This is a genomic window from Bradyrhizobium sp. Kon69, from assembly GCF_055807515.1.
The window spans coordinates 277,155-334,629 of record NZ_JBVVOS010000002.1; the positions used below are offsets into that span (position 1 = coordinate 277,155).

48 protein-coding genes and 1 pseudogene (2 of these 49 only partly in view) are annotated in these 57,475 nt (G+C 64.5%); 33 read left to right on the forward strand and 16 right to left on the reverse strand.

All coding sequences use genetic code 11. The annotated features are described in order from the left end of the window. The 18 genes from AC0L3U_RS03580 to AC0L3U_RS03665 all read left to right on the forward strand — a co-directional run. A protein-coding gene (locus AC0L3U_RS03580; RefSeq protein ID WP_473349401.1) for an ABC transporter substrate-binding protein crosses the window boundary here: on the forward strand, positions 1-412 show its end. 614 nt of this gene lie to the left of the window's left edge; only the last 412 of its 1,026 coding nucleotides appear in the window; the start codon falls outside the window, past its left edge; the stop codon is at positions 410-412. Between the two features lie 29 nt (positions 413-441). Further along, entirely contained in the window at positions 442-1,146 is a 705-nt protein-coding gene (locus AC0L3U_RS03585; protein WP_473360701.1) for an NUDIX hydrolase, read from the forward strand. Between the two features lie 95 nt (positions 1,147-1,241). Continuing rightward, positions 1,242-2,564, forward strand: a complete 1,323-nt coding sequence (locus tag AC0L3U_RS03590; protein ID WP_473360702.1) for an ABC transporter substrate-binding protein — start codon at positions 1,242-1,244, stop codon at positions 2,562-2,564. 31 nt (positions 2,565-2,595) lie between these two features. After that, positions 2,596-3,366, forward strand: coding sequence for an ABC transporter ATP-binding protein (locus AC0L3U_RS03595; protein WP_473360703.1), 771 nt, complete (start codon positions 2,596-2,598; stop codon positions 3,364-3,366). Beyond that, the gene (locus AC0L3U_RS03600; protein WP_473360704.1) at positions 3,366-4,070 is read left to right on the forward strand and encodes an ABC transporter ATP-binding protein; all 705 of its coding nucleotides are present in this window, start codon (positions 3,366-3,368) and stop codon (positions 4,068-4,070) included. The genes AC0L3U_RS03595 and AC0L3U_RS03600 overlap by 1 nt, the downstream gene beginning before the upstream one ends. A 13-nt stretch (positions 4,071-4,083) precedes the next feature. Further along, complete coding sequence (locus AC0L3U_RS03605; protein ID WP_027519515.1) at positions 4,084-4,965, forward strand: branched-chain amino acid ABC transporter permease; 882 nt, start codon at positions 4,084-4,086, stop codon at positions 4,963-4,965. Continuing rightward, positions 4,962-5,981 (forward strand): branched-chain amino acid ABC transporter permease, encoded by a 1,020-nt coding sequence (locus AC0L3U_RS03610; protein WP_473360705.1) that lies wholly within the window; start codon positions 4,962-4,964, stop codon positions 5,979-5,981. The genes AC0L3U_RS03605 and AC0L3U_RS03610 overlap by 4 nt, the downstream gene beginning before the upstream one ends. After that, the gene (locus AC0L3U_RS03615; RefSeq protein ID WP_473360706.1) at positions 5,941-6,891 is read left to right on the forward strand and encodes a polyphosphate kinase 2 family protein; all 951 of its coding nucleotides are present in this window, start codon (positions 5,941-5,943) and stop codon (positions 6,889-6,891) included. Before AC0L3U_RS03610 ends, AC0L3U_RS03615 begins: the two co-directional genes overlap by 41 nt. 1,051 nt (positions 6,892-7,942) lie before the next feature. Next, positions 7,943-10,273 carry a mechanosensitive ion channel domain-containing protein gene (locus AC0L3U_RS03620; protein WP_473360707.1) on the forward strand — a complete coding sequence of 777 codons (2,331 nt, stop codon included), beginning with the start codon at positions 7,943-7,945 and terminating at the stop codon, positions 10,271-10,273. A 955-nt stretch (positions 10,274-11,228) separates the two neighbouring features. Beyond that, on the forward strand, positions 11,229-12,227 hold the full coding sequence (locus AC0L3U_RS03625) for a tripartite tricarboxylate transporter substrate-binding protein (protein WP_473349393.1): 999 nt from the start codon (positions 11,229-11,231) through the stop codon (positions 12,225-12,227). Between the two features lie 300 nt (positions 12,228-12,527). Further along, positions 12,528-14,180 carry an NAD-dependent malic enzyme gene (locus AC0L3U_RS03630; RefSeq protein WP_473360708.1) on the forward strand — a complete coding sequence of 551 codons (1,653 nt, stop codon included), beginning with the start codon at positions 12,528-12,530 and terminating at the stop codon, positions 14,178-14,180. Between the two features lie 345 nt (positions 14,181-14,525). Then, positions 14,526-14,918 (forward strand): BlaI/MecI/CopY family transcriptional regulator, encoded by a 393-nt coding sequence (locus AC0L3U_RS03635; protein ID WP_027570822.1) that lies wholly within the window; start codon positions 14,526-14,528, stop codon positions 14,916-14,918. Next, positions 14,915-17,434 carry a M56 family metallopeptidase gene (locus AC0L3U_RS03640; protein ID WP_473360709.1) on the forward strand — a complete coding sequence of 840 codons (2,520 nt, stop codon included), beginning with the start codon at positions 14,915-14,917 and terminating at the stop codon, positions 17,432-17,434. The genes AC0L3U_RS03635 and AC0L3U_RS03640 overlap by 4 nt, the downstream gene beginning before the upstream one ends. A gap of 163 nt (positions 17,435-17,597) precedes the next feature. Continuing rightward, positions 17,598-19,049: a DUF1800 domain-containing protein gene (locus AC0L3U_RS03645; protein ID WP_473360710.1), complete on the forward strand. Its 1,452-nt coding sequence runs from the start codon at positions 17,598-17,600 to the stop codon at positions 19,047-19,049. A gap of 2 nt (positions 19,050-19,051) precedes the next feature. Next, positions 19,052-20,302 (forward strand): DUF1501 domain-containing protein, encoded by a 1,251-nt coding sequence (locus AC0L3U_RS03650; protein ID WP_473360711.1) that lies wholly within the window; start codon positions 19,052-19,054, stop codon positions 20,300-20,302. A gap of 30 nt (positions 20,303-20,332) precedes the next feature. After that, entirely contained in the window at positions 20,333-20,554 is a 222-nt protein-coding gene (locus tag AC0L3U_RS03655; protein ID WP_473360712.1) for a hypothetical protein, read from the forward strand. 94 nt (positions 20,555-20,648) lie between these two features. Then, on the forward strand, positions 20,649-21,164 hold the full coding sequence (locus tag AC0L3U_RS03660) for a septal ring lytic transglycosylase RlpA family protein (protein WP_473360713.1): 516 nt from the start codon (positions 20,649-20,651) through the stop codon (positions 21,162-21,164). A gap of 113 nt (positions 21,165-21,277) precedes the next feature. Then, positions 21,278-21,433, forward strand: a complete 156-nt coding sequence (locus AC0L3U_RS03665; RefSeq protein WP_445217157.1) for a hypothetical protein — start codon at positions 21,278-21,280, stop codon at positions 21,431-21,433. Positions 21,434-21,454: 21 nt separating this feature from the next. On the opposite strand, the gene AC0L3U_RS03670 is transcribed toward AC0L3U_RS03665, so the two are convergent. From AC0L3U_RS03670 to AC0L3U_RS03680, 3 genes are all read right to left on the reverse strand, one after another. Next, on the reverse strand, positions 21,455-21,760 hold the full coding sequence (locus AC0L3U_RS03670) for a hypothetical protein (RefSeq protein ID WP_007601056.1): 306 nt from the start codon (positions 21,758-21,760) through the stop codon (positions 21,455-21,457). 89 nt (positions 21,761-21,849) lie between these two features. Further along, positions 21,850-22,122, reverse strand: a complete 273-nt coding sequence (locus AC0L3U_RS03675) for a hypothetical protein (RefSeq protein WP_473349385.1) — start codon at positions 22,120-22,122, stop codon at positions 21,850-21,852. A gap of 171 nt (positions 22,123-22,293) precedes the next feature. Further along, entirely contained in the window at positions 22,294-23,226 is a 933-nt protein-coding gene (locus AC0L3U_RS03680; RefSeq protein WP_473360714.1) for a LysR substrate-binding domain-containing protein, read from the reverse strand. Between the two features lie 59 nt (positions 23,227-23,285). On the opposite strand from AC0L3U_RS03680, the gene AC0L3U_RS03685 reads away from it, so the two are divergent. Next, positions 23,286-24,686, forward strand: coding sequence for an MFS transporter (locus tag AC0L3U_RS03685; RefSeq protein ID WP_473360715.1), 1,401 nt, complete (start codon positions 23,286-23,288; stop codon positions 24,684-24,686). 113 nt (positions 24,687-24,799) lie between these two features. Here the strand turns inward: AC0L3U_RS03685 and AC0L3U_RS03690 are convergent, their stop codons facing one another. Beyond that, positions 24,800-27,490 (reverse strand): flavin-containing monooxygenase, encoded by a 2,691-nt coding sequence (locus tag AC0L3U_RS03690; protein ID WP_473360716.1) that lies wholly within the window; start codon positions 27,488-27,490, stop codon positions 24,800-24,802. 261 nt (positions 27,491-27,751) lie between these two features. On the opposite strand from AC0L3U_RS03690, the gene AC0L3U_RS03695 reads away from it, so the two are divergent. Then, entirely contained in the window at positions 27,752-27,928 is a 177-nt protein-coding gene (locus AC0L3U_RS03695) for a hypothetical protein (protein ID WP_245286308.1), read from the forward strand. A 77-nt stretch (positions 27,929-28,005) separates the two neighbouring features. Then, positions 28,006-29,466, forward strand: a complete 1,461-nt coding sequence (locus AC0L3U_RS03700; RefSeq protein WP_473360717.1) for a carboxylesterase/lipase family protein — start codon at positions 28,006-28,008, stop codon at positions 29,464-29,466. Between the two features lie 17 nt (positions 29,467-29,483). On the opposite strand, the gene AC0L3U_RS03705 is transcribed toward AC0L3U_RS03700, so the two are convergent. Continuing rightward, complete coding sequence (locus tag AC0L3U_RS03705; RefSeq protein ID WP_270162072.1) at positions 29,484-29,663, reverse strand: hypothetical protein; 180 nt, start codon at positions 29,661-29,663, stop codon at positions 29,484-29,486. Between the two features lie 158 nt (positions 29,664-29,821). On the opposite strand from AC0L3U_RS03705, the gene AC0L3U_RS03710 reads away from it, so the two are divergent. After that, positions 29,822-30,616 (forward strand): DODA-type extradiol aromatic ring-opening family dioxygenase, encoded by a 795-nt coding sequence (locus AC0L3U_RS03710; RefSeq protein WP_473360718.1) that lies wholly within the window; start codon positions 29,822-29,824, stop codon positions 30,614-30,616. Positions 30,617-30,711: 95 nt separating this feature from the next. On the opposite strand, the gene AC0L3U_RS03715 is transcribed toward AC0L3U_RS03710, so the two are convergent. From AC0L3U_RS03715 to glgC, 3 genes are read right to left on the reverse strand one after another with little or no spacing between them, the layout of a single operon-like run. Beyond that, complete coding sequence (locus AC0L3U_RS03715; RefSeq protein WP_007601071.1) at positions 30,712-30,972, reverse strand: SemiSWEET transporter; 261 nt, start codon at positions 30,970-30,972, stop codon at positions 30,712-30,714. Between the two features lie 36 nt (positions 30,973-31,008). Beyond that, a complete protein-coding gene (gene glgA, locus AC0L3U_RS03720; RefSeq protein WP_473360719.1) occupies positions 31,009-32,463 on the reverse strand; it encodes a glycogen synthase GlgA in 1,455 nt (484 codons plus the stop codon). Then, a complete protein-coding gene (glgC, locus tag AC0L3U_RS03725) occupies positions 32,460-33,722 on the reverse strand; it encodes a glucose-1-phosphate adenylyltransferase (protein WP_007613273.1) in 1,263 nt (420 codons plus the stop codon). The genes glgA and glgC overlap by 4 nt, the downstream gene beginning before the upstream one ends. A 335-nt stretch (positions 33,723-34,057) precedes the next feature. Here glgC and AC0L3U_RS03730 point away from each other — a divergent pair, with 335 nt between their 5' ends. Further along, positions 34,058-34,501: a hypothetical protein gene (locus tag AC0L3U_RS03730; protein WP_473360720.1), complete on the forward strand. Its 444-nt coding sequence runs from the start codon at positions 34,058-34,060 to the stop codon at positions 34,499-34,501. 204 nt (positions 34,502-34,705) lie between these two features. Here the strand turns inward: AC0L3U_RS03730 and AC0L3U_RS03735 are convergent, their stop codons facing one another. Then, entirely contained in the window at positions 34,706-34,885 is a 180-nt protein-coding gene (locus tag AC0L3U_RS03735) for a hypothetical protein (protein ID WP_456768520.1), read from the reverse strand. 203 nt (positions 34,886-35,088) lie between these two features. On the opposite strand from AC0L3U_RS03735, the gene AC0L3U_RS03740 reads away from it, so the two are divergent. Then, on the forward strand, positions 35,089-38,160 hold the full coding sequence (locus AC0L3U_RS03740) for an ATP-binding protein (RefSeq protein ID WP_473360721.1): 3,072 nt from the start codon (positions 35,089-35,091) through the stop codon (positions 38,158-38,160). Between the two features lie 5 nt (positions 38,161-38,165). Here the strand turns inward: AC0L3U_RS03740 and AC0L3U_RS03745 are convergent, their stop codons facing one another. Further along, positions 38,166-39,260: a catalase family protein gene (locus tag AC0L3U_RS03745; protein ID WP_473360722.1), complete on the reverse strand. Its 1,095-nt coding sequence runs from the start codon at positions 39,258-39,260 to the stop codon at positions 38,166-38,168. A 380-nt stretch (positions 39,261-39,640) separates the two neighbouring features. Continuing rightward, positions 39,641-40,621, reverse strand: coding sequence for an ABC transporter substrate-binding protein (locus tag AC0L3U_RS03750; RefSeq protein ID WP_473360723.1), 981 nt, complete (start codon positions 40,619-40,621; stop codon positions 39,641-39,643). Positions 40,622-41,096: 475 nt separating this feature from the next. Between AC0L3U_RS03750 and AC0L3U_RS03755 the strand changes: the two genes are divergently transcribed. From AC0L3U_RS03755 to AC0L3U_RS03795, 9 genes are all read left to right on the forward strand, one after another. After that, positions 41,097-42,200: an ABC transporter substrate-binding protein gene (locus AC0L3U_RS03755; protein WP_473360724.1), complete on the forward strand. Its 1,104-nt coding sequence runs from the start codon at positions 41,097-41,099 to the stop codon at positions 42,198-42,200. Next, on the forward strand, positions 42,178-43,200 hold the full coding sequence (locus AC0L3U_RS03760; protein ID WP_473360725.1) for an ABC transporter permease: 1,023 nt from the start codon (positions 42,178-42,180) through the stop codon (positions 43,198-43,200). The genes AC0L3U_RS03755 and AC0L3U_RS03760 overlap by 23 nt, the downstream gene beginning before the upstream one ends. Continuing rightward, positions 43,194-43,994: an ABC transporter ATP-binding protein gene (locus tag AC0L3U_RS03765; protein ID WP_473360726.1), complete on the forward strand. Its 801-nt coding sequence runs from the start codon at positions 43,194-43,196 to the stop codon at positions 43,992-43,994. The genes AC0L3U_RS03760 and AC0L3U_RS03765 overlap by 7 nt, the downstream gene beginning before the upstream one ends. Continuing rightward, on the forward strand, positions 43,988-45,160 hold the full coding sequence (locus tag AC0L3U_RS03770) for an acyl-CoA dehydrogenase family protein (protein ID WP_473360727.1): 1,173 nt from the start codon (positions 43,988-43,990) through the stop codon (positions 45,158-45,160). The genes AC0L3U_RS03765 and AC0L3U_RS03770 overlap by 7 nt, the downstream gene beginning before the upstream one ends. A 29-nt stretch (positions 45,161-45,189) precedes the next feature. Further along, a complete protein-coding gene (locus AC0L3U_RS03775) occupies positions 45,190-46,290 on the forward strand; it encodes an LLM class flavin-dependent oxidoreductase (RefSeq protein WP_473360728.1) in 1,101 nt (366 codons plus the stop codon). Next, positions 46,287-47,225, forward strand: a complete 939-nt coding sequence (locus AC0L3U_RS03780; RefSeq protein ID WP_473360729.1) for an ABC transporter substrate-binding protein — start codon at positions 46,287-46,289, stop codon at positions 47,223-47,225. Before AC0L3U_RS03775 ends, AC0L3U_RS03780 begins: the two co-directional genes overlap by 4 nt. A 329-nt stretch (positions 47,226-47,554) precedes the next feature. Next, complete coding sequence (locus tag AC0L3U_RS03785) at positions 47,555-48,400, forward strand: CmcJ/NvfI family oxidoreductase (protein ID WP_473360730.1); 846 nt, start codon at positions 47,555-47,557, stop codon at positions 48,398-48,400. A 103-nt stretch (positions 48,401-48,503) separates the two neighbouring features. Further along, a complete protein-coding gene (locus tag AC0L3U_RS03790) occupies positions 48,504-48,815 on the forward strand; it encodes a septal ring lytic transglycosylase RlpA family protein (RefSeq protein WP_473360731.1) in 312 nt (103 codons plus the stop codon). Between the two features lie 49 nt (positions 48,816-48,864). Continuing rightward, positions 48,865-50,034 (forward strand): Gfo/Idh/MocA family protein, encoded by a 1,170-nt coding sequence (locus AC0L3U_RS03795; protein ID WP_473360732.1) that lies wholly within the window; start codon positions 48,865-48,867, stop codon positions 50,032-50,034. A gap of 191 nt (positions 50,035-50,225) precedes the next feature. Here AC0L3U_RS03795 and AC0L3U_RS03800 read toward each other — a convergent pair whose 3' ends face one another. The 5 genes and pseudogenes from AC0L3U_RS03800 to AC0L3U_RS03820 form a co-directional block, all read right to left on the reverse strand. Continuing rightward, positions 50,226-51,536, reverse strand: a complete 1,311-nt coding sequence (locus tag AC0L3U_RS03800; RefSeq protein ID WP_473360733.1) for an ABC transporter substrate-binding protein — start codon at positions 51,534-51,536, stop codon at positions 50,226-50,228. 155 nt (positions 51,537-51,691) lie between these two features. Continuing rightward, positions 51,692-54,191, reverse strand: a pseudogene (gene uvrA, locus AC0L3U_RS03805) (excinuclease ABC subunit UvrA). A 173-nt stretch (positions 54,192-54,364) separates the two neighbouring features. Then, positions 54,365-55,606: an ABC transporter substrate-binding protein gene (locus AC0L3U_RS03810; RefSeq protein ID WP_473360734.1), complete on the reverse strand. Its 1,242-nt coding sequence runs from the start codon at positions 55,604-55,606 to the stop codon at positions 54,365-54,367. Between the two features lie 40 nt (positions 55,607-55,646). Then, positions 55,647-57,128, reverse strand: coding sequence for an ATP-binding cassette domain-containing protein (locus tag AC0L3U_RS03815; RefSeq protein ID WP_473360735.1), 1,482 nt, complete (start codon positions 57,126-57,128; stop codon positions 55,647-55,649). Beyond that, positions 57,128-57,475: the end of a branched-chain amino acid ABC transporter permease gene (locus tag AC0L3U_RS03820; protein ID WP_219683503.1), read on the reverse strand. Its footprint extends 579 nt past the window's final position; 348 of the gene's 927 nt are visible here — the last part of the coding sequence; its start codon lies off the right edge, out of view; its stop codon occupies positions 57,128-57,130. The genes AC0L3U_RS03815 and AC0L3U_RS03820 overlap by 1 nt, the downstream gene beginning before the upstream one ends.

Genomic DNA, 57,475 nt, shown 5'->3' on the forward strand with positions numbered 1-57,475 from the left:
AGACACCCGCACGCAAAAGGATACGCTCGAGACGTTCGGGGGCGAATATCCGGGCGGCGCGCTGTACTCGACCGCGGCTTGGGTGGCCGGCCACGAGAAGGAAACGCAGGCGCTCACCAACGCGATCCTGGGCACGCTCGCCTGGATCCACTCGCACTCGCCCGAGGAGATCATGGCAAAGATGCCGGAGGAGACGGTCGGCAAGAACAAGGATCTCTATCTTGCGGCGCTGAAGAACACGATCCCGATGTTCTCCGAAACCGGCAAGATGGACCCGAAGGGCGCGGACGCCGTGCTCGCGGTGTTCAGCGTCGGCTCGCCCGACGTGGCCAACGCCAAGATCGACGTCAGCAAGACTTTCACCAACAAATATGTCGAGCAGGCCAAGAAGACCACGGGCACCGCCAAATAACTGACGCGAAGGCTCGGTAACCAAGCGTCATGACGTCACTGACAATCCATCGCGTCACGACGCTTGATCTTGCCGTGCGGCCGATCATCTGGCCGTTCGCGGAGGAGCGGCGTGACGAGATCGCGGTGTATTTCGCCGAGAAGCAGCGCGAGCGGCCAAAGATCTGGAACGGTCGCGTCCTGCTCGGGCGCGACGCAATGTTCGCAGACGACCATCTCTCTGCGACCTATTTCGAGACCGATTTCGCCAGCTTCCTCGCCTGGCGCGACTGGGGCTTTCCCGACAAGGCCGTGTTCAACGGCTTTGGCATGGGCGCGCTGCGCACCTCTGACGGCGCATTCGTCATGGGCGAGATGGCGCAGCACACCGCCAATGCGGGCCGGATCTATTTCCCATCGGGCACGCCCGATCTCGACGACGTCAGGGGCGACACGCTCGACATTCCCGGCAGCGTGATCCGCGAACTCGAGGAAGAGACCGGCCTGACCGCGGCCGACTATCGGGTCGAGCCGGGCTGGCACTGCGTCGTCACCGGCCCAACGATTGCGATGTTGCAAATTATCAACCTGGACATGCCGGGTGATGTGGCGCGTGCGCGGATCGAAGGCAATCTGGCGGGCGAGGCCGAGCCGGAGCTCTCGTCCATCCATCTCGTACGCGGAATGAGCGATCTCACGCCGTCCATGCCGCGATTTGTCACGGCCTTCGTCGAGCAGCAGTTCGCGTTGCGCTGACGCGCGAGGCTTGACATCGCTGCGCCCAGCCCATGTGATGGGCAAAAATACAAAAGCAAAAAGAATGCAATGCACAATCGGCCAGGGAGGTTTTGATGCGCGTGCGCATGGCTGCCCGTTTGGTACGTGGGCTGTTGGTCGCGATATCAGCGACGGGCTTGGCGCTGTCCGCCCAGGCCCAGGATCAAGGCAAAGACAAGAAGATCAAGATCGGCGTCGTTTTCGATTTGACCGGGCCTCTCGCCGGCGGCGGCTCTGAACTCGGTTATATCGGCGCAAAGATCGTTCTCGACCATTTCGCCAAGACCGGCGTCGAGGGTTACAAGATCGAAGCGGTCTATGCCGATGCGCAGAGCAAGCCCGACATCGCGATCAACGAATCCGTCCGCCTGCTCGAGCAGGAAAAGGTCGACATGGTGCTCGGCTTCTTCTCCTCGGCACAATGCGTGCCGGTCGCGGCCCGCGTCGAGCAGCTCAAGAAGTTCATGTGGATGACGACCTGCATCTCGTCGGCCGTGTTCAACGAGAAGGGTTATAAATACGTCTTCCGCCCGCAGGCGAGCGGCGACCAGTTCGGCATGATGACGATGGATTTCATCGCGCAGAACGCCAAGGCGAAATTCGACAAGGAGCCGAAGGATCTGCGCGTCGCCATCATTCACGAGGACGGAGCCTATGGTGTCGACGTTTCCAGGGGCAACGAGGCCGGCGCGAAGAAGGCGGGCTTCAACGTCGTGATGAAGGAAGGCTATTCGGCCACCGCGCCTGACCTCTCCGCGCTGGTGACCAAGCTGAAGCGCGCCAAGCCCGACGTCATTTTCCACACCGGCTACAACCCTGATATCACGCTTTTGCTGCGTCAGGCGCGCGAGCAGGGGCTGAAGTTCGGCGCGCTGATGGGACACGGCGCGGGTTACGGGGTCTATGAAAAACTGAAGGAAGGCATGGGCGCCGATGCCACCTACATCTTCAACACCGACCCCATTTCGATCTGGCTTGCCAACCAAAAAACCATGGATCCCAAGCTCCCGCCTGTGATCAAGATGGTCGGCGAGGAATTCGACAAGATCCGGCCCGGCGTCGCCATCCGCTCGGCGCATGTCGGCATCGGCGCGTCCAACACTTATGTGTTCATGAATGACGTGCTGCCGCGCGCAATCAAGAAATATGGCGGGGTCGATCCGGATGCGCTGCGCAAGGCGGCGCTCGACATTGATATTCCCGAGGGCGGCACCATGCTCGGCTTCGGCGTCAAGTTTTACGGCGAGGGCACGCCGATGGCCGGGCAGAACGAGCGCTCGTTCCCGGTCGTGATCCAATACATCAACGACAAGTCCTCCGTGGTGTGGCCCAAGAGCCAGGCGCAGCGCGAGGCCGTGCTGCCGTTGCCGAAGGGTACCACCTACAGCAACCAGTAGCGCAAATGCGCGCAGAGAGGAGAGCGGGACGGTGCTGGAAGTCAGCGGGCTGGTGAAGCGGTTTGGCGGCTTCACCGCCGTCAACAATGTGTCGTTCAAGGTCGGCCAGGGCGAGATCCTCGGCCTGATCGGCCCCAATGGCTCGGGCAAGAGCACGATCTTCAATATGCTCTCGGGAACGCTGGCGCCGACGTCCGGTTCGATCCTGTTCGACGGCTCCGAGATCGCAGGCCTTCCGCCGCACCGGATCATCAACAGTGGCGTCGGCCGCACCTTCCAGATCCCGCGACCATTCCGTCGCCTGACGATCTTCGAGAACGTCGCGCTCGCCGGATTCTACGGCCAGGGCCGCCACAGCCGTGCCAGGGCCGAGGAGACGGCCGAGCGATCGCTGGCAATGGTCGGCCTGCCGACCGATCGGCATGCCAGTGTCGATGGCCTCGGCGCAGCCGGCCTGAAAAAGCTCGAACTGGCGAAAGCACTCGCGACCGCGCCGAAACTTCTGCTGGCCGACGAGAGCCTCGGCGGCCTCGACGAGGCCGAGATGGGTCAGGCGGCCGACATGCTGCGCAACATCCGCGACGAACTCGGCATCACCATCATCTGGGTCGAGCACATCATGGGCGTGCTGATGCGCGTCGTCGATCGCGTCATGGTGCTCGATCACGGCGAGAAGATCTCGGAAGGTTTGCCGAGTGCCGTTGCCGGCGATCCCCGTGTCATCGAGGTCTATCTCGGCACCGATGCCGAGACCACGCAGGCCGCGGCCGCCGCAGCGCGCCGCCGCGCAGGAGTGCAGTGATGCTTGAGCTCCGCGGCGTCAATGCCGGCTATGGCACCTTCCAGGCACTGTTCGACGTCGATCTCGACGTGAAGGCGGGGGAGGCCGTCGGCGTCATCGGGCCGAACGGTGCCGGCAAGACCACCCTGATGCGCGTCATCTCCGGGCTGATCCGTCCCTCGCGCGGGTCGATCAGAATGCAAAACGTGGACGTCGTGGCAACGCCGCCGCACAAGATCGTCAGCCTCGGGATCGCGCATGTGCCGGAGAACCGGCGGCTGTTTCCGCAGCTCTCGGTCGACGACAATCTCAAGATGGGTGCCTTCATGCAGGAGGCGCGCGGCCATTATGCCGAGCGGCTGGACGTGGTGTTCGAGCTGTTTCCGCGCCTGAAGGAGCGACGCCACCAGATGGCCGGCACCATGTCCGGCGGCGAGCAGCAGATGTGCGCGATCGGCCGCGCGCTGATGTCGAATCCAAAGCTGCTGCTGCTCGACGAGCCGTCGGCGGGGCTCGCGCCGGTCGTGGTGCAGCAGGTGTTCGAGCTGGTGAAGCGGATCCGCGCCAGCGGGCTGACCGTGCTGATCGTCGAGCAGAATGTGCAGCAGGTGCTGAAAGTGGTCGATCGCGCCTATCTGATCGAGGCGGGCACGATCAGGTCCTCAGGCACCTCGGCCGAGATGCTGGCGAGCGACACGGTCAAGGAAGCGTATCTCGGGGTGTGAGGTTCATCGGGGCATGCAAGCATTTCTGGACATTTTCGACATCTACCTGCTGGAGGCCGTGATCAACGGCATCCTGCTCGGCGGCGTGCTGGCGCTGCTCGCGCTCGGGCTCAATTTGATCTTCGGCGTCATCGATGTGACCTGGATCTGCTACGCAGAGCTGGTGATGATCGGCATGTACGCCATGTACTTCCTGGTGCAGTATTACGGCATCAGCTATTTCCTCGCCGCGCCGCTCACCATCCTGCTGGTCGCCTTGCTCGGCGCGGCGCTGCATTACCTCGTGATCGCGCCGCTGCTCACTGCGCCGCCGATCAACCAGTTGCTCGCCACCGGCGGGGTGCTGTTCGTGCTGCAGAGCTTTGCCACCGTCGCCTTCGGCATCGACTTCCGCAACCTCGGCATCCGCCTGCCGGTGCTCGCCTTCGGCGACATGAATTTCAGCTACGCACGACTTCTGTCCTTCCTGGCTGCGCTGGTCGGCATGGTCGCGGTCTATCTGTTCATGACGCGGACCTTCACCGGCACCGCGATCCGCGCGATCTCGCAGGACCGGCAGATCATGGCGCTGATGGGCGTCGACACGAAGCGGATCTATCTCATCACCTCCGCGATCGGCGGGGGGCTGGCCGGGCTCGCCGCGTGCCTCCTTGTGCTGCAATATGACGTGCACCCCTTCGTCGGCCTGTCATTCGGGCCGATCACCTTCCTGATCTGCGTGCTCGGGGGCCTCGGCAATTTCATCGGCGGCTTCATCGCGGCCTTCGTGTTCGCCGAGATCATCTCGCTCGGCGGCCTGTTCTCCGATCTCGAATGGGGCTATGTGCTCGCCTTCGCCTTCTTCATCGTCATGATGTTCATCCGGCCCGCGGGCCTGCTCGCGAGGCGCCGATGATGGGGCGGGGACGGCTTGCAGCTTGGGCGATGGGATTGGCGGCGCTGGTCGCGCTGCCTTTCGTCTATCGCGATCCCTATCATCTGCACATCCTGGTGCTGATCCTGATCTGGTCGTTCGCCTACACGTCATGGTCGATGATGGGGCGGTTCGGCCTGGTCTCGCTCGGCCATGGCGGTTTCATGGGCATCGGCGCCTATGTCACCGCGCTGCTCTGGAATCATCTGGGATGGTCGCCCTGGATCGGCATCCCCATCGGCATGGTCGCGGCCGGCGCGCTGGCGCTGATCGTCGGCTATCCCTGTTTTCGCTTCCGCATCACCGGGCACTATTTCGTGCTGGTGACGCTCGCGCTCTCCGGCATCGTGCTCCAGGTCATCACGGCGACGCGCGACTACACCGGCGGCTCGCTCGGCTACACGCCGAACCGGGCCGCGGGCAACAAGCTCTGGGCGCTGCAATTCGACGACAAGATCACCTGGTACCTGATCGCGCTCGGGGTCTGGCTGTTCGGCATCGTGGTCTGGCACTGGGTCGACCGCAGCATGGCCCGTTATGCGCTGGAGGCGATCTCGGAGGACGAGGACGCCGCGGCCGCCGCCGGTGTCGACGTCACCGCGGAGAAGCTGAAGATCACGCTGCTCAGCGCGCTGATGACGGCCTTGGCCGGCGCGATCTACTGCCAGTACCAGATGTTCATCACGCCGGACACCGTCAGCGGCATCGCGGTGTCGCTGCAGATGGTGTTCGCGGCCATCGTCGGCGGCCTGTTCGTCTCGCTCGGCCCGACCTTCGGCGCCGTCATCACGATTATGCTGGCCGAGACCCTGCGCATCGGCTTTGGCACCAAGGCGGTCGGCTGGGACAATCTCGTCTACGGCGTGCTGCTCGTGCTTTTCATCATATTCCTTCCGAAGGGCATCCTTGGTAGCTTGCTCGACCGATTGAAGCCGCAACGCAAGGTGCCCCGCGCTCATGAGCAAGAAGCCGTCCAAATCGCTCGCCCAGGAACTTGACCGCTACATCGCGCCATTCCGCTACGATGGTTCGGGCAAGTTTCACCTCAAGGACCACAAGACCGACGAGAAGGGCGACCTCAACAAGGAGAAGGCGCAGGACATTCTCGATGCCAACAAGAAGCGGCTGATCGCCTTTCAGGAGAAGCTCTACGCCCAGGACCGGTGGTCGGTGCTGATCGTGTTCCAGGCGATGGATGCCGGCGGCAAGGATTCCGCGATCAAGGCGATCTTCGAGGGCATCAATCCGCAGGGCTGCGCAGTCAGTGCCTTCAAGGCGCCGAGCAGCAAGGAGCTTGATCACGATTTCCTCTGGCGCCATGCGGTCGCGCTGCCGGAGCGCGGCCATATCGGCATCTTCAACCGCTCCCACTACGAGGAATGCCTGGTGACGCGCGTGCATCCGGAGATCCTCGCCAAGGAGAAGCTGCCGCCGAAGGTCGTCACCAAGAGCATCTGGAAGGAGCGGTTCGAGGACATCTCTGCGTGGGAGCGCTATCTCTCGCGCAACGGCACCGTGGTGCTGAAATTCTTCCTCAATCTGTCCAAGGACGAGCAGCGCGAGCGCTTCCTCGACCGGCTGGAGGATCCGTCCAAGCAGTGGAAGTTCTCCATGGACGACATCAAGGAACGCGCGCTGTGGCCGCGCTACCAGGCGGTCTATCAGGACATCGTCCGGCACACGGCAACGCCGCATGCACCGTGGTATGTCGTGCCGGCCGATCACAAATGGTTCGCCCGCGTGGTGATCGGCTCGGCCATCGTCGCGGCGCTCGAACAGCTCGATCTGCGCTTCCCCCGCGCCGACAAGGCTTCGCTGGGCGAATTCGACGAGGTGCGCAAGGCGCTGGAGAAAGAGGAGAAGGCGGGCAAGAAACAAAAAACGCGAAAACAACCCCATGCACAGTAGCCGGGGATAGCGAAATCAATGACTTGAAAGTTAGCGCGGGCGATTGCGGATTTATCGAAGCGGTTTGACTCGTCGGGCAAAACAGGGGTATGATGTCATCATCCCCAATCCCTCAGGATCCACGCGCCAACCCGTAGCAGACGCGCTCTACATTTGCGGGAAGGGCGGCCTCGCAATTCGCCCACTTCTCGCAATTCGCTGCAGCGAATCCGTCGCAGTGAGATGGAACGCGCCTTCAAATGTGATTTGCGCGCCGTCGATCTTGCTTGACAGTCTTGCGTCACGGGAGGACCATCCCAATGGTCGCAAACAAGCGACGCGCAACGTCCACATCAAGAGCAAGGGGAGGTCTATGACACCACCTCCGCAGATCCAGCCGCGTTAAGTGCGATGGAGCTCGTTCGGACTATCGCATAGCGGCAGAAACGCGAACGGCACGCCGGGCCAAGGTTTAGAGGGCTGCATCAGTGTGGCATGGCCCCTACCTGCCCGGCGCTGTATTCTGCATCACATCGATTGCATCACAGCGACCATGTCGGACGGCCGTGAGCTGGCCGCCGCGCTTTCGACATCCTGCTTCTCTCCTCCTCCTCCTCATCGCGTCATTCCGGGCCGACTCCCGGAATGACGCAGGGCGATCGCATATCAGAGCGATCGCAGATGACGTCTCGGCGGCGCCTGAGCGAGCGCCTCGTCCTTCGAGACGCCGCGTTCCGCGGCTCCTCAGGATGAGGCTCAGCTGCATTCATCTGCCTTGAAATGCTGCCGCATACTCATCCCTCATCCTGAGGGCCCGCCGCAGGCGGGCGTCTCGAAGCATGACCGCTGCCGAGCTTCCAGCCGCGTGCCTGCATTCCGATCGCTGCACGTCCCGGCTTGAGAACCGCGGTTCCCGTTTCCTGCACCGCGGCAAATGCCAAGAGAATGTCGCCTCATTGGCCAACTTCCGACACAGCGCCCGGGCGAATAGCGTCGATCCGACATGATGCATGTGCTTCGGCGGTGACGGTCCCGACGTCGCCGTCGCATTCATTTTCCCAGGGAATCCCTCGTGTCGCATAAGCTTGCCTCCGCGCTTCTCGCCGCGCTCTTGATCGCGATTTCGTCTCTCTCCAGCGTCAGCGCCGCGCCGCCTGCACCGGCGGCGAATAGCGCTGCCGCGTTGTCGCCCGATGAGGCCAAGCGCGCACTGGAGACGCTGCAGGACGACAAGAAGCGCGCGCAGATGATTGACACGCTGCGTGCTATTGCCAATGCGTCCGGTGCACAGCAGCCCGCGCCCGAGCCAAAATCGCCGATCCCGCTGGCGGCCGACGGCCTCGGTGCGCAGCTCATGCTCACCGTGTCCGAGGAGATCGGCGAAATTTCCCGAGACGTCGCCGATATGGCCAGGACGCTCACGCACTTCCCGGCGTTCTATTACTGGATCGTGCGAACCGCGAACGATCCCGCGGCCTACAACCTCCTGATCGAGATCGCCTGGAAGCTCGCTTTGGTCTTCGGCTCCGCTTTCTGCGCCGAATGGGTGATGTTCCGTCTGATCCGGCGCCCCGTCGTGTTCCTGGAAGGGCGCATGCCGCAAACGGCGCGCCTGCCGGTGCAGCTGTTGCCCATTGCCGATCCGCCGTCATCAGTGGCCGATGTCACCCCCGCGCCCGAACTGCACAGGCGCCGCCACAGCCTGGCGCGGGCCTGGCAAATCATGCTGCGGCTGCCCCTCGTGCTGGGACGCTTTCTGCTCGAACTGCTTCCCGTGCTGGTCTTTGTCGGCGTCGCCACGGCGCTGCTCGGCACCGAGATCGGCGAGCCCACCACCGTCCGCCTCGTGATCCTCGCCGTCGTCAACGCCTATGCGTCCTCGCGCGGGCTCATCTGTGTGGTTCGTGTGCTGGCGGGACCGTTCGGCTTGTTTCCGGTCAGGGCCGAAACAGCCGCCTATATCGAGATCTGGGCGCGCCGTATCGTCGGTGTCGGCGTCTCCGGCATCGCCTTTGCCAATGTGGCGCTGCTGCTCGGCCTGCATCGCGGCGGCTATGCCGCGCTCCTGCGCATGGTGATGCTGGTGGTGCATCTCTTCGTCGTCGTCATCATCCTGCAATGCCGCCGCCAGGTCGCGCAAGCCATCCGCGCGCCCGCTGACCGGCAGGGGATCGCGGCGGGATTGCGCAACCGCATCGCGGGCGGCTGGCACTATCTTGCCATCGCGCTTGACCTTGCGCTGTGGGCCGTCTGGGCGCTGAACATCCGCAACGGCTATTCGCTGCTGCTGCAATATTTCGTCGGCACCATCGCGGTGGCGCTGATCACGCGCGTCGCCATCATGCTGACGCTTGGCCTGATCGACCGCGGCTTCCGCATCAAGCCGGAAATCCTCCAGCGCTTTCCGGGCCTCGAGATCCGCGCCAACCGCTATCTGCCGCTGCTGCGCAAGATCGTATCCGGCGTCATCGCCTTCATTGGCCTGGTGGCCGTGCTCGAAGTCTGGGGCGTCGACGCCATCGTCTGGTTCTATGGCGGCCAGATCGGCAGCCGGCTGATCTCGGCGGTGGTGACGATCGGACTTGCCGTATTCATTGCTGCTGCGATCTGGGAAGCCAGCAACGCGCTGCTGGACCGCCAGATCAATTCGCTGTCGCGCGACGGCCACTATGCCCGCGCCGCGCGGCTGCGGACCTTTCAGCCGATGCTGCGGACGGCCTTGCTGTGCGTCATCGCCACCGTCGTCGGCCTCACGGCGCTCAGCGAGATCGGCGTCAACGTCGCGCCGCTGCTGGCGGGCGCCGGCATCGTCGGCATCGCCATCGGCTTCGGCTCGCAGAAGCTGGTGCAGGACCTCATCACCGGGCTGTTCCTGCTCCTGGAGAACACCGTCCAGGTTGGCGACAGCGTCAGCGTGTCCGGGCTATCGGGCGTGGTCGAGAACGTCTCGATCCGCACGATCAGGCTGCGGGCCGGCGACGGTGCCGTGCACATCGTGCCGTTCAGCGCGGTCACGACCATCACCAACGCCAGCCGCGGCGCCGGCAATGCGTCCGTCAGCGTCAACGTCGCCTACAAGGAAGACACCGACCGCGCCGGCCAGATCCTCAAGGATATCGTCGACGAGATGCGCCGCGAGATCGAATTCCGCAGCCTGATCCGCGGCGATCTCGAGCTCTGGGGCATCGACAAGGTCGACGGCGCCATGGTGTCGATTGTCGGCCAGATCCGTTGCACCGAGGCCGGCCGCTGGCCGGTGCAGCGCGAATTCAACCGCCGCATGAAGCAGCGTTTCCAGCACAACGGCATCGAGGTCGCATCCGCCACCCAGACCATCCTGATGCACATCGCGCCGCCGGCTGATAGCGCCGCTCATTTGACGCCAAGGCGAGCGGCAGGATAGGGCGTGCACCCCTAAACGTCGGCTTACCAATCCAAAGCGGAAGTCTCCACCTTGCGTGTGATCGGCGGCTCGTGACCCGAAGCGGTCATGCGGGATGACTGCTCTACTTGGCCCGGCCAGCGCGCAGTGCTACCGTACATGTCTTGATGAGTAGGACACGCGCCATTGCCTAATTGCGACTTCTACGCGGTGTCGGGCGACTTTGAACCGATACTGCAGTTTATTTTTGACGACCTGCATTGCCGCGTCCTAGAGGCCTATTCAAGTTTTGACAAAAACCTCAGAGAGTTTTCCTCCTTGGAGGAGCTCGCCAAAGGCACCAATGTGGGTGATTGCTCCAACGGAGCATTGTCATGTTTTCTTGTGCTTTGGCCTGTCGAAGCGTCGAACCATGTGCGAATACGGCGGATCAAGCTCGATCCATCGAGTGGATTAGGCTCGCACAGACACGTTGCAGAGGGCTGGGGCCTGATTTCTCTTCAACTCGGTGGAGTTGGTAAGATGGGATTGCATCCCTCTCGTACCAACCACAACACTCAGAAGCGGGCCACGAAGTGGGCTGATACCCAGCATTCCATGGGCGATCCAATGGCTTGGAATTGGAATGTTGTCACTCGCACTTCGAACAAACTAAACCGTCGAATTCGGTCACTCTCAGTCGCCAAGGTGGGAAGTCGGTCAGTCCTACAGGCGGCAAAAAAAGCGTTCGACCTTGGTGCCCGGGCGCTTTAACCGCATGTCTCTTCTTGGCACAACTCGGACCTAGGGTGAGGTGCGCCAACACGGCCGGTATCGGAGGCAGAGCGGACCTCACACGAAGTGCAGCGCGAGTTTATGAGTACATATCCTGAGCGGTCCGGCATCATTTCCGGCTTGCCTCCATCCGTTCGGCAGCGTTCACTCCGGCTCCAGCCCGTTGACAATATGCGGGCGGCAAAAAGGGTGGGAGAGACTGATGCGGGGGCGGTGGGCTGGACTGCGCGGTCATGTGACCGTCATGTGTGCGTTGCTCGGATGTGCGGCGTGGGCCACACCGGCAAACGCCCAGCCGTTTCCGTCGCGGCCGATCACCCTCGTGGTGCCGTTCGCGGCGGGCGGTCCGACCGACACGCTGGCGCGCATCCTGTCCGAACGCATCGCCGCCGAATTGCACGCGACGATCGTGGTTGAAAACGTGGCGGGCGCCTCCGGCAGCATCGCCGGCGCCCGCGTCGCGCGCGCAACGCCTGATGGCACCACGATCACGATCGGACATTGGGGCACGCATGTGCTCAACGGCGCGATCTTCAAGCTGCCATACGATGTGATCGCCGATTTCGAACCGGTCGCGACGATCGCGATGGGCACGCAGCTCATCGTCGGCCGGAAGTCGCTCGAGGCCAACACTCTGAAGGAGATGATCGCGTGGCTGAAGGCCAATCCCGGCAAGGTGACTGCCGGTACCGCCGGCGCCGGCACGGGAGCGCACGTCGCCGGTGTCTTCTTCAAGGAGAGAACCGGCACCGACTTCCAGTTCGTGCCCTATCGCGGCGCGGGGCCCGCCATGATCGACCTCGTGGCCGGGCAGATCGACATCATGTTCGACCAGGCCTCGAACTCGCTGCCGCACTACAAGAACGGTGCGATCAAGGCGTTCGCGGTGACGTCCCCGACGCGGCTCGCCTCCGCGCCCGATATCCCGACGGTCGACGAGGCGGGGCTGCCCGGTCTCTACATCTCCTACTGGCACGGCATCTGGGCACCGAAAAACACGCCGAAGGAGATCGTCACGAAGCTCAACGCGGCCATCGTCGCCGTGCTTGCCGACGCTTCCGTCAAGCAGCGATTTGGCGAATTGGGGCAGGAGATTCCTCCGCCCGATCAGCAAACGCCCGCAGCGCTCGGAGCCTTCCAGAAGTCCGAGATCGAGAAATGGTGGCCGATCGTGAAGGCCGCCGACATCAAGGCGGAGTAGCAGTTGTTGCTGCATAACTCTCCCTCATCCTGAGGAGCCCGCGAAAGCGGGCGTCTCGAAGGATGCGCCGCGGGCGAGAGCGGGGCCTTCATGGTTCGAGACGCGCGTTCCGCGCTCCTCACCATGAGGAGAACGACCACCGTTGCGGCGTTAACCTTTCGCGCACGACGGCCGTCTGTCGCGAAAACCTCGCTGCGGTGCGGGATCACGATGCTTGCCGCAGGCTTCTGCGTCCTTGATCTCGGGTGAGCGCTGGCCGACAATGCCCGCCCTTCAATAAGAAACCCCCTGGGGGAATTCGTGAATAGACCTGCTCGGGTCAGCGCCCATTCGACATCGTCCGATTCCGTGCACGGCATGGCGCTGCTGCGCGATCCCCTGCTCAACAAGGGCACCGCCTTCACCGCGAAGGAGCGCGATGCGCTCGGCCTGCGCGGCTTGCTTCCGCCTTGCGTGCTGACGATGGAGACCCAGGTCGAGCGGGTGCTCGTCAATCTGCGCACGCTGCCGACCGATCTCGAAAAATACGTCGCGCTGAATGCCTTGCACGACCGCAACGAGGCGCTGTTCTTCCGCGTCGTCGTCGACAATATCGACGAGATCCAGCCGATCATCTACACGCCAACCGTCGGGCTCGCCTGCCAGAAATACGGCCTGATCTTCCAGCGGCCGCGCGGCATGTTCATTTCCTCGCGCGATCGCGGCCAGATCGCCGAGATCCTGAAGAACTGGCCCTATCCGGCCAAGCTGATCGTCGTTACCGATGGCGAGCGCATCCTCGGCCTCGGCGATCTCGGCGCCAACGGCATGGGCATTCCGGTCGGAAAACTCTCGCTCTATTCCGCCTGCGCCGGCGTGCATCCCGAAACGTGTCTGCCGATCGTGCTCGACGTCGGTACCAACAACGAAGAGCTGCTGAAAGACCCGTATTATCTTGGCTTGCGCGAGCGGCGGCTCACGGGCGAGGCCTATGACAGCTTCGTGGACGAGTTCATGGTCGCCGCGCGGAAGACCTTTCCCGGTGTGCTGATCCAGTTCGAGGATTTCGCCAATCATTCGGCGTTCAAGCTGCTGCACAAATATCGCGATGAGGCCTGCGTCTTCAACGACGACATCCAGGGCACGGCTGCGGTTGCGCTCGCCGGCCTGTTCTCGGCCTTACGCGTCAACGGCGGCAAGCTGAAGGATCAGCGCATCCTGTTCCTCGGCGCGGGCGAGGCCGCGACCGGCATCGCCGATCTCGTGACGTCCGCGATGATGGCGGAAGGTGCCTCTGAAGCCGAGGCGCTTCGGCGCAACTGGCTGGTGGATTCCCGCGGCCTCGTCGTCGGCGGCCGTGAAGGCCTGTCCGGTCACAAGCTCCGTTACGCCCATGCCGACCAGGCGCCGATCGCCGACTTCCTCACCGCGATCAGGACGCTGAAGCCGACAGCGATCATCGGTGTTGCCGCGGTCGGCGGCGCCTTCACGCCCGAGGTGCTCAAGGCGATGGCCGAGCTCAACGAACAGCCGATCGTGTTCGCGCTCTCCAATCCGACCTCGAAGGCCGAATGTTCGGCGGAAGACGCTTACCGCTACACCGGGGGCCGCGCGCTGTTTGCCTGCGGCAGCCCGTATGACCCGGTCAAGCTCAACGGCCGCACCTTCGTGCCGCGCCAGGGCAACAACTCCTACATCTTCCCGGGCGTCGGCCTCGGCGTCATCGCCAGCCGCTCGCGGCTGGTCACGGACGAGATGTTCATGGCGGCCGCCCATACGCTGGCGGATTGCGTCGGCAAGGACGATCTCGCGCAAGGCAGCCTCTACCCGGCGCTGCCGCGCATCCGCGAGGTCTCGGTCCGCATCGCCGCCGCTGTCGCCGACGTCGCCTATCAGCGCGGACTCGCGGACGGACCCGCGCCCAACGACGTGAAGGGACTGGTTCAGTCGCAGATGTACGAGCCGCAGTACTGAGGCTTACAATTCGATCTGAATCTGGGAGGCTGCCCCTCACCCCACCCTCTCCCCGTAAGAACGGGGCGAGGGAGTGAGAGAGGTTGCCTCCCTAACCTCTCCCCGCTCTTCTGCGGGGAGAGGTCGGATTGCTCCCGGCGATGCGAAGCATCGTCCGGCGCAATCCGGGTGAGGGGCAGGGCAGTCTGCTAGCCCGATCGAAAGTCGATCCGACTTGCGAAACGTTATTTCCCCGGTTCGGTCAGCACGCGATACCATTTCAGGTAGAAACCCCGTTGCGCGGCGCGGTCGTATATGCGACGCTCTGTAGCGCTACAAGAAAATGCAAAACCAAGGTAAGCCGCCATGGACGATCGTTTGCCCGACCTGGGCGACCTCGAGCACGAGGTCATGCAACTGGTTTGGGCCCATGGTCCTGTCACGGCCGAAATTGTGCGCGAAAAGCTGTCGCGTCGGCTGAAGGAATCGACCGTCCGCACGGTGCTGCGCCGGCTGGAAGAAAAGGGCTATGCTCGGCATACGGTGGACGGACGCACTTATGTCTACCACGCAGCCGAAGCGCGCGCGCGGGTTGCGGCCAAGGCGGTGCAGCGCATCGTCGACTGGTTCTGCAACGGCTCGATGGAGGAGGTCCTCGTCGGCATGGTCGACAATGCAATGCTTGACCAGCAGCAGTTGCGCACACTGGCCGACCAGGTGGCCAAGGCGAAGAAGGCGAGGGGAGTGAAGAAAGAATGATCGCAACTCTGGCGGAGGCGGCGCTACGCTCCCTTGTGCTGGGAGGCGTCGTCTGGTTCGGTCTCAACCTGTTTCGCGTGCGCAATCCGCACGTCCACATGACGGCGTGGGTCGTCGTGCTGCTGGCATCGCTGGCGATGCCCTTGGTGATGCATTGGCCGACGGTCACGATCACCCGGCTGCCATTGCCGGTATCGGTGCCGGATGATGTCCTGCCTGCCGATATCTCGATGTTTGAGATGCCGCAGCCCATGCAACCGATCGCGCCCGGCGCGGCGATTGCTCCGCCGGTGAAGAGCGGCGTCTCGATCAATTGGTGGCTGATCGCCACAATCGTCCATGCCGGCGTTGCCAGCCTGCTGCTGCTGCGGCTGGCCATCGGCCTCTGTCTGACCTGGCGCCTCGCGCGCGCGGCAAGGCCGATCGACGGTCGGGGCCTGGTCGACGCCGATGTGCGCGTCAGCCGCGACGTCGGCGGTCCCGTCACGTTTGGCTCGACCATTCTGGTGCCGCCGCAATTTGCCGGCTGGGATGCCAAGAAGCGCCTTGCGGTGCTCGCGCATGAGGGCGCGCATGTCGCCAACCGAGATTTCTATATCCTCCTGCTCGCCTCCCTCAATCGCGCGGTGTTCTGGTTCAGCCCGTTCTCCTGGTGGCAGCTCGCGCGTCTTGCCGAACTTGCCGAGATCATCAGCGACGCCGAGGCCATCGAGGTGATCGACGACCGGCTGTCCTACGCGGAAATCCTGCTTGATTTCGCGAGCACGGTAAACCCGCGGCCGCTCGAGCTCGCGATGGCGCGGGCCTCGACGGTGCGCGCCCGCGTCGAGCGCATCATCGCGGCCGCCGCGATGCCCGTCGCGGTCGGCTGGCGCAAGCGGGCGTGGATCGCGGCCGCGATCGTTCCCGCCGTGATCGTGTCCGCCGGCATGATCGCCTATCGTACCCCGGAGCCTGCGCCGCTCGCGGCGGATAGTGGAGAGGTGCCGGCCCAGCATTACCGCCCCTTCGTCAATTTCTACGCGATGGGCCCGGCTTCGGTGTTCGCCATCTTCCGCGAAGGTGACGACCTCTACGGCCAGCTCACCGGGCAGCGCCGGCTGCGCCTGAATGTCGGTAGCGACGGCACCGCGTCCTACATGGCTTCGTCGGGCGAGATCACGTTCCCGCTCGATGCGGAACGTCGCTCCGCCGAACTGATGCTGCGCATGAACGGCCGCGACGTGCGCGCGGTGCGTGTCGCCGAGATGCCGACGCCTGCGACCGAAGCTGCCTCGCTCGATCAATATGTCGGCTGGTACAGGATTGCGCCGAACCGCGTGCTCACCGTGCGCCGCGATGGCGACCGTCTCTGGTTGCAGGAAACTGGGCAGGGCACGACGCAAATCCTTGCCGAGGGCACTGATGCGTTCTCCTTCCGCGGCGACCATCTCGTGATCTTCCTGCGCGACGAGCAGTCGAGGGTCTCGCGCGTGTTGCTACAGAGTGCGGTTTTCGGCGCGCGTCTTGCGGCCCGCGTCGATGCGGCGGTGGCTCAGGCGGTCGAAGCGGATTTCGCGCGTCGCCTTGCCGAAGTGCCCGATCGCTTCAGGGAGCAGGTCCCGGCCGTCGGCGGCAAGGAGATGATCTTGCGCGGGATCGAGGATCTGCGCGCCGGCACGCCGAACTACGACCGCATGAGCGCGCCGCTCGCGGCCAAGATCCACCGCCAGCTCAATGAAATGCACGCGACGTTCGTTGCGCTCGGCGGATTGGAATCGATCTTCTTCCGCGGCGTCGGTCCTGGCGGCTACGACATCTATGGCGCGAAGTTCGAGAACGGCACGGCCGAATTCCGCCTGCTGATCGAGCCCGATGGCAAGGCCGGCGATGTGATCTTCCGGGCCGACGGCAACGACGAGCTCGGTGGCATCGTGCCTTGCTCGGAGGAGGCGAACGTGCGCGGCCGCGCCGGCACCTCGCCGATCAGGATCATGGTCTATAACGAGATGGGCGACGACATCCAAATCTTCAATCTCGATGCCGACGGCAATCGCAAGACGCAGAGCGTCGTCAGGCCCAACATGACCTGGGCTTCCACCACCACCGTGAACAATCCGTGGGTGATTGCCGACAAGTCGGGACGGTGCATGGAGATCCTGGTGCCGGGTCGGCAGACGCGCTTCCACAATGTCGAGGTCTCAAGCCTCGGTGCGCGTCCAGGTCGCGCGGCGCGGCGCGCCGTTCCGATCGCCAATGGCGAGGAGATGCTGCGCCGCTACATCGAGGGCGTCGGCAGGGGACAGCCGGACTACGAGCGCATGACGTCGGAAGTCGCCGACATCACACGCACGCAGCTTCCGTTCGATCAGGCGATTCTGACGCGGCTGGGTGCGCTGCGTGCGGTCTCCTTCCGCGGCGTCACCGCGCTCGACAGCGATATCTATGTTGCCCAGTTCGCCAACGGTTCGGCGGAATGGCGCATCGGCGTCAGAAACGGAACGATCACGAAAATCGCGCTCGGGCCGAATTTTTAGGACGATTGCCGCTGGTCTGCGGGACCGGCAGCTCCCGAGTTGTTGACGGCGCTCTCTCAATCCTCCGCTTGCCGGCTCTCGCGGTGAATGCTACCATCCGTAGCATTACAGTTCGTAGCCTGCGCGGGCACCGTCGGCAGGCTCGAAGAATTGGGCATTCGCCATGAGCAGTTCTGCAAAGGTCAATTCTGTGCTGGCGCTTCATCGCTTCGGGATGGGGCCGCGCCCGGGATCGATCGCGGCTCTCGGGACCGACCCGCGCGGCGCGCTGATCGCCGAGCTCGACCGCCCGCTCGTCCTGAACGCTGCCGCCAGCCTTCCCTCCAGCGCAAAGGCCTATCGCACCGTGGCTGATGCCAATGCGCGGCGCGCCGCGCGCGCCAAGCAGGCCCAGCAGCAGGCTAAAAAGCAGCAGGTGGCGGCGACGCCGACCATGTCGGAAGACCAGACGCAAGGACAGGGAGCGGACAAGGACGCCGCCGAGATGGCGGCCAAGCAGGCGGCCGATGCCATTCCCGATCCAGGGCGTCCGATCTATTTGCAGGAAGCCAAGGTGCGCACGGAAGCGGCGCTTTCCGCCGACATCGGCTTTGCCGAGCGGCTGGTGTGGTTCTGGTCCAACCATTTCTGCGTCTCAGCCAACAAGATCCGGAGCATGTCCGGCGCCTATGAGCGCGAGGCCGTTCGCGCCAATGCGCTCGGCCGCTTCGTCGATCTCCTGCTGGCCGTCGAGGGTCATCCGGCGATGCTGTTTTATCTCGACAATCTTGGTTCGATGGGCGCGAACTCGACGGCCGGTATCAACCGCAGCAGCGGCCTCAACGAGAACTTTGCGCGCGAGATCATGGAGCTGCATACGCTCGGCGTGCGCGCCGGCTACACCCAGGACGACGTCATCAGCTTTGCCAATGTGCTGACTGGCTGGACGCTGGTGCCGCCGGGCGCCGATCCCCAGCACGGCGGCGATTTCACATTCAATCCGCGGCTGCACGAACCGGGCGGACAGACCGTGCTCGGCAAGCACTACGAGCAGGAGGATGCCGAGCAGGGCCGCGCCGTGTTGCGCGATCTCGCCGCGCATCCCGCGACCGCGACCCATGTCGCGACCAAGCTCGCGCGCCATTTCGTCGCCGACGATCCGCCGCCGATGCTCGTCGAGCAGATGGCAAAAATCTTTCGCGACACAGAGGGCGATCTCAAGCAGGTCGCGATTGCGATGGTGTCCTCGGACGAGGCCTGGCGCGGGCCGCCGTCGAAACTCAAGCGTCCCGGCGAATGGGTTGTCGGCATGGTGCGTGCGGTCGGCATCACGGTCGTCGATCCCATCCGCTTCACCGGCGGCCAGGAACTGCTCGGCGAGGCGCTGTGGCGTCCGTCGGCGCCGAAGGGCTATCCGGATGACGAGGCGAGCTGGATCGACGGCGTCGGCCGGCGGCTGGACGTCGCCAACAATTTTGCCGAGCGCGTCGCGACCACGGCCGATCCGCAAGTGATCATCGAGGACGTCTTCGCATCGGAGATATCACCCGAGGTGAAGCAGGCGGTCGGCCGTGCCGAGAGCCGGCAGCAGGCGTTGGCGCTGTTGTTCATGTCGGCGGACTTTCAGAGGAGGTGAGCATGGGCGTCGTCAATCATTTGCCCACGCGGCGCGAGCTTCTGGTCGGATCCGGCGCACTATTCGCATGGAGCCAGATGCCGCGGATTGCGCGCGCCGAAGGGCGCGATCCGCGCCTGCTGGTCATCGTGCTGCGCGGCGCGCTCGACGGCCTTGGCGCAGTTGCGCCGGTCGGCGATCCCGACTGGATCTCCTTGCGCGGCGATCGTGCGCTGGTGCTGGACGGCAAGCCGCCGGCGTTGCCGCTCGATGCCTTCTTCGCGCTCAATCCGGCGATGCCGAATCTGCATCGGCTCTACGAGAGCGGCAAGGCCGCGATCGTCCATGCCACCGCGACGCCCTATCGCGAGCGTTCGCATTTCGACGGCCAGGACGTACTGGAAAGCGGGCTCGTCAAGCCGGGCATGACCAGCTCGGGATGGCTCAACCGCGCGCTGCTCGCGCTGGAATCCGGCGGGCGTGTCGACCCGCGCGGCAGCCGCGCGCTCGGCATCGGCTCCGTGACGCCGCTGGTGGTGCGCGGTTCGGCGCCTGTGATGACCTGGGTGCCGCAGCGATTGTTGCCGGCGAGTGAGGACACGCAGAACCGCCTGCTCGATCTCTACCAGCACACCGATCCGAAGCTTGCGACCGTGCTCCAGGCCCGCATGAGGCTCGCCTCGCTCGGCGGCGCGCCCGGCGTGGGCGATCCGATGTCCGACGATCCGACCTTGGCGCCGCCCGGCATCGCGCGCGTGCGCGCCTATTTTGCCGAGGCCGCCGGCACCGCCGCGCGCTATCTCGCCAAGCCCGACGGTCCGCGCGTCGGCGCCATGGGCTTCGTCGGCTGGGATACGCACATCGCCGAGGGCGCGGCCTCGGGCCAGCTCTACAATCTGCTCGGCGCGCTCGACGGCGCCTTTGCTGCGATCGAGAGCAACATGGGCGAAGCGTGGCGCGAAACAGTCGTGGCTGTTGTCACCGAGTTCGGGCGAACCGCGCGCATCAACGGGACGCAGGGTACCGACCACGGCACGGGCACGGTCGCCTTCCTAATCGGTGGCGGGCTCACCGGTGGCCGCGTGATCGCGGACTGGCCGGGTCTGAAGCCGGCGCAGCTCTTCGAGGATCGCGATCTCAAGCCGACTACGGATTTGCGCGCGGTGTTGAAGGGCCTGCTGCGGGATCACCTGCGTGTCGAGGAGAAGGTGCTCGCAGAAGCCGTCTTCCCGGGCAGCGCCGACGTCAAACCGATGGGAGGCCTCGTCGGCTGACGACGCGGCTTTCGCAAACGGATCGGGTTCATGATGTGCACGCTGACACAACGGGAGCTCGATTTTCTCGCCGGCCTGAAAACCGGCTGGCGGCCGCTCTATCGACGCGAACTCGCACGGCTCTTGAAGGGCGACGCCGAGCCTGGCGAGGTTCCTCCGGAGACGCGCCCGATCTGGCGCGTCGTATCGGGCTTATCCCAGGAGTCTGTCTCGATTCAGGACAAGCCAGTGTGGTGGAATCGCCACAGCTAAACCCGAAACAGCTGCGGCCTTAGGCGCGCTTTCGTTCCGACAAGGTTCTGCCCTCATTGCCCACCGAAACTCGGGGTCGTTCGGAGGGCGCATCATGTCTCGATTTGCACGTGCCGAAACTGCCCGGATTTCGCCGGCAAGCCTGTGCCGGATACTGCTCGCCATCATCGGCGCGGCGTCGCTTGCGGCGTGTGCGCAATCGCCGGTCGGCCGCCAGAAAGCCGATCTCGGCACCCACCGCCAAGCCGCTGTCGAACGACCGCACAGGGTGGCGGCGCTGCATCCGCGTCCGATCAGCCGGGCGCGCGTTCCTGACGGCGACGCGAAGCAGAGCGTCTCGCATGGCGTCGCCAGCTTCTATTCGGACACGGAGACGGCGAGCGGCGAGAGGTTCGACAAGAACGAATTGACCGCGGCCCATCCCAGCCTGCCGTTCGGCACCAAGCTGCGCGTCACCGACGTCTCATCCGGCCGCTTCGTGACCGTCAGGATCAACGATCGCGGGCCATATGTTCGCGGGCGCGTGGTCGACATCTCTCCCTCCGCGGCCGAGGCGCTCGGCATGGTCGACAAGGGTGTCACCAATGTCCGGCTCGACGTGGTGCAATAATTTGCAGTGATATCGATCCGAAACGCTGTGCTTAACCGGCTGTTAGCCGCCTCCAGCCACCATGGATACCCAATCATTCGGGACTCCAGATTGAAGCTCCTGGGAGGCGGCGTTTGAACACGATCCAGTATCTCGAAGATCAGGCGGCACGCGCCGAGCGGCTGGCCAAACGGATCACGGATACATTGACGATCGAAAAGCTTCTGACCTTCGCGGACGAACGCCGCCGCGAGATCGAGGTCATCGCCGGCAAGTACCGGCGCGCCTGATTCTGATCACCCCACGCGGGCTCAGCTGTGGCTCTCGACGAAGTCGCTGAGATAGTCCGGCAGCGTCACGCCATCGATGTCGCAGCGCGCCCGAATCTCGCCGGCGACGTCGGTCGAGATGTCCTTCATCCAGTGCTCGAGCGTGTTGAATGAGATGACCTTGACGGGGTCGTTGAAGCAGCCTGCGACGAGCTCGCCGATCGTGGCGTCGAGATCGCTCCGCTCGACACGGATTTCAGTCGCCTTGTCGAGGCGGTCGATCACCACGAACAGGGTCTGGTCTGCGCCATAGGGCACGACCGGGGCTGGCACGCCGGCTTCAAGCATCTGAGGCACTCACGCCTTCGCTTCCGATCACCATCAACGGGAAAAACCGGAAGAAGGTTCCTGCGCTCAGCCGGTGCTTTCTGCGAGGATCAGAGAAATTCGCGCAGCCGCGCCAGCTCGGTGATGTGCTCGGGCGAGAGAATGTCGGTGACCAGCGGCGGTTGTGCGATCGTGCGAATCTCATAGAGATGCCTGGTCGCCGCCGGCTTCGCCATGAACGCCGAGATGCATTCGTCGAGCGTGCCTTCGATCACCTGGTAGGACGCTCGGTCCGACCGCCGCTGGTTCGCAAGCGATGGCCATTTATGCAGCACCGCCAGGACACCAAAATCGACCTTTGAATCCCCAGCCACGTCCCCCATCGTCCCGCCTCACGCAAAAAGAACCCCGGCACACGATCGTGCGTACCGGGGCCCACACCCATTACTGCATCTCAATGCCACACGCCCCTTAACGCGGCGGCCGAGAAATGGTTCCCGGCTAATCGTCGCGGCGTTGGCTCAATCCTGGGGAATCCTGGGCATTTGCAGGATCTAGCGAACAAACGCCTGCACCCGGGAATCTTTGGCCATCGCCGGGGGCCAGCGCACGATTTGGGCTTTGCTCGCCGGCAAGTCCCACGATTGCGGAAGCACCCGTACCAGCCTCCCGTCCTTGAGCGCGTCCTGGACCAGTAGCGAGCGTGCGAGCACGATCCCGTTGCCGGCGAGGGCGGCGGCGACGGCAGTGGCTATCGTTGCAAAACGGATCTCGGCCGGCGGCGGGCGGCCGAGGCCCAATCGTTCGAACCACGTTGTCCATGACCATTCGACCCCACTGTCTTCGCCGGCCCGGCCCTTGTGCAGGAGCGGCAACGATTTGAGGCGGGTCACGTCGGTCAGGGGGCGTCGGCCAAGCAGCAGGCGCGGGTGGCAGACGGGGTACACATGCTCGCGAAACAGCAAACGCTGCGTGGACATGGGCCTGAAGCCCGCTGCTGGTTGCCACAGGACCGTGACGTCGAGATCGGCCGACCTCGCGTGTGCGTCGGCTTCACGTACCGCCAGCTCAACCGGTATGCCGGGATGCGCTTGCGCAAAATTGGGCAAGCGCCGCACGAGCCAATAGTCGGCAAGCGCTGCACCTACGCCGACCTTCAAGGCCTGAGGTGGCGCGGCGGCCCGACAAAGCGCACGAAAATCCGCCATTCTGTCGAACAAGCCGGCCAACTCGTTCGAGAGTGCAATACCGGCGGGCGTGGCGCTGAGGCCGCTCGGCTGGCGAATGAGGAGCGGCGTCCCGACGAAGTCCTCGAGTTTGCGCAGCCGATGACTGACCGCGCTCTGCGTAAGCCCGAGTTCTGCCGAGGCGCGGGTGACGCTCGCATGTCGCAGGGCGGCCTCGAACGCAATCAGGCCGTCAAAAGGAGGAAATGAGCGCATCGCATCATCATGAATGAATTTCATGGCGATGTGAACAACTTGCATTGGCGTGCAACCCGCGCCGGCGTGCATATCGGGAGAGACGCTTTCACGATTGGAAACCGATGACCCAGCCCGAACTCCCTACGCAGTCGCGGGGCTGTTGGCACGACCTGCTGCCGGCGACGGTGCTCGGCATGGCGGCCTTCTTGACGCAATTCGACGTGACAGCGGTTGTCGTCGCAATGCCGGCCATCGCGGCCGAGCTCGGTTTCGGCGTCGCCGCCTATGCCTGGGTCATGGATGCCTACAGTCTGGCTTTTACAGGGGGATTGCTGGCCGCCGGTGCGCTGGCGGACAGGTATGGACGACGACGTGCCTTGCTTGGCGGCAACATCGTGTTCCTGACCGGTTCGATCGCCTGCGGCTTCGCGGCGGGAGGCCCGGTGCTGTGGGCTGCGCGTGCAGTTCAAGGCCTTGGCGCAGCGTTCGTCATTACCGGAGGCATCGCGCTGCTCGCGAGCACCTATACCCGGCCTGACGAGCGCGCCCGTGCATTCGCGCTGATGGGCGTGATCTCGGGTACGGCGATGGCTCTTGGGCCGACGCTCGGAGGGCTCGTCTCGACGTGGGTTGGGTGGCGCTGGATTTTCCTGGCAAATATCCCACTTTGCCTGCTCGCCATTCTCGCTGTTCCACGGTTGGTCGCAGAATCGCGCGGCCCTGCCGGTCGTCCGCTTGATTGGAGCGGTATCGTTCTTCTCACGTTTGCTCTTGGCCTAGCGATCGAGAGCCTGTTGATGGGGCGTGCAGCACCGGTCCGGGTTGCGGTCGGTCTCGGGGCAAGTGTGTGTCTACTCGCCATCTTTGCGATGCAGCAGCGGCGCCGGCCCGCGCCGATGTTTGATCCGGCTGTATTTGGTCGACCGGTCATGATCGGAATTTCGTCGTTGCTGATTGCCGTCTCCATCGGATACTGGGCCGTCCTCGTCTACCTGCCGCCGTTCCTGGATGCAGCGTTTGGCTGGACAGGCTCATCGGTCGGATTCGCATTGCTCTTTGCGACGCTGCCGATGCTTCTGCTGCCGCCCTATGGAGCCCGTTTGGCGAAACGCTGGGGCTGGCGCCGGCTGTTCGCGACCGCGATGCTGGTGCTGCTGGCGGGCGATCTCACGTTGATGCTGATCGCGAGTGGCTGGCTCCCGAACACTGGAGTTATTCTCGCCGCGACGGCGACCGGGATGCTGTTGATCGGGGTTGGCGCAGCGCTGGCGCACCCGCAACTATCGGGTGCTGTCGTCGCGTTGGTGTCTCCGGACCAAACCGGCATGGCCTCGGCAGTGACTGTGGTCATGCGCCAAGGCGGCTTTGCATTGGGCATCGCGGCGCTCGGTGCGCCGCTGCCCTACGAAGCCGCGGCTGTCAGCTATGTGTGGCCCTGGCTTATTGCCGCTCTTGCATCCGCAGGCGGCCTCATTGCGGCCTCGTCGTTGTTGCCGGATCACCAGCCCCAGCTGCTCAGCTGACAACGCAGGCCGGCTCAGCGTCGTCGGGCCTGGTCCAAAGGAAACGCGCGTACCGGGACGATATCAATTGTCGTCGCGGCCGGGAGCATGGCTCCCGGCCGGCTTGCCGCTGCTCAACTCGCGGCGGCCGCGATCTTATGCCCCGGGCTGGTATGAACCTGGCTGCGATCGTCGCCGCGACCAACTTCGGGCGGAAGCCCGGCGAAGCGTCGCAAGGCCTCGGCCATCTGCACCCGGCCCGGCGCGCCGGTGATGATCACGTCCACCATCGTGAAGGACGAATGGAAATGGCCGCGCGCCTTGAGTTGCTCGACCGGGACACCGGCGGCCGCCATTGCCTCGGCATAGGCGATGCCTTCGTCACGCAGCGGATCGAATTCGCAGGTGACGACGAAGGCCGGCGGCAGGCCTGCGACCTTGCCGCGGAGCGGCGAGGCGCGCGGATCGGTGCGGTCGGCCGGCGAGCAATAGAGGTCCCAGAACCAGTACATCAACGAGCGGGTCAGGAAATAGCCGGTCGCATTGTCGTTGTAGGAGGGGCGGTCGAAAGTGCAGTCGGTGACCGGGCAGATCAGGAGCTGGCCCGCGATATCAGGCCCGCCGCGATCGCGGGCAAGCTGACAGGTGACGGCGGCGATGTTGCCGCCGGCGCTCCAGCCCGCGACCAGCACCGGGCCCGGCCTGCCGCCGAGCTCGGCGGCGTGCTCCGCGATCCAGCGCGTCGCCGCGTAGCCGTCTTCGGCCGCGGCCGGGAAACGATGCTCGGGCGCATGACGATAGCCGACGCTGACGAGCATCATGCCGGTCCGCCGCACCATGTCGCGGCAGAACGGATCGTCCGACTGCTCGTCGCCGAGCACCCAGCCGCCGCCGTGGAAATAGACCACGACTGGATGCGGCCCTGATGTTGCCGGCTTGTAGACCCGATAAGGCAAGGGACCGTCGGCGCCGGGCAGCGTGCCGTCGACGATCTCGCCGATCGGCCGTCCAGCGGGACGGCCCTTGTTGAACTCATTGACGAAGGCGCAGGCGCCTTGCGCGCCCATCGACTCGATCGGCGGCAGGTTGAGCGACGCCAGCAGGTTGAGCACCAGCCGCACATCGGGCTGGAGGCGCACCACCTCGCCGTCATTGCATTGCGCGGCGACATCGGGACCGGTCAGCTTGAAGCCGAGCATGCCGCGGCTGACCACCTCGTCGCAGATGCTGCGATAGGGACCGACGCCGCCGGTATAGGGCATCAGGCCCTGCACCTTGCCGGGAACGTTGGCGCCCGTGTACCAGGTGTTGGCGAGCCGGTGCAGCGTCACCATCGAGCAGTCGGCCATGTGCCTGTTCCAGCCGGCCTGCGCCGTCTCGGTCGGCTCGATCGTGGTGAAGCCGCCGTCGCGCAACGCCTTGAGCCGATCGACGACCCAGTCGACATGCTGCTCGATCGACACCGCCATGTTCGACAGCACCGACGGGCTGCCGGGTCCGGTGATCATGAAGAAATTTGGGAAGCCTTCGACGGTGAGCCCGAGATAGGTCTGCGGCCCCTGCGCCCAGACGTCGGTGAGCGACTTGCCGCCGCGTCCGGTGATCGGATGCACGGCGCGGATCGCGCCGGTCATGGCGTCGAATCCGGTCGCGAACACGATCACATCGACCTCAACGCTGCGCCTCGCCGTCGTGATGCCGCTTGCGGTGATCGCCTTGATCGGTTCCTGACGCAGATTGACCAGCGTGACGTTCGGCCGGTTGTAGGTCGCGTAATAGTTGGTATCGAGGCAGGGGCGCTTGGCGCCGAACGGATGATCGTCCGGCATCAGCGCCGCGGCGGTCTCGGGGTCTTTGACGGCGGCGCGGATCTTCTCGCGGATCAGGTCCTGGATGATCTTGTTGCCGTCGATGTCGACCGCCTGGTCGGCCCAGAGCTGGGTCAGGATGTGGACGAGGTCGCCGGCCGCCCAGGCGCGTTCGAACCGCTCACGACGCTCGGCATCGCTTAATTGCCAGCTCACGACCGTCTGCTGCGGATAGGGCACGCCGGCCATCGACTGGCGCGCCTGCTCGCGATAGGCGGCGCGGTCGCTCTGAAACAGGTCCCTGCGATCGGCCGGCGCGGGACCGTTGTGCGCAGGTAGCGCGAAATTCGGCGTGCGCTGGAACACGGTCAAGTGGGCGGCCTGTTCGGCGATCAGCGGGATCGACTGAATGGCCGACGATCCGGTGCCGATCACCGCGACGCGCTTGCCGGCGAGATTGACGCCGTCATGCGGCCAGCGTCCGGTGAAATAGACCTCGCCCTTGAAGTCCTTGACGCCGTCGATCTCCGGCGGCTTCGGCGCCGAGAGGCAGCCGGTGGCCATGATGTAATGGCGGCAGGACACCGGCGCGCCATTGTCGGTGGTGAGCTGCCAGCGTTCGGTGGCCTCGTCCCATTTCGCTTCCGTGACCTTGGCCTTGAAGCGAATGTCGCGCCTGAGATCGTAGCGGTCGGCGACGAAGCCGAGATAGCGCAGGATCTCCGGCTGGGTCGCGTATTTCTCCGACCAGGTCCAGGCGGTCTCGAGGTCCGGATCGAAGGTGTAGCTGTAATCGATGGTCTGGATATCGCAGCGCGCGCCGGGATATCGGTTCCAGTACCAGGTGCCGCCGACGTCGCCGGCTTCTTCGAGGCCGACCGCGGTCAGGCCGGCCTTGCGCAGCCGATGCAGAAGATAGAGGCCGGCAAATCCGGCACCGACCACGGCAACATCGACCTGCTGGCTGGTTCCGCGCCCCGCATCAGAGGCACGCGCAGCAACCATTGCATCAGGCATGGCATTTCCTCCCGTGTGTTTTGTTTTGCCGGCAGGCTATCGCTGCAGGTTCGGCTTGTCATCAGAACAAGTGCAATCTTCGGTGGCCGTTTGCGGCGTCATCGTGGCTGCGCGAACGTTGCTTCAATGCACGCACCGCGATGCACAATGGCCGTGATTACCCGGGCTAATCATGTACGATCCGTCTGTGTATGCTTGCGGCTACAAGCCACGCGTTCTCAGGGCGTCATGACAGAGTTGAGTGAGCGGACCAAAGCGAACATGGACGTTGTCCTGGAGGAGACGTGCCGCCAACTGCCGCACGGCGGCGATCACGACAGCCGCAGGTTCATCGCCGAGCGGCTGATCGAGGCAGCGCGGTCCGGTCACACCACGCTCGGTGAGCTCGGCATCATTGCACGCCACGCACTGGCGGAGCTTGCCGCCAAGCGGAGCTAGGCGCGGTCACGCCGCTTGCCTCGCAGTGGGCCACGGACATAACCTGCCTAAACCCTTCGCATCGAGATGCTCTGAAGATGCGGTCCGTGTTCGCGCTGTTTGCGACGTCTCTGGTCCTCTGTTGCGCCGGCCCGGTCGTGGCCCAGCCGGTCGGCCAGTTTCCATTTGCGCTGACGCGCGAAGGACAGATGCTCGGCGCCGTCGAAGGCGAGATAGCCTCGTTCAAGGGGCTGGCCTATGCGGCCGCGCCGATCGGGCCGCTGCGCTGGCGTTCGCCGCAGGCCGCGCCCGAGAGTTCGGAGATGCGCACCGCCTATGCCTATGGCGCGCCGTGTCTTCAGCCGTCGCTGCCGGGATCGAGCGAGGACTGCCTGACGCTGAACGTGTTCCGTCCGTTCGGGGTCGATGGCCCGCTGCCGGTGATGATGTTCATCCACAACGGTGCTTTCGTCAGCGGCACCGCGAACGATCCGCTGTTCGACGGTGCCAGGCTCGCGCAGGCCGGCCTCATCGTGGTGACCGCGAATTTTCGCCTCGGCGCGCTCGGCTGGCTCAGCGATCCCGCGCTGTCGGAAGATGGCTCCGGCAATTACGGCCTGATGGACCAGATCGCGGCGCTGCATTGGGTGCACGACAACATCGCGGCCTTCGGCGGCGATCCCACCAACGTCACCTTGTTCGGCAGTGGCGCAGGCGCGACCTCGATCGCGCTGCTGATGCTGTCTGAGCAATCGCGCGATCTGTTCCAGAAAGCCATTCTGCAATCGATCCCCGGCAGTGCGCGGCTGCGTTCGGCACAAGAGGCCGAGATTGTGGGCCGGCAATTCGTGGCGGCGCTGGGGCGACAGGCCGATCTGCGCGCAGCCGAGCCGCGACGTCTGCTTGCCGCTGAAAAACATCTGCTGGAAAAATCGCCGAGGAGCTTCGCGCCGACCATCGATGGGAGTCTGGTGCGCGAGGACGTCGCCGCAGGCTTCGCGGCCGGACATGAGAGCCGCATTCCCTTGATCATCGGCTCGAACGACGACGAGACCGGTTTCGACGGCGATCTGGATATCCGGGACGAGCTGGCATCGTCAGGCGCCACCAGCGATGAACTGCGCAGGCTCTATCCGGACCTCGCCAGACCTTCCGTCCGCGCGGCAAGGTTCTACACCGACAAGGTGTTCTCCGAGCCGGTGCGACTGCTGGCGCGCCTGCATGCCGCCAGCGGTGCGCCGAGCTTTCGATATCGCTTTGCCTATGTGCCGGAGGCACGGCGCGCAAACGCCGAGGGCGGTCACGGGCGGGAATTGCAGTTCATCTTCGGCGTGGAAGGCATGCCCGGTGCAGGCATCTTGTCACGAGGCGATCGCGAGGTCGCAAATCGCCTGCGCGCCTACTGGATCAATTTCGCCAAGAGCGGCGATCCCAACGGTGCGGACCTGCCGCATTGGGATGCTTCCGCAGGCGGCGATCGCCTGCTGCTGATCACGAACGATGGCATCGCGAGCGGAGACGACCCCTTGTCGGAGCGCCTGGACCGGTTCGGGCGTTAGGGCAGGATGAGTTGGACTTAAGCCGCGAGCTCGACGCGCGGCGCCGGGCTCAGCCGGTCTTCCTCCAGATAATCCATCGCGCCGTCTTTCTCGACGGCGTAGAACTGCTGGCCGTCCTTCGATCTGTAGGCGGCGCGCACGACGCCGCGGCGGCCCTTGTCACTGTTGACGACGTCCCCCAACGCAAACTTCTTCATTTCACGTCCCTGGCTGCTGGCCGACTCCTTCGGCTACGCCCGGGATTCTGGGCGGAAAATCGTTAACGTCTTGCTAACCATACGGGTTTGCCTATGCTCGCGGCCGATAGCGCGGGCAGCTCGCACGCGCATGTTGCCAATGAAACGAGCCTGAGCCCATGGTGCGATTTCCGACCTTGTTCCTGTCGCATGGCGGCGGTCCCTGGCCGTTCATGGAAGACAGGCGGGTGCAATATGCGAAGACCGCCGAGGCGTTCGGCCGGCTGCCGCAGCTCTTGCCGGCGAAGCCCAAGGCCGTGCTCGTCATCACAGGACATTGGGAGGCTGACGCCTTCACCGTGTCGACTTCGACGCATCCGCCGATGGTGTACGACTATCACGGTTTTCCCGAGCACACCTATCACCTCAAATATCCCGCGCCGGGGCGGCCCGAGCTCGCCGCGGAGGTGAAGACGCTGCTCATTCGCGCGGGCGTCGATTGCCGGGAGGATCCCAACCAGGGGTTCGATCACGGCACCTTCGTGCCGCTCGGGCTGATGTATCCGAACGCCGACATGCCGATCGTGCTGCTCTCGCTGAGATCGAGCTATGATCCGGCCGAGCACATCAAGGTCGGGCAGGCGATTGCGTCGCTGCGGGACGAAGGCATTCTGATCGTCGGCAGCGGGCTCACCTATCACAACATGCGCGGGTTCGGCCGTGCGGAGTCGAAGCCGGTCTCATATGATTTCGAGGCGTATCTGAACGAGGCGATCAGTCACAAGGACGCGGCGCGCCGCAACGCGATGCTGGTTGACTGGGAGAACGCCCCGAGTGCGCGCCTGGCCCATCCGCGCGAAGATCATCTGCTGCCGCTGATGGTGGCCGCCGGCGCCGCCGGCAGCGACGCGGGCCAGCGCGTCTTCGTCGACGAGGTCGCGAATGTCGCGATGGCCTCGTATGTGTTCGGATGAATCGTAGGGTGGATTAGCGAAGCGTAATCCACCATCGGCTGCAATGAAGGCGGCGGATTACGCCTTCGGCTAATCCGCCCTACGACACTCCAGGCTCACCCGTATTTCAGCTTCATGAACAGGATGCCGCCGGCGAGCACGATGGTGATGGCGTTTGCGGCGACGAGCGGCGCATCGCCCGACAGCAGGCCGTAGACGAGCCAGAGCGCCAGCCCCAGCACCATGACAAGAAACATGCCGAGCGAAATATCGCCGGTCGAGCGGGTCTTCCACACTTTGATGGCTTGCGGCGCGTAGGCCACGGTGGTGCAGGTCGCGGCGGCAAAGCCGATCAGCTTGATCAAGAACGGGTCCATGGCGGCTCTATAGCATTGATTCGACGATGTCGGGCCTCAGGCGCGCGCGGTCATGAGGCTGCGATAGAGCGCGGCATAGTCACCGGCGCGGTTGCGCCAGGACACGTCGGTTGCAAGGCCGCTCAGTTGCAGCCGCCGCCAGGTCAGCTTGTCGTGAAAGGCGATGTTGGCCTTGCGCAGCGTGCCGGCGAGGGCATCCGCGGTGACGGGGCCGAACTTGAAGCCGGTGGCATCGTGGCCCGATTTGTCGGCCTCGCCGATATCGACGATGGTATCCTCGAGGCCGCCGACCCGCGAGACGATGGGCACGGCGCCGTAGCGCAGCGCGCAGAGCTGGGTCAGGCCGCATGGCTCGAACCGTGATGGCACGATGAGCGCGTCCGAGCCGGCCTGGATCAGATGGGCCATGATCTCGTCATAGCCGATCACGACTCCGATGCGGCCGGGGTTCGCGCGCGCAACGGCCTGATAGCGATCCTGCAGATCGCGGTCGCCGCTGCCGAGCAGCGCGAGCTGCATGCCTTCGCGCAAAATGGTCGGAATGGCTTCGAGCAGGAGATCGAGCCCCTTCTGCCAGGACAGGCGGCTGATGACGCCGAGCAGTGGCGCTTCGTCCGAGGAATCCAGATTGAACTGTTGCTGCAGCACCGCCTTGTTCGCGGCCCGGTACGTGAGGTCCTCCGCGCCGAAGCGGTAAGCGATGTGCGCATCTTCTTGCGGATTCCAAACAGATACATCGATGCCGTTGAGGATTCCGCTCAGCACGTTCGCGCGGGCGCGAAGCAAGCCGCCGAACCCCATGCCGCCCTCGTCGGTCTGGATCTCCTGCGCATAGGTCGGCGACACCGTGGTGATGCGATCGGCGAATTGCAGGCCCGCCTTCAAAAAACTGATGCCGCCGAAATATTCGAGGTCGTTGACGCCGTAGGCGCGCCACGGCAGGCCAATCGAACCGATCAGCTCGGGCGCGAACTTGCCCTGATAGGCCATGTTGTGGATGGTCATCACGGTGGCCGGCCGCGGCCGGTTGTCGTAGTGCAGATAGGCTGGCGCGAGCCCGGCCTGCCAGTCGTGGGCATGCACCACATCGGGCACGAAGGCGGGCACGAGGCCGTGGCCGATATCGGCCGCGATGCGCGAGAGCGCGGCGAACCGCACGCCATTGTCCGCCCAGTCGACGCCTTCGGCGGTCACATAGGGGTTGCCGGGCCGTGCGTAGAGATGCGGCACGTCGAGCACGAACAGATCGAGGCCGTCATGCGAGGCGGCGAGCAGACGGCCGGGTCCGCCGAAATAATCCGGCCAGCGCCGGATTTCGTCGGCTCCCCCCAGCACCCGCATCACGTCGGGATAGCCCGGCATCAAGGTGCGCATCTCGACGCCATGCGCCTTCAGCGCGATCGGCAGCGCGCCCGCGACATCGGCGAGGCCGCCGGTCTTGACGATGGGATAGACTTCAGAGGCGACCGCGAGGACGCGAACAGGCGTCATGTATTGAGCCTGTCGAGCATCGGCTGGGTGATGAGCGAAATGCCCTGCTCGGTGGTGCGGAAGCGTCTTGCGTCCAACTCGGGATCCTCGCCGACGACGAGCCCTTCCGGGATCTCGACGCCGCGATCGATCACGACGTTCTTCAGGCGCGCGCCGCGGCCGACATTGACGTAGGGCATGATCACGGCGTTCTCGACATTGGCGTAGGAGTTGACGCGCACGCCGGTGAACAGCAGCGAGCGCCGCAGCGAGGCGCCGGAAATGATGCAGCCGCCCGAAACCAGCGAGCTCACGGCCTGGCCGCGCCGGCTCTCCTCGTCGTGGACGAATTTTGCCGGAGGCGTGATCTCCGAATAGGACCAGATCGGCCAGGCGCTGTCGAACAAATCGAGCTCGGGGACCACGTCGGTGAGGTCGATATTGGCGGCCCAATAGGCGTCGACCGTGCCGACGTCGCGCCAATAGGCGCGGGGGTCGCTGCCGGAGCGGACGCAGGAGGTCGAGTACTGGTGCGCCATGGCGCGGCCGTTCTTGACGAGATAGGGGATGATGTCCTTGCCGAAATCGTGGTTGGAGTTCGGATCCTCGGCGTCGCGCTTGAGCTCCTCGAACAGGAATTTGGCATCGAACACGTAAATGCCCATGCTGGCGAGCGAGACGTCCGGCTTGCCCGGCATCGGCGGCGGATCTTTCGGCTTTTCCAGGAACTCTTTGATCCAGCCGTTCTCGTCGATATGCATGATGCCGAAGCCGGAAGATTCCTGCCGCGGCATCTCCAGGCAGCCGACGGTGACGTCGGCGCCGCTGTCGACATGCTGGCGCAGCATCACCTCGTAATCCATTTTGTAGATATGATCGCCGGCGAGAACCACGATGAAACGGCAGGCGTGGGATTCGATGATGTCGATGTTCTGGTAGACTGCATCGGCAGTGCCGACATACCACATGTTTTCGGAGACGCGCTGGCTCGCCGGGAGGATGTCGAAGCTCTCGTTGCGCTCGGGACGGAAGAAGTTCCAGCCCATCTGAAGGTGCCGGATCAGGCTGTGCGCCTTGTACTGGGTGGCGACGGCGATGCGACGGATGCCCGAGTTCACCGCGTTCGACAGCGCGAAATCGATGATGCGGGACTTTCCGCCGAAATAGACCGCGGGTTTGGCGCGCCGGTCGGTCAGCTCCAGCAGCCGGCTGCCGCGTCCGCCGGCCAGGACGAACGCCAGCGCCTGACGGGCAAGCGGCTCGGGTCTCGCGGCACTCATGTCATTCTCCCACAACTCTGGCGCTCGCGAGAAGCCTCCCGGCCGCGCACATTTGGAACCGATAGTAACGGCACGAATAGTAAATCGGGAAGGTGGTTGTTGGTTGCGAATGCGCCGGAAGCTTAATGCTTTGCGGCGGTGATCGGGCCCCAGGCACCGTCCTGCCGGTGTCACACGCGGCGAGGTTGTCGAGCCCGTCGGGTGCCGGTTGATCAGAATGGAGGCATGTGTCTTGTGCGGTGCACGCAAAACGCGAGGCTTTGACCTCGCGCCAGGATGCCCGATGATGGCGCTGCGATCCATGTCCAAGCCAAACGTCAGAAAGGAGTAAGACGATGAGGGTCTGGAAAACGGCAGTCGCCGGTTCGCTCGCCGCCGCGGTGATGGCGGGGGGAATTCAGCCGGCGGGGGCGGCTCCGCTGCCCACCAATGTCGCAACCATGAAGGCCGCCGTCGGCGACGATGTCACGCAGGTGTATTGGCGCGGCCGAGGTTTTGGATGGGGTATTGGCGGGCTCGCAGCCGGCGCGATCATCGGCAGCGCCATCGCCAGCAGCGCGCCTTACGGCTATGGCTACTATGGCGGCGGGCCGTATTATGGCGGCTACGGATACCCAGGGCCGGGCTACGGTTACGGCTATGGTTATGCGCCGGCCTATTACGGCTATGGTCCGGCCTATGCTTATCCGCGCTACTATCGGCCTTACCGCCCGTATTTCGGCCCTCGTTACGGCTACTACCGGCCGTATTACCGGCACTATCACCGCGCGTATTGGTGACCGATCAAACGGGCGGACCGGCTCGCCGCAGGGCGACGACGCTAAAGAGGTTTGAGGGCCGCTGCACGCAAGCGGCCCGATCGGCTTGCGCGCGTTGAACCCGGTGATGCGGCACGACGAGCCGGCCATGGCCGCCCACGACAATCCCGGTGCAGATCGCGACGATGATCGCGATCTCGATGCACCATTCGAGCGGTCCCGAGCTCATGGCAGTGCGATGGTGTTGACGAGCTCGAACTCGGACAGGCCCGGGCCGCCGCTCGCAAGGTAGATGGCGACGAGGAAGATGCGGCTGAGGACGGTGATGCCCAATATGACCCTGATGTCGTAATGGCGAATGGCAAAAGCCAGAGGCGGCATCGCCAAATTTTTTAGAATGCTCATGGCCAACTCCTTGCCAAAAATTCAGGCATCGACTGCCTGTCGACTGAAATGACAGCGTGATGAAAAGGCCGTCCGACGCCTTGCCGGCGTCTCTGAAATGGACAGGCCAACGCTAGTACCGGCGCAGGGCGCAGGTCTTTAGCGTGCCCTTACATTTGGCTGAGCTTTGCCTTAAGATCGGGGATCATCCGGGGGTCGGAGCCGTGCGTACAGACGCGCTTGCCTTTGGTGAATTCCGCCTCGACCGGGCCAACGCGCTATTGTGGCGAGGCGGGGAGCGGATCGCGCTGGCGCCGAAGCCGTTCGAGGTTCTTTGCCATCTTGTCGGTCGGCCCGGTGAGCTCGTCACCAAGGAAGAGTTGCTCGACGCGGTCTGGTCCGATCTGCACGTCAGCGAGTCGAGCCTCGCCGTTGCCGTGAACGCGCTACGCTCGGTGCTCGGCGACGACAGGCAGTCCCCCAATTACATCGAGACGGTCACGCGGCGCGGCTATCGCTTCATTGCGGCGGTCGCGACCGCCGAATTGCCTACGATCGATCGAACGCCCGAACAGGAGGCGGCGTCCGCCACGGAGCAGGCTGTCGATCGACGCCGGCACTGGAGGGTCGGGCGCACCGGCGCACTCGACACGCTGGACAAGGCGTTGCAACTCGCCCGTACCGGACAGCGTCAGGTCGTCTTCATCACCGGCGAGGCCGGGATCGGCAAGACCACTCTCTTGCAAATGACGCTCGACAGGATGAACCAGCAGGGACTGGGCGTGCTGCACTGTAGCTGCAACGAGTTGTTCGGCACCCATGAGGCCTTTCTTCCGCTGATCGGAGCGCTGAACGAGTGCTGCCGTCGAACCGATGGAGCATCGCTGCTGACTTCGATCCGCGAGCACGCCCCGACCTGGCTCGCGCAAATGCCCGGTTTCCTCGGCGAAGCAGATCGGGCCGCATTCCAGCACGAGGTCTTTGGCGCAACCCGGGAGCGCATGCTGCGGGAATTTGCCGATCTCATGGAACATCTCGCCGTCACGCGACCATGGGTGATCATCCTGGAAGATCTGCATTGGAGTGACTTTGCCACCGTGGATGTGCTCTCCCGGCTGGCGCGGCGGGATCGGCGGGCTTCTATCCTCGTGCTGGCCACCTATCGGCCGATGGAAGTCGCCGTCGGCGGACATCCCGTCCGTGCGGTTCACCAGGACTTGCGGATTCACGGACACGCCACCGAGCTCGCGCTCGATCGACTGACCGGCACCGACGTCGAACGCTATCTGTCCCTGCGCTTCAACTCGGCCGATTTTGCCAGAGAGCTGGTCGAGCGCATCTTCGCGCGAACCGGCGGCCATCCTCTGTTCGTGTCGTCTCTGCTCGATCACCTCGTGGCGCAGGGCGCGCTGGTCGAGCACGAATTGGGCTGGCGGCTGGTCAGCGAAGACGCGGCCTCGCATGACAGCATGCCGCGCGATCTGGAAGGAATGATCAAGCAGCAGATCGATCACCTCACCGTGGACGAGCGCTGCCTGCTCGAGGTCGCCAGTGCGGCGGGAGCGGAGTTTTCCGCGCTCCATATCGCCGGGGCGCTGGACCGTCCCGTGCTGGATGTCGAGCAGATGTGCGAGGACCTGGCGCGGACTGATCGCGTCATCGTCGCTGCCGGCATGACCGAGTGGCCGAACGGAGGCGTCTCCGGTCGCTATGCGTTCCAGCACGCACTTTACCAGGAGATCCTCTACCAGCGGCTCGCGCCGGCGCGCTGCGCGAAAACCCATGCGCTGCTTGGGGCGGGGCTCGAGCAGGGCTATGGGCCGCAGGCTGTGGAGCTCGCCGCCGTTGTCGCGCGCCACTTCGAACTGGGCCGCGATTTCCCGAAAGCGATGCATTATCTGGGCGCGGCGGCCGAGGGCTCGGCGCGAAGGTTCAGCACACGCGAGGCCGCCAATTACCTGTCCCGCGCTTTGGAACTGGTGCCGCATTTGCCGGCGGAGTTTCGGGTGACGACACGTCTGAAGTTGCTGCTTCAGCGCGCCTGGGCCTGGCGGGCCAGTGGAGATTTCCTGAATTCCCTGCAGGATCTCAGCGCAGTCGTCGCGCACGCGGCGGAGAACGGGAACGTGCGCGAGGAGGTGAACGCACTGGTCGATCTCAGCAGATTCTGTCTTTACGTCGATCGACGCCAGAGCCTGCCTGTTGCGGAACAGGCCCTTGTCAAGAGCCGGGCGATCGACGACGCGGCGTTCAGCGCTCTGGTCCAGGGCAACGTCGCCAATCTGAAGCTGATGCTCCGCGGCTGGGATCGCGAGAATGCAGAGCTTGCCGAGCGTGCGTCAGCACTGATCGCCGGAGAGCAGGATCTGAGCATGCGGCTGCGACGCTGCTCGATGGAGATGGTGCTGGAGTTCCTGCGCGCGAATTATCCGGCCTGCTGCGATGCGACGACCAGGGGAAAGGAGCTCGCCCGCCTGGTCGGTGACGTCTATCTGTTCGTGCTCTATGAATCGGTCGAGGCCTTTGCCCAGATTTATCTCGGTGAATGGGGACGGGCGCAACGAAACGTCGTCTCCGCGTTGGCGATCTCGGAGCGGAATGCAAATCCGCAGGCCGTCGCGCTGTGTCATCTCACGATCGGCTGGCTGTACTCCGAGGCGGAGGAATATGGCAGCGCGTCACGGCGTGCGGAGGATGCGCTCGGCCCGATGATCGAGGCCAATCCGTTCACCTTTTTCGTTGGCAGGAACCTGCTGGCGCGAGCTTATGTCAGGATGGGCGACCTGCCTCGGGCGCGGCAGCATCTCGATGCGATGGAGCGGCGGATGGAGGTCGACCGGGTGCCGATGGAGTCGCTGGTCATCCCGCATTATCTGCTGACCTGCTGCGACTACTGGATCGCGACCGGCGATCTGGACCGCGCGCAAACATCGGCCAGCCAGTTTCATGAGGTGACGAGCGCGGCACCGGACCGGCCGTTTCTCGCGCTCAGCCACGAGGCCATGGCGAGAATTGCGATCCTGAAGCAGGATACGCAACTCGCCCGCGGGCATTTGGCGACGGCCATTTCGATCGTCCGCCATGCCAGATTGCCGCACGCCGCCTGGCGGGTTTATCGCACGACAGCGGTGGTCTATGAGGGCCTCGGACAGGTGCAAAGGGCTGCCAAGTGGCGGGACCGCTCCAGCCGGGTGATCGCATCGCTAGCAGAGACGCTTGATCCCGGCGATCCGCTGCGGTCGGCGTCATTTTTCGAAGCAGCCTACGACACCGGGCCCAATAATGCGGGACGGTGATCGGCTCAATCCGGCAGGTCCGCGATCACTCGCGGCTCGCCGGGCCGTTGCTTGACCGTGAAGTGATTTTGCTGCTGCCGCAGCTTGCGGGAGGCACGGTAGGCATCCCTGCGCAACCGCATGATCGAGCCGAGCGGCTGATGCGCGGCGAGACATCGCCATGGATCGAACGAAAGCACCTCGTCGGAATAGAGCCGACGCGCGGGGCTGTCGGCGGTCTGGCGCGGAAGCGTGATCTTGCCAAGTGCTTGCGGCGGCGCGACGTCTTCGGGCCAGTCGATCGAGGCATTTTCGATCGGTGTTCGCTCCAGGTCGGTGCAGAGCTGGGCAAATAATTCGTACTCGGCCGCATTGTCCTTGAAGAAGGCAACGACGCTGTTCAGCACGGCATCATCGGAATCGTGACAGGGCTGGCCGGTGAGTTGGCGAACCGAGGCCGAGATCGGCACCAGGCGAAGCCTTGCGATATAATCGCCAAACCGCAATGCTCCCTCCGTGTGAAAGGTTTCTCCGAGGATGTTGCTGCCGGCATCACCGAGCGCTTTCAAGACGATCGGGATCGGAATGCCTGTTCTGTCCGATGCGGCGACCAGCGCGCGCGCGAGAAAGCCTATGGGTACGTACGCCAGATCAGGCAGGAACAGGGTGCGCTCGACGTGGTGCTGTGCGCGCATATAGGCCATCGCATCCGCGAAATAGCTGGGGTGATTGACGAGCAGGAGATCCTGGTTCGTCGTATCGTCGTCGCCGAGCGCCTTGGCCCCGGTCACACCCAGGACCTTGATGGCAAACCCCCGCGGCGAACGTACGCGATCGCTCCTGTTGAATGCGGTGGAGAGGCGGACGATGATCGGGAAGTGGCCAGCTTGCTTGAACAGGCCCTGGCGCAGATGTTGAGGCAAATCGTCGTAGACGATCAGCTCGCCCCGGAGATAGCCGGCGCCCTTGGCGTGCTGCTGTCGGGTCCCGTGCTTGTCTTTGCGAAAAGTGCGGTCGCTCGTTCGCGAAATCGAGGCAACGATCTCCTCGACGGCCGCCGCTTCCTCCGGCCGGACTTGTTCGACGGACGGATCGTAACGAAGATACTGATCGGCTGACATGGCGCTGATCTCCAGCCCGAAGGTCGCCTTCCCATTGCAAGCGTCGACGGCCGCAGGGCGGATCACTGTAAGCCCGTCCGGTCGGTATCGGCAACCCGAGAGCGAGTTGTGATTGCCTGGACCGGCCGCGGGATGAGGCATCCTGTTACCGACGCGATCACACGGTCGATGCTAGGCCAGCGGCGTCTCGGAAGTCCTTATGGGCTCCTTATGTTGTCCTGATGTTTTCCTTAAGGCCGGGCCGGCGAACGCGACGCTGGACGGCGTCTAAAGCGACAGCCACACGATCAGGCTCATGCAGGCGAAATGCGCGAGCACGGTCGCGGCGAGATGCAGCGGGCCCGCCTTGAGGCGCCGCGCGCGCATCCCGCCGCCTCCGCTTAGTTCGATCCCGCGGCCGCAGCGGTGAAGCTGCGGTCGACGGCTTTGCTGACGTCGAGCTTCTTCGGCAGGATGCCGTAGCGCGTCGAGCGGTCGGAGGCTTCCTGCACCTCCTTCACGACGTTCTCGTCGATCGGAATCGGGCTGGTGCGTTGCGCGGTGTAGGCCGAGAGCAGCACGTCCTCCGGCAGCTTGGTCAGTTCGGACGTGCTCTGGGCATATTCGCCGAGATGATCCAGCGACCACAGCCGCGCCTTGTTCAGCCGCTGCACGAGGTCCTGCACAGCCGCGCGCTTGGTGGCGATGGCGTTGTCGGAGGCGACGATGAAGGTGATGGTCGGCGTCAGGCCCTCACCGTTGGCAATCACGCGGGCCTTGTCCTTGAGCGTCGCGAACGAGACGTAGGGCTCCCACACCGCCCAGGCGTCGATCGAGCCCGCGACCAGCGCGATCTTGGCGTCGACCGGCCCGAGCGGCGCGAAGGTCGCGTCCTCCAGCCTGATCTGAGCCTTCTCCAGCGTGGCGTCGATCAGGAATTGGCCCCAGCCGCCGCGCGTGCCGGCGAGGCGTTTTCCCTTGAGGTCGGCGGCCGATTTGATCGGCGAATCCTGGCGCACGAGAATGGCTTGTGTCTTCGCATCCGACCTGGTGCCGCCGATCGCCTTGATCGGCGCGCCGGCCGCGTAGACCGAAAGGAACGAGAGGTCGCCGGTGTAGCCGACGTCGAGCGCGCCGGCGTTGAGCGCCTCCAGGATTGGAGCTGCCGCGGGGAATTCCGACCACTCGATCTTGTAGGGCAGATCCTTGGCGTAGCCCGAGATCTCGAGCAGCGAACGGTTACCGCCCTTCTGGTCGCCGACGCGCAGCACGATTGCGTCGGCCGCGAACGACGCGGCGGCCGTCGACAGGGTGATGGCGGCGGCAAGCAGCGATGCCGCGAGCCGGCGCGTGATGGAATGATCGAGGGAGTTGATGCTCATGTAGCCTGTCTTGTTGCTTTGCCCACGACGCGTGAGCGAACGATGCAGCGAGACGATCAAGTCTATGGTCGCGCGATGCGCGGTCAATGAAATGGCTAACCGTATTGCGCGCGCGACCAGCAAGGACATTTCAGCGAAACACTGATTTCGAGAACGTGCGGTATGCGCCACTGATGCTGCGCAAAAATGAAGCAGCAGAGGGAGTCGCGCCGGTCTCCGCCAACCGATGCATCGGCGGAAATCCTTTCATCGTCCTCGCACGCACAGATGGAGAGAATGACTTCGCTTCGTGCCACATTCGAAATTCCATTTCATTGACGATACGGCGAACGCGCCGCATGATTTGCGCATCGCATCAAGGCACCGAGCAGGCGCCGGCGAAAAGAGTTTCTCTCGACGCAGCTCCGCACGGAACAGGCGCAACGCAAGCCGTTGTGCCGATGGCGGAGCCGTGCCAGCGCAGGAGTGCAGACGGATGAACGACGACGACAAGCGCGACGGATCGAGGCTCGACCGGCGCCATTTGCTCCAGGCGGGATTAGCTGCGGCATTCGCAGCGCCGCTCGGTGCCTTCGGTGCGGCACAGGCCTTTGCGCCGCGGGCCATCGCGCCCGGCGTCGATCTCTCGGAGTTTCCGCTGTGCCGGACGGCGTCGGATGTGCCCGCGCTCACCGGCGCGCCGCGCAAGCTCAAGCTGTCCTGGAACGCCGGCGCGGTCTGTCTCGCCCCGGTGCCGGTCGCCATCGAGCACGGCTTCTTCCAGAAGCATAATCTCGACATCGAACTCATCAACTATTCCGGTTCGACCGACCAGCTGCTCGAGGCCATCGCGACCGGCAAGAGCGATGCCGGGCTCGGCATGGCGCTCCGCTGGCTGAAGCCGCTGGAGCAGGGCTTTGACGTCAAGATTGCCGCCGGCACCCATGGTGGCTGCATGCGGGTCCTGACCCGCGCCGATTCCAGCGTGAGCAAGCTCGCCGATCTGAAGGGCAAGATCGTCGCGGTCGGCGATCTCGGTGGCCCCGACAAGAATTTCTTCTCCATTCAGCTCGCCAAGCTCGGTATCGATCCGAACAAGGATGTCGACTGGCGCGCCTATCCCGGCAACCTTCTCAATGTCGCCGTCGAGAAGGGCGAGGTGCAGGCCTTCTTGTCATCCGACCCGCTGGGTTATCTCTGGCTTAAGGACAGCCAGTACAAGGAGGTCGCCTCTAATCTCGATGGCGAATATCGCGACAAGAGCTGCTGTATCCTTGGCCTGCGCGGCAGCCTGGTGCGCGAGGAGCCGCTGGTCGCGCGCGCCCTCACGCAGGCGCTGCTCGATGCCGCGATGTTCACTGCGCAAAATCCGTCAGTGACGGCGAAATCGTTCCAGCCTTATGCGCCGAAGACGGCGTCACTCGCGGATATCGAGGGCATGGTGCGCTACCATACCCATCATCATCATCCCGTCGGCGAAGTGCTAAAGCGCGAGCTCAAGGCCTATGCCGACGATCTCAAGAGTGTGCAGGTGTTCAAGCAGAGCACCGACACGGCCAGATTTGCGGAGCGCATCTATGTCGACGTATTCGCTGTCTGACGGCCTCGCCTCCGGCGCGCCGCGTCTCTCGCGCGCACCGTGGCTTGCCAGCTGGATCCGGGACTCCGGTGTCGGCGTTCTCGCGAGTATGGCGTGGATTGCCTTCGGCCTGTCCTGCCTGTGGTGGGAGGACGTTGGCGACTGGTCGCGGACGCATTCGCTCGGCATCGCCGCGCTTGTCATCGCAGCGATCGCGCTGTTCGGGACTGTCGGCGCCGATTATCTCGGTTCCACGGGCCGCGCCTTGCGCCAGCGCGCGCCGTGGCTCGTCGCGCTCGGCGTTGTCCTGACCCTGTGGGAAGTCGCGACGGCGAAATTCGCCTGGCTGCCATTGCCGTTCTTCCCGCCGCCGCAGTCGATCATCGAGGTCTACACCGACGATCTGCCAAAACTGCTCGACAGCGTGTTCGCCTCGGTCAAGCTCCAGCTCGGTGGTTATCTGATCGGCGCGACGGTGGGCTTCCTGACCGGCGTCTCGATCGGCTGGTCGCGCGCGGTCGGCTATTGGGTGCACCCGGTGCTGCGCTTCATCGGCCCGCTGCCGGCGACCGCCTGGCTGCCGATCGCCTTCTTCACGTTCCCGTCGAGCTGGAGCGCCTCGACCTTTCTGATCGCGCTGGCGACCGGCTTCCCGGTCACCGTGTTGACCTGGTCTGGTGTCGCGAGTGTGAGCAACGCCTATTACGACGTCGCGCGGACGCTGGGGGCGAAGCCGTCCTTCCTGGTGCTGAAGGTCGCGATCCCCGCGGCCTTGCCGCACGTTTTCGTCGGCCTGTTCATGGGGCTCGGCTCGTCCTTTGCCGTGCTCGTCGTCGCCGAGATGATCGGCGTCAAGGCCGGCCTCGGCTGGTACCTGCAATGGGCGCAGGGCTGGGCCGCCTACGCCAACATGTATGCGGCGCTGATCGTGATGTCATTGCTCTGCTCCGGCGCGATCACGCTGCTGTTTGCGATCCGCGATCGCCTGCTGGTCTGGCAGAAGGGGACCGTCAAATGGTAGCCGCAACTGCACTGGCTGAAATCGACGCTCACCCGGCCGCGGGCGCCGCGCTCGACATCGAGCAGGTCAGCCACGCCTTCGACATCGACGGCGCCGAGCTGCCGGTGCTCAGCGACGTCAGCATCTCCGTCGAGCCGGGCGAGTTCGTTGCGCTGCTCGGTCCCTCCGGCTGCGGCAAGTCCACGCTGCTGCGCCTCGTCGCAGGCCTCGACAAGCCCCGGTCCGGAACGTTGCGCGAGGACGAGGCGCGCATCACGCGACCACACCCGTCGCGCGTCGTCGTGTTCCAGGATCCGACATTGTTTCCCTGGCGCACGGTCTGGGACAACGTCGCGCTCGGGCTGGAGGCGCAGGGCATTTTGAAGAGCCAGCGTCACCGCGTCGATGCCGCGCTCGATCTCGTGGGGCTTTCGTCCTTCCGCAATGCCTATCCGCACCAGCTCTCGGGCGGCATGGCGCAGCGCGTCGCGCTGGCCCGCGCGCTGGTCAACGATCCCAAAATCCTTATTCTCGACGAGCCGCTGGGCAAGCTCGACTCGCTGACCCGCATCACCATGCAGGCCGAGCTGGTCTCGCTGTGGCAGCGCAAGGGCTTTACCACGCTGCTGGTGACGCATGACGCCGAGGAGGCGCTGGTGCTCGCCAACCGCGTCATCGTGTTCAGCGACCGCCCGGCGCGCGTGAAGGCCGACATCCGTGTCGATCGGCCCTATCCGCGCCATCGCGGTGATCCGTATCTGGCCGATTTGCGCAGCCAGATTCTTAGCCTGCTCGGATTGGACGCTACATGGTAACTTCGATCGCCAAGGGGCGCGCGGCGCATTACGAGCCCGACTACATCGCACGTGCCGAAGCGCTGGCCGAGGCTTTCGCTGCCCGTGCGGCCGAATACGATCGCACCGGAAGCTTCCCGTTCGAGAATTTTCGCGAGCTGTCCGAGGCGGGTCTGCTGTCGCTGACGGTGCCTGCCGCCCATGGCGGCGCCGGGGCGGGCGCACGCTACGCCGCACGCGTCCTCGGCATCATCGGCAAGGCCGATCCGTCGACCGCGCTGGTGCTGTCGATGCACTACATCAACCATCTGGTGATGGCACGGAGCCCGACCTGGCCGGCGCGGCTGTCGCGCAAGCTTGCGCGCGAGAGCGTCGAGGGCTGCGCGCTCGTCAACGCGCTCCGCGTCGAGCCCGAACTGGGCTCGCCCGCGCGCGGCGGCCTGCCCGCGACCATTGCACGCCGGACTGAAACCGGGTGGCGGCTCTCGGGGCACAAGATCTATTCGACGGGATCGCCGATCCTGAAATGGTATCTGGTCTGGGCGCGGACGAACGAAGCCGAGCCGCGCGTCGGACAGTTCCTGGTGCCGGCGGGCCTGCCGGGCACGCGCATCGTCGAGACTTGGGATCATCACGGCCTGCGCGCCAGCGGCAGCCACGACGTCATCTTCGATGACGTCGTGATACCTCTCGATGCCGAGATCGATGTGCGCGAGCCGGCGGACTGGCGCGCACCCGATGTCGCGCAGGCGACCGTCCACACGATCTTTGTCGCCGCGATCTATGACGGCGTTGCGCGGGCTGCACGCGACTGGCTGGTCGGGTTCCTGAAGCAGCGCGTGCCGGCCAGCCTGGGAGCGCCGCTTGCGACCTTGCCGCGCGCGCAGGAGATCCTTGGCGCGATCGAAGCCCGGCTCGTGGTCAATGCGCGGCTGATCGCATCCTTCGCCGGCGATTTCGATGACGGTGTCGCGCTTTCTGCGGGCGAGTCCAACGTGATCAAGCTCACGGTGACCAACAACGCCGTCGCCGCGGTCGAGGATGCCTTGTCGCTGACCGGCAATCACGGCCTGTCCCGCGCCAATCCGCTGGAGCGGCACTATCGCGACGTCCTGTGCGGTCGCGTGCACACGCCGCAGGACGATTCCACGCGCACCGGCCTCGGCCGTGCCGCATTGGGCCTCTAGCCTGCCGCCAAACATTCAGGGAGAACGTCATGTCGGTCGAGTTCATCGGCTTTATCGCCAACAGCAATGCCTCCGAGACCATCGTGCGCCAGGGCCCGGTGCTCGATCCCGCCTATATCGAGACGGTCGCGAAGGCGCATGAGCTTGCCGGTTTCGACCGCGCGCTGCTGGCGTTCCATTCGACCACGCCGGATGCGCTCCAGGTCGCACAGCATGTGCTGACCATCACCAAGTCGTTGAAAGTGATGGTCGCGCAGCGACCAGGCTTTACCGCGCCGACGCTGCTCGCGCGGCAGCTGGCGACGCTTGACCAACTCTATGGAGGCCGCGTCTCGCTGCACGTCATCACCGGCGGCAATGCAGCCGAGCTCAGACAGGACGGCAACACGCTCGACGACAAGGACGAGCGTTACGCCCGCACCAGCGAGTTTCTCGACGTGGTGAAGCTGGAATGGACCAGCGAGAAGCCGTTCAACTACAGCGGAAATTACTACAACGTCGAGAACGGTTTTTCGCAGGTGAAGCCGCTGCAGAAGGCCGGCATCTACACCTTCGTCGGTGGTGGCTCCGACGCTGCGATCGACGTCGCGGGCAAGCATGCCGACACCTTTGCGCTGTGGGGCGAATCCTATGCCCAGGTGCGCGACGTCACCGCGCGCGTTCACAATGCGGCCGTCAGGCACGGCCGTCCGACGCCACGCTTCAGCCTCTCGGTGCGGCCGATCATCGCCCCGACCGAGAAGCAGGCCTGGGACAAGGCGGAAGAGATTCTTGCGCACGCCACTGCGCTCCAGGACAAGACCGGCTATCGCAAGCCCGCCGACGGCCATGCCACCGCCGGCGCGCGGCGCCTGCTCTCGCTCGCCGACCAGGGCAGCCGCATCGACAAGCGGCTGTGGACCGAGATCGCAAAGCTCACCGGCGCCAACAGCAACACCACCGCGCTGGTCGGTACGCCCGAGCAGGTCGCCGAGGTCTTCGGCGACTATTACGACCTCGGCGTCAGCCATTTCCTGATCCGCGGCTTCGATCCCCTGATCGACGCCATCGAATACGGCCGCGAGCTGATCCCGCTGACGCGCGAACTGATCGCCAAGCGCCAGGCCGTTCGCGGCGAGGCGGCGGAATGATCCGCCTGATGCTGGCCGGTGCGCTGCTGTTCGGCTCGTTCGAGCTGGCGGCGGCGCAAACCACCCTCCGCGTCGGCGACCAGAAGGGCAATTCGCAGGCCGTGATGGAAGCCGCCGGCGTGCTGAAAGACGTCCCCTACAAGATCGAGTGGAAGGAATTTCCCGCGGCCGCGCCGCTGCTGGAAGCGCTCAGCGCTGGCGCGATCGAGACCGGGCTCGTTGGAGACGCACCCTTCACCTTCGCCGCCGCCTCAGGCGCGCCGGTGAAGGCGATCGCCGCGATCCGGCAGACCCGCGAGGGGCTTGCCATGCTCGTGCCCGAGAATTCTCCGATCAGGAGCTTTGCTGATCTGCGCGGCAAGAAGATCGCGACCGGCCGTGGCTCGATCGGGCATCAACTGATTCTCGCGGCGCTTGAGAAGAACGGTTGGGCTGCGGCTGACGTGCAGATTGCGTTCCTGGCGCCGTCCGATGCCAAGATCGCCTACACGCAAGGCTCCGTCGACGCGTGGTCGACCTGGGAGCCCTATGTCAGCCGGGAGGAGGTGCTGTTCAAGTCGCGCCGTGTCATCACCTCGGAGGGCCTGACACCGGGGCTGAGCTTTCAGGTGGCGCGGCCCGGTTCGATCCGCGACAAGCGCGCGGAGCTGACCGACTTCATCCTGCGCCTCACCGCAGCGCGGGCGTGGTCGCTGAACAATATCGACAGCTATGCCGCGACCTGGGGCAGGCTGATGAACATCCCCACAGCCGTGCCGCAGAACTGGCTGTCGCGCGCAAAAATCCGGATCGCGCCGATCGATGACGGCGTGGTCGCGGACGAGCAGAGCACGATCGATCTTTACTTCCGCTGGGGCCTGATCAAGCAGAAGCTCGATGCGGCCGAGATCGTGGATCGCTCGTTCTCGGATGCGATTGCAAAGGCGGGGCTGTAGGAACAGCTCTCGTGTCCCGGACGCGCTGCTTACCCCTCTCCCCTTGTGGGAGAGGGTGGCTCGCCGCGTAGCGGCGAGACGGGTGAGGGGTTCTCTCCGGGAGTATCCCTCTCGCATTCGAATTCGCTGAGGCAACCCCTCATCCGGCGCTTCGCGCCACCTTCTCCCACAAGGGGAGAAGGGAAGTGGCGTACGCGGCGCCATCGTCGAAACATTCCTTCTGCGTTTCGCTGCGCCAACAACACCCGCATTGCTATTTGCAACAACTCCCTTGCGCCGCGCACCCTCCCGGCAAAAATCATAACGACGACCACATCGGGAGACCGGCCATGGGCCTGCAAGAAACAAAAATCGAATCGCTTCCCTTCGTCACCGCTGAACTCAACTATCTCGCGCCGGTTTCGGGCAAGCCGCGCACCTATGCCTTCGATCCGCCGCCTGGCGAGCCCAAGAGCACGTCGCTGCCGGAGCCGCATCAGGTCCCGATCTTCGATGCGCGACTGATCGCGCAGAATTTCTCGCTCGACCGCGAAGGTTTTGCGCTGGTGCGGCATCCAACCCGGGTGAAGGACTTCGGCAACGACGAAGAGGTGAGGGCGGTCTACTATCCCGCCGTGGAGGCCTTCCTGCGCGCAACGCTGAAAGCCGACCGCGTCGTCATCTTCGACCACACCGTGCGCAGGCGCGTCGAGGGCGCTGCGGATATTCGCGACGGCGGACCGCGTCAGCCGGCAACGCGCGTCCACGTCGACCAGACCGCCGTCTCGGGTGCCAACCGCGTGCGCGAGCATCTGCCCGATGAGGCCGAGGAGCTGCTGAAAGGCCGCGTCCAGGTGATCAATTTGTGGCGGCCGATCCGCGGCCCGTTGCGAGATTCGCCGCTGGCGATGGCCGACGGCACGACGATCGCGCCCGACGATCTCGTCGCGTCCGACCTGATCTATCCCAACCGCCGCGGCGAAACCTACTCTGTGAAATACAATCCAAACCATCGCTGGTTTTATTTCCCGGAGATGACGCCCGACGAAGCACTGCTGCTCAAGTGCTACGATTCTGCAACCGACGGTCGCACCCGCTTCGGGCCGCACACCGCGTTCGTCGATCCGACTACGCCGGCCGATGCTGCGCCGCGCGAAAGCATCGAGGTTCGGACGCTCGTATTCCACAAACAGTAACAATGTGTGATGGCACCGCCGGGCGCGGCCCGGCGGCGGCTGAGGAACCCACGGGAACCAACAAACGTTGCTGCGCGGGGCAGGGCCAACCCGGAGCGGTGCCGTGCGAGCGCAGACCACGCTGTTATCTTGCCTTGCCACTTTTTCGCTTTCTGCGGTTTCCTTTGCCCAGGCCGAGAGCGGGCTTGCCTCCTATTACGGATACGGAAAAGCCGGGAGGGGCGAGCTGACCTGCGCGCACCGGACGCGCCCCTTCGGAAGCGTGCTGAGGGTGTCCTATGGCAGCCGCTCCATTCAATGCCGCGTCAACGATCGCGGCCCCTTCATCCGCGGCCGGATCGTCGATCTCTCGGTGCCGGCCGCCAAGGCGCTGGGCATGATGAGCGCCGGCGTGGTGCGGGTCTCGGTGGAATAGACCTGCCAGCGCGCTATAGTGCTGCCCAAAGCATGGGTCAGGGGGCGCTATGGCCAGGATCAAAGTGGGACTCGTCGGCTGCGGCTTCGTGTCGGAGCTGCATATGTATGCGTTCCGGCGTGTCTACGGCGTGGATGTCGAGGTCGCGGCGGTCGCTGCGCGCGGCGACCACGTCGTCGAATTCGCCGGCCGCCACCAGGTCCCACGGGTCTATCGCAACTTCGCCGAGCTGATTGCTGACCGCGAGCTCGATGTCATCGACATCTGCACGCCGCCCAATCTGCATGCCGAAATGATCGTCGCCGCCATGCAGGCCGGCAAGCACGTGATCTGCGAAAAGCCGTTCGCCGGCTATTTCGGCCGCGACGGCGACCGGCAGCCGATCGGCAAGCATGTGCCGAAGGCGCTGATGTATGAGCGCGTGCTGGAGGAGATGGACGCCACGCGTGCCGCGATCGAGCGCACCGGAAAGCTCTTCATGTATGCCGAGGACTGGATCTACGCACCCGCGGTGACCAAGACCGCGGAGATTCTCAGAGCGACCAAAGACAAGATCCTGTTCATGAAGGGCGAGGAGAGCCATTCCGGCTCGCACGCCGCCCATGCCGCGCAATGGGCGATGACCGGCGGCGGCTCGCTGATCCGGATGGGCTGCCATCCGCTCTCCGCCGTGCTGTATCTCAAGCAGGTCGAGGCCAAGGCGCGCGGCGAGACCATCCGCGTGGCCAGCGTCAGCGGCGATGTCGGCAACGTCACGGCCGTCCTCAAGCCGGAGGAGCGTACATACATCAAGGCCAAGCCTGTTGACGTCGAGGATTGGGGCACGCTGACCGCGACGTTTTCGGACGGCACCAAGGCCACCGTGTTCTCCGGCGACATGATCATGGGCGGCGTCCGTAATCTGATCGAGACCTACACGTCAGGCGGCTCGCTGTTCGCCAACATCACGCCGAACAATCATTTTATGAGCTACCAGACCTCCGAGGAGAAGCTCGCCTCCGTCTACATCACCGAGAAGGTGGACCGCAAAACCGGCTGGCAATATGTCTGCCTCGAAGAGGAGTGGACGCGCGGCTATCTCCAGGAGATCCAGGACTTCATGGAATGCGCCGCGACGGGACGGCAGCCGCTGTCGGACCTCGCGCTGGCGTATGAGACGATCAAGGTGAACTACGCAGGCTATTGGGCGGCGGAGGAGGGACGGCGGGTGGTGTTGTAGGGGGCCGTCGGCAGCGCCGCGATGTCACCTCGCCCCGCTTGCGGGGAGAGGTCGGATTGCATCGAAGATGCAATCCGGGTGAGGGGGGCTCTCCGCGAGTCCAACTGTCACCGTCTCCGGGGAGGCAGCCCCTCACCCCAACCCTCTCCCCGCGAAGAGCGGGGCGAGGGAGCGCAGTCCCCTTGCGGCGCCTACGTCCCGTAGGTCGATCCCTTCGGCAGCGGAAACACCGGGTCTTGCGTCCTGATGTTGGTCGGCCACACCACCGAGATGTGCTCGCCGGCATTTTGCATCACGACCGGGGTCGAGCGCTCGTTCTGGCCGGAGAGCGGCGTGCCCGGCGGGAAGAACTTTACACCATAGCCCTGGATGGTGCCGCCAGCGGGAATGTCGACGTCGAGCGCGGCCTTACGAATGGCCTCGGGCTCGAAGCTGCCGTACTTCTCCTTGGCGACCGGCAGCACGTTGTTGAGCAGGATCCAGGTCTGGTTGAATCCCATCGAGCAGTGCGGCGGCACGTCGGTGGCGCCGGTCTTGGCCTGGTAGCGCGAGACCATCGTCTTGGTCAGATCGCCGATCCCAGGCGCAAGCTTGGCGGCATCGAGCAGTTGCGCCGGCACCGGATCGATGTTGCAGAAATTGTCGATGTCGGGGCCGAAGGTCGCGCGCAGCTTGTCGAGCTGGCTGTAGCCTGCGCCCGCGCCGAACAGCATCTTGAAGCGCAGGCCGCTCTCGCGGGCCTGACGCAGGAACAGGGTGATGTCGGGGTTGTAGCCGGCATGCGAGATCACATCGACCTTGGCGCGCTTGAGCTTGGTCACGAGCACCGAGAGGTCGGGGGCGGACGCCGAATAGCCTTCGCGCATCACCACCTGGATGCCCGCCTGCTTGGCATAGGCTTCGTCGGCCGCCGCGACGCCGACGCCGTAAGGGCCGTCCTCGTGGATCAGCGCAACCTTGACGTCCTTCGGGTCCATGCCGAGCTTGCCTTGCGCGTGCTCGGCGACGAAGCCCGCGAAAGCCTGGCCGTACTGGTCGGAATGGATCTGCGCGCGAAACACGTATTGCAGGTTCTTGTCCTTGAACACGGCGGTCGAGACCGCGGTCGTGATCCACAGGATCTTCTTCTGCTGCTCGACCTTCGCCGCCATCGGCACCGCATGCGCGCTGGAATAGACGCCGTTGATGATGTCGATCTTCTCCTGGCTGATCAGACGCTCGGCCTCGTTGATCGCCACGTCCGCCTTGCTCTGCGAGTCCGCCGCGACCGGCACGATCTTGGTCTTGCCGCCGATGCCGCCCTTTTCGTTGACGAGGTCGATGGCGATCTGCGCGCCGATCGAGGAGGCGACCGAGCCGCCGGCGGCGAACGGACCGGTGAGGTCGTAGATCAGGCCGATGCGTAAATTCTCGGCTTGCGCCTGGGCGCGTGTCCAATCGAGGCTGAGTGCGGCGGCCGCAGCCGCCGAGCTCTTCAGCAGCTGCCTGCGTGAAGTCGGCATCCTATCCTCCCTCAAAAACCGTCTTATGATTTGGTCTTGTTATTCTTTTTCGAAGTATGCGGAGCGGGGCGGTGGAAAGTCAACATGGCGAAAGTCGGGGTCCGGCCTCCGCGACGCAGAACGCAATTGCGAAATGGGCGGCGACGAGACCCGCGCTATTGTTTCAAGCGACGGGCGAGATAGCCGGCGGTCTTCCCGCCGGCCTTGGCCACCTCGCGCGGTGTCCCCGACGCCACGATACGGCCGCCTTCATCGCCGGCGCCGGGACCGAGATCGATGATCCAGTCGCTGTGAGAGACGACATCCATGTCATGCTCGACCACGACCACGCTGTTGCCGGCATCCACGATGCGCTCGAGCTGGGCGATCAGCCGCTCGACATCCCTGGGATGAAGACCGGTGGTCGGCTCGTCCAGGACATAGAGCGTGTGACCGCGTTGCGGACGCATCAGCTCGGTCGCGAGCTTGATGCGCTGGGCTTCGCCGCCCGACAATTCGGTCGCGGACTGGCCGAGGCGGATATAGCCGAGCCCGACCTCGCGGACGACCGATAGCGACCGGTTCAGCGTGGCATCGTCACGGAAGAATTCGAAGGCCTCGTCGACGCGCATCGCCAGCACATCCGCGATGGATTTTCCGCGGATCCTCACCTCCAGCGTCTTGTCATTGTAGCGCGCGCCCTTGCAGGTCGGGCAGGGTGCGTAGACGCTGGGCAGGAACAGAAGCTCGACGCAGACAAATCCCTCGCCTTCGCAGGTGCTGCATCGGCCCTTCGCGACATTGAAGGAAAAGCGCCCGGCATCGTAGCGGCGGGACTTTGCCTGCGGCGTCGCGGCGAACAGCCGTCGGATGTGGTCGAACAGGCCGGTATAGGTCGCAAGGTTGGATCGCGGCGTGCGGCCGATCGGCTTCTGATCGACCACCACGAGGCGATCGACCTGATCGAGGCCGGCGACGATCTTGCCACCCAATGTCTCGACCGCGGGTGCTGCCAGGCTGTCGTCGTCCGCGTCCGCGGCCCGTGCATGGCCGAGATGCTCTGCCACGGCATCGACGAGGAATTGGCTGATCAGGCTCGATTTGCCGGAGCCCGACACGCCGGTCACGCTGGCGAGAACCCCGAGCGGGATATCAACGTCGAGGCCGCGAAGATTGTTGCGGGTCACACCCCGGACTTTCAGATGCGCCTTCGGCTCGCGGCGGACCGTCGGCAGCGGCTTTCGTGGATGCGCGAGATAAGGGGCGGTTCGGGATTGCGCGACCTGACTGAGCCCTGCGGGCGGTCCACTATAGAGAATGAGTCCCCCGCCTTCGCCGGCATCAGGCCCGACATCCACCAGCCAGTCGGCATGCCTGATCACCTCGATCTCGTGCTCGACCACGAAGATCGAATTGCCCGCGTGCTTCAGCCGGTCCAGCGCCCGCAGCAGCGCCTCGGTGTCGGCGGGATGCAGGCCCGCCGACGGTTCGTCGAGCACGTAGACGACGCCGAACAGGTTGGAGCGGACCTGTGTCGCAAGTCGTAGCCGCTGCAACTCGCCCGGCGACAGCGTCGGCGTGCTGCGTTCGCAAGCGAGATAGCCAAGCCCGAGGTCAAGCAGGACGGCCAATCGCGCCGACAGATCCTCGCAGATCCGCCTGGCGACGATGGTCTTCTCCGATGCGTTATCCGTCGAAGCCTCTGCGAACGGCTTCATCATCTCCTGCAGCTTCTTGAGCGGCAGATGAGCCATCTCGGCGATATCAAGTCCGGCGAATTTGACCTTGAGCGCCTCGGGCTTCAATCGCGTGCCGCTGGGTGATCATGAATTGTGCGACGCGGCGCTTCATCATCGCACTCTCGGACTTGGCATAGGTCTGCATCACGTAGCGCTTGGCGCCGGTGAACGTGCCTTGATAGCTCGGCTCCTCCTTGCGGCGGAGGGCTCGTTTGACCTCGGCCGCAGTGTAACCGGCATAAACCGGAACGGTCGGCTGCTCCTCCGTGAACAGGATCCAGTCGCGGTCCTTCCTGGGCAGCTCACGCCAGGGCTTGTCCACGTCGTAGCCCAGCGTGGTCAGGATGTCCCGGAGGTTCTGTCCCTGCCAGGCACTCGGCCAGGCCGCGACGGCGCGCTCGCGGATGGTCCTGGTGTCGTCGGGCACCATTGATTTTTCGGTGACGTCGAGCATCCTGCCGATGCCGTGGCAGGTTGGGCAGGCGCCTTCCGGCGTGTTCGGCGAGAACGATTCCGCATAGAGCATCTTTTGTCCGCGCGGGTAATCGCCGGCGCGGGAATAGAGCATCCTGAGCAGGTTCGAGATGGTGGTCACGCTGCCAACGGACGACCTCGTCGTCGGCGCGCCGCGCTGCTGCTGGAGCGCGACGGCGGGCGGCAGGCCTTCGATGTCGTCTACCTCAGGGATCTGCATCTGGTGGAAGAGACGGCGCGCGTAAGGCGACACCGATTCCAGATATCGCCGTTGCGCCTCGGCGTAGATCGTCCCAAAGGCGAGCGAGGATTTTCCGGAGCCCGACACCCCCGTGAACACGACGAGGGCGTTGCGCGGAATGCTGACGTCGACGTTCCTGAGGTTGTGCTCACGCGCGCCGCGCACGCGAACGAAGCCGTCGTCCTGCATCAGGCCATCGGGTCGTCTTGGTCGGTCGTCCATCTGGCTGCTCCGGCCCACGCATGGGAGGTTAACGGCGGGATCGCAGGATGGGTCCACCGATGACAGCGTACCAGTGGCGGTTCTGCACAAAACAAAGGCCCGTCGCGATTGAAGCGACGAGCCTTGCAGGGGTGATGCGGCGCTGGATACCGGGCCGTGCCGAGCCCGGCGTGTTACTGCGACAGCTTCACGAAGCTCGGAAACTTCAGCTTGCCCTCCGCGATCTTCTCGGGCCAGACCACGACCTGCTTGGAGTCCTGCCACTGGAAGACCAGACCGGATACGGTCGTGGGACCGGACTTGATGCCGTGGGTGAACTCGTCGTCCTTGCCGTAGAACTGGATGCGGCCGATCGTGCCCTCGTAGTCGGTCTTTTCGAGTTCAGTGACCATCTTGTCGGGATCGGTCGAGCCCGCGCGCTTGATCGCCTCCGTGATGAAGTAGACCTCGTCATAGGCGGTGTAGCCGGTATAGGCCGGCGGCGAGCCGAACTTGGCCTTGAAGGCGGCCGCGAACGGTTTCGTCTTGGATGTCACGGCGACGTCGGGCGTTGCGACCGCCAGCGACGGCACGCCGTCCGCGGCACCATTGGTGTCCTTCCAGAAGGTCGGGCTCAGCGCCTGCGCGCTGATGCCGAACATCGGGATCGGCACCTGCTGGTTCTTCCACTGCACGGTCGGCTGCACGCCCACATGCGAGATGCCGGTGACGATGACGTCGGGCTTCTTGGCCTCGATATTGTTGAAGATCGGCGTGAAGTCGGTGGTGTCAGGCGAAAACCGCACGTGCTCGACCACCTTGAGGCCCGCTTTCGGAAGACAGGCCTCATAGCCGACGTCGAGCGGCTTGGTCCAGGCGGCGTCCTCGCTCATGATCGCGACCGTCTTGAACTTGAGCTTGTCGACCAGCAGATCCTTGGCGGCGTCGCAGACGAGCTGCGCTTGCGCGGCCGAGGTCAGATAGCCGTGGAAGGTGTACTTGTTCTTGTCGTAGTCGTTATGGATCGCCTTGGTGATCTCGTTCGAGGCGGCGCCGGGGGTGATCAGCGGCATCTTCAGTCGCGCCGCCCAGGGCTCGAGCGCGAGAACGACCTCGCTGATATAGCTCGCGATCACGGCGGAGACCTTGTCCTCGCTCACCGCGCGCTGGAATGCTCGCACCGAGTCGGCCGATGAACTCTTGTTGTCGTAGGTCACGATCTCGATCTTGCGGCCGAGAATGCCACCCTTGGCGTTGATCTCGTCGGCAGCGATCTGCGCCCCGCCGGGCGTCGCGGCACCCGCGATCGACTGCACCTCGGCAATGACGCCGATCTTGATTGGTTCGTTCGACTGCGCGTAGGCGGGAGCAGCGAGGCACAGCGCCAGCGCGGAGGCGAGGAGAAAGCTGCTGCTCAAAGTCGGCGATGGTCGCATGGTCGTTTCCCTTTCGTTGTTTCTTGTTGATGCTTGCGAACTAGAGAAAATCGGCGCCAGCCTCCGCGGCGAAGCGGCCGGGATCGCCCTCCCAGACGATCCTCGCATGTTCGAGCACATAGACGCGGTCGGCATGCGGAAGCGCGAAGGTCACGTTCTGCTCGCCGAGCAGCACCGTGATCGATGTCGTCTGCCGCAGCCTCGTTAGGGCCTTGGACAGAAGTTCGAGGATGACGGGGGCGAGGCCCAGCGTCGGTTCGTCGAGGATCAGGATCTGCGGCTGCATCATCAGCGCGCGGCCGATCGCAAGCATCTGCTGCTCGCCGCCGGAGAGCGTTTGCGCCATCTGGCCCTGACGCTCCTTCAGGATCGGGAACAGCTCGAACAGCCAGGCGAGCTGTGCCGCGCGCTTATCGTCGGCCAGATGTTGCCCGCCGAGATCGAGATTTTCCCGCACGCTCATCTCGCCGAACAGCTCGCGCGATTCCGGACACTGCACGAGGCCGCTGCGGGCGATTTTCGCTGGGCTCGTGCCGCGCAGCTTCTCGCCGTTGCGCACGATCTCGCCGGTATAGGGCAGGAAGCCGGAGATGGTGTTGAACAACGTGGTCTTGCCGGCGCCGTTGAGTCCGACGATCGAGACGAACTCGCCCTCGTGGACGTGGATCGAGACGTTCTCCAGCGCCTGCGCCTTGCCGTAGAACACGCTGACATTCTCGACCTGGAGCAGCGGCACCTTGTCCTTGAAGCTGGTCTCGGGTCGCGCATGGGTCTCGATGGCGCCGCCGAGATAGACCCGCCGTACCGTCTCGTTCTTCATGACGTCCTCGGCCTTGCCGGTGACGATCTCCTCGCCGAGATACATCGCGAGCACGCGGTCGACCAGCGCCGCGACGCTCTTGACGTTGTGGTCGACCAGCATCACCGCGCGGCCGTCGTCGCGAAAACTGCGGATCAGGTCGGAGAAGATTTCGACCTCGGCCCGCGTCAGCCCGGCAAAGGGCTCGTCCACCAGCACGACCTTGGGGTCGCGCGCGATCGCTTTCGCGAGCTCGAGCCGGCGCAGGTCGGCGAAGGGCAGCGTCGGCGGGCGGCGGTTCATCACGTTGCCGAGCCCGACGCGGTCGGCGATCCATTTGGCTCGCTCGACCAGCGCCTTGTCCGGAAACAGCATGAAGAGGCTGTCCGGCAGCAGCGCGACCATGATGTTCTCCAGCACGGTCTGCCGGTTCAGCGGGCGCGAATGCTGGAACACCATGCCGAAGCCCTTGCGCGCGATCTTGTGCGCGGGAAGACCGGCCACGTCCTCGCCCTCGAATATCACTTCGCCTGATGTCGGGCGCTCGATGCCCATCACGCTCTTCATCGCGGTCGACTTGCCCGAGCCGTTCGGCCCGATCAGGCCAAAAATCTCGCCGCTATTGACCTCGAAGCCGAGGTTCTTCACCGCCGTCAATCCGCCGAAGCGCTTGGTCAGGCCGCGGACTTCGAGCACGGCCCGGTTTGAAGATCGCATATCCATCACGAGCGCGCCTCACGCGAGAGGGCCGCTCCGAGGAAGCCGCCGGGGAAGAACAGCACGACGAGGAGCGCGACCGCGGAGACGATGAACGTCGCAAGCTCGCCGGTCGGGCGCAGGAACTCGCCGGCGACGATCAGGAAGATCGCGCCCAGCGCCGCGCCAAGCACGGTGCGCCGTCCCCCGAGCACCGCGGACACGATCACGTTGACGCCGACCGCGACGTCGACGACGGTGCCGACCGAGGCGGTGCCGAAATAGAACACCAGCAGCGCGCCTGATAACCCTGAGAAGAACGCGCTGACGATGAAGGCGGCGAGCTTGTGCTTGACGATGTTGAAGCCGAGCGC

Excerpts from the sequence above, each read along its gene's own strand:
- AC0L3U_RS03755 (WP_473360724.1), top strand. The coding sequence starts at position 41,097 with ATGAACGACGACGACAAGCGCGACGGATCGAGGCTCGACCGGCGCCAT.
- AC0L3U_RS03705 (WP_270162072.1), bottom strand. The coding sequence starts at position 29,663 with ATGAAGAAGTTTGCGTTGGGGGACGTCGTCAACAGTGACAAGGGCCGC.
- AC0L3U_RS03800 (WP_473360733.1), bottom strand. The coding sequence starts at position 51,536 with ATGCCGACTTCACGCAGGCAGCTGCTGAAGAGCTCGGCGGCTGCGGCC.
- AC0L3U_RS03670 (WP_007601056.1), bottom strand. The coding sequence starts at position 21,760 with ATGCTTGAAGCCGGCGTGCCAGCCCCGGTCGTGCCCTATGGCGCAGAC.
- AC0L3U_RS03700 (WP_473360717.1), top strand. The coding sequence starts at position 28,006 with ATGCGGTCCGTGTTCGCGCTGTTTGCGACGTCTCTGGTCCTCTGTTGC.
- AC0L3U_RS03735 (WP_456768520.1), bottom strand. The coding sequence starts at position 34,885 with ATGAGCATTCTAAAAAATTTGGCGATGCCGCCTCTGGCTTTTGCCATT.
- AC0L3U_RS03765 (WP_473360726.1), top strand. The coding sequence starts at position 43,194 with ATGGTAGCCGCAACTGCACTGGCTGAAATCGACGCTCACCCGGCCGCG.
- glgC (WP_007613273.1), bottom strand. The coding sequence starts at position 33,722 with ATGAGTGCCGCGAGACCCGAGCCGCTTGCCCGTCAGGCGCTGGCGTTC.
- AC0L3U_RS03655 (WP_473360712.1), top strand. The coding sequence starts at position 20,333 with ATGATGTGCACGCTGACACAACGGGAGCTCGATTTTCTCGCCGGCCTG.
- AC0L3U_RS03690 (WP_473360716.1), bottom strand. The coding sequence starts at position 27,490 with ATGCCTGATGCAATGGTTGCTGCGCGTGCCTCTGATGCGGGGCGCGGA.
- AC0L3U_RS03710 (WP_473360718.1), top strand. The coding sequence starts at position 29,822 with ATGGTGCGATTTCCGACCTTGTTCCTGTCGCATGGCGGCGGTCCCTGG.
- AC0L3U_RS03815 (WP_473360735.1), bottom strand. The coding sequence starts at position 57,128 with ATGGATATGCGATCTTCAAACCGGGCCGTGCTCGAAGTCCGCGGCCTG.
- AC0L3U_RS03715 (WP_007601071.1), bottom strand. The coding sequence starts at position 30,972 with ATGGACCCGTTCTTGATCAAGCTGATCGGCTTTGCCGCCGCGACCTGC.
- AC0L3U_RS03810 (WP_473360734.1), bottom strand. The coding sequence starts at position 55,606 with ATGCGACCATCGCCGACTTTGAGCAGCAGCTTTCTCCTCGCCTCCGCG.
- AC0L3U_RS03780 (WP_473360729.1), top strand. The coding sequence starts at position 46,287 with ATGATCCGCCTGATGCTGGCCGGTGCGCTGCTGTTCGGCTCGTTCGAG.
- AC0L3U_RS03635 (WP_027570822.1), top strand. The coding sequence starts at position 14,526 with ATGGACGATCGTTTGCCCGACCTGGGCGACCTCGAGCACGAGGTCATG.
- AC0L3U_RS03750 (WP_473360723.1), bottom strand. The coding sequence starts at position 40,621 with ATGAGCATCAACTCCCTCGATCATTCCATCACGCGCCGGCTCGCGGCA.
- AC0L3U_RS03650 (WP_473360711.1), top strand. The coding sequence starts at position 19,052 with ATGGGCGTCGTCAATCATTTGCCCACGCGGCGCGAGCTTCTGGTCGGA.
- AC0L3U_RS03660 (WP_473360713.1), top strand. The coding sequence starts at position 20,649 with ATGTCTCGATTTGCACGTGCCGAAACTGCCCGGATTTCGCCGGCAAGC.
- glgA (WP_473360719.1), bottom strand. The coding sequence starts at position 32,463 with ATGACGCCTGTTCGCGTCCTCGCGGTCGCCTCTGAAGTCTATCCCATC.
- AC0L3U_RS03775 (WP_473360728.1), top strand. The coding sequence starts at position 45,190 with ATGTCGGTCGAGTTCATCGGCTTTATCGCCAACAGCAATGCCTCCGAG.
- AC0L3U_RS03675 (WP_473349385.1), bottom strand. The coding sequence starts at position 22,122 with ATGGGGGACGTGGCTGGGGATTCAAAGGTCGATTTTGGTGTCCTGGCG.
- AC0L3U_RS03685 (WP_473360715.1), top strand. The coding sequence starts at position 23,286 with ATGACCCAGCCCGAACTCCCTACGCAGTCGCGGGGCTGTTGGCACGAC.
- AC0L3U_RS03770 (WP_473360727.1), top strand. The coding sequence starts at position 43,988 with ATGGTAACTTCGATCGCCAAGGGGCGCGCGGCGCATTACGAGCCCGAC.
- AC0L3U_RS03745 (WP_473360722.1), bottom strand. The coding sequence starts at position 39,260 with ATGTCAGCCGATCAGTATCTTCGTTACGATCCGTCCGTCGAACAAGTC.
- AC0L3U_RS03610 (WP_473360705.1), top strand. The coding sequence starts at position 4,962 with ATGATGGGGCGGGGACGGCTTGCAGCTTGGGCGATGGGATTGGCGGCG.
- AC0L3U_RS03615 (WP_473360706.1), top strand. The coding sequence starts at position 5,941 with ATGAGCAAGAAGCCGTCCAAATCGCTCGCCCAGGAACTTGACCGCTAC.
- AC0L3U_RS03730 (WP_473360720.1), top strand. The coding sequence starts at position 34,058 with ATGAGGGTCTGGAAAACGGCAGTCGCCGGTTCGCTCGCCGCCGCGGTG.
- AC0L3U_RS03785 (WP_473360730.1), top strand. The coding sequence starts at position 47,555 with ATGGGCCTGCAAGAAACAAAAATCGAATCGCTTCCCTTCGTCACCGCT.
- AC0L3U_RS03795 (WP_473360732.1), top strand. The coding sequence starts at position 48,865 with ATGGCCAGGATCAAAGTGGGACTCGTCGGCTGCGGCTTCGTGTCGGAG.
- AC0L3U_RS03645 (WP_473360710.1), top strand. The coding sequence starts at position 17,598 with ATGAGCAGTTCTGCAAAGGTCAATTCTGTGCTGGCGCTTCATCGCTTC.
- AC0L3U_RS03695 (WP_245286308.1), top strand. The coding sequence starts at position 27,752 with ATGGACGTTGTCCTGGAGGAGACGTGCCGCCAACTGCCGCACGGCGGC.
- AC0L3U_RS03600 (WP_473360704.1), top strand. The coding sequence starts at position 3,366 with ATGCTTGAGCTCCGCGGCGTCAATGCCGGCTATGGCACCTTCCAGGCA.
- AC0L3U_RS03585 (WP_473360701.1), top strand. The coding sequence starts at position 442 with ATGACGTCACTGACAATCCATCGCGTCACGACGCTTGATCTTGCCGTG.
- AC0L3U_RS03760 (WP_473360725.1), top strand. The coding sequence starts at position 42,178 with ATGTCGACGTATTCGCTGTCTGACGGCCTCGCCTCCGGCGCGCCGCGT.
- AC0L3U_RS03605 (WP_027519515.1), top strand. The coding sequence starts at position 4,084 with ATGCAAGCATTTCTGGACATTTTCGACATCTACCTGCTGGAGGCCGTG.
- AC0L3U_RS03680 (WP_473360714.1), bottom strand. The coding sequence starts at position 23,226 with ATGCAAGTTGTTCACATCGCCATGAAATTCATTCATGATGATGCGATG.
- AC0L3U_RS03640 (WP_473360709.1), top strand. The coding sequence starts at position 14,915 with ATGATCGCAACTCTGGCGGAGGCGGCGCTACGCTCCCTTGTGCTGGGA.
- AC0L3U_RS03590 (WP_473360702.1), top strand. The coding sequence starts at position 1,242 with ATGCGCGTGCGCATGGCTGCCCGTTTGGTACGTGGGCTGTTGGTCGCG.
- AC0L3U_RS03625 (WP_473349393.1), top strand. The coding sequence starts at position 11,229 with ATGCGGGGGCGGTGGGCTGGACTGCGCGGTCATGTGACCGTCATGTGT.